Source organism: Microbacterium sp. (assembly GCF_003248605.1).
Lineage (GTDB): Bacteria > Actinomycetota > Actinomycetes > Actinomycetales > Microbacteriaceae > Microbacterium.
The window spans coordinates 1-42657 of record NZ_QFPF01000030.1 but is presented as its reverse complement, the minus strand read 5'-3'; the positions used below and the strand labels follow the sequence as shown (position 1 = coordinate 42657).

Below are 42657 nucleotides of genomic sequence, written 5' to 3'. Positions count from 1 at the left end.
GCGCGCCCAGTACGGCATCCGCGAGAAGCAGCTGCGCATCGCGTTCAACGAGGCCCGCCGCACCGACGGCCTGACCGGTGAGAACCTGGTCGAGCTTCTCGAGATGCGTCTGGATTCCCTCGTGCTGCGCGCGGGCTTCGCCCGCACCACGGCGCAGGCCCGCCAGATGGTCGTGCACCGTCACATCCTCGTCGACGGCCAGCTCGTCGACCGTCCCTCCTTCCGCGTGAAGCCGGGTCAGCTCATCCACGTCAAGGCCAAGAGCGAGGGCACGGAGCCCTTCCAGGTCGCCGCCGCCGGCGGTCACGCCGACGTGCTGCCCCCCGTTCCCGGCTACATCGAGGTCGAGCTCGACAAGCTGCAGGCGCGCCTCGTGCGTCGCCCCAAGCGCGCCGAGGTGCCCGTCACCTGTGACGTGCAGCTCGTCGTCGAGTACTACGCCGCACGCTGACAGACGTCGCGAGACGACAGTCCAAGGGCGCCGGATCCGCAGAGGATCCGGCGCCCTTCGCCGTCCGCGGCTACGATGGTTGCGGGTCGCGCGCGCGGCCGCGTTCTGCGAGGAAGTGGTGACATGAAGAACCTGACGTGGTTCATGCTCGGCGTGATCGGGGGGTTCGTCGCCGCGCACCTCGTCAACAAGAACCCGGCGGGCCACGAGGCCCTCGCCGAGGTCGATGCGCGCATCGGCGAGTTCACCGACCGCATCGCGGACGCGTACCACGCGCAGGAGGCGCAGTTCGCGTCGTTCCTCGACGACGCCAAGAGCGTCGCCGGCCGCGCGGCGGAGGCGGCGACGGATGCCGCCCGCCCCGCCAGCTCCGACTGACCTTTCCCCTCCCGGCGCCCCGCGAAGCGGTGGCTGCTCCCGCATGCAAGGAACGACGCCGCCATGAAGACCGCTGATATCGCGAAGCGCTACCTGAACTACTTCGAGAAGAACGATCACGTCATCGTCCCCTCGGCGTCGCTCGTCACCGACGATCCCTCGCTGCTGTTCACGGTCGCCGGCATGGTGCCCTTCATCCCGTACCTCACCGGAGTCGTGCCCGCTCCGTACAAGCGCGCCGCCGACGTGCAGAAGTGCATTCGAACCAACGACATCGAAGAGGTCGGTCACACGGCTCGGCACGGCACCTTCTTCCAGATGCTCGGCAACTGGTCGTTCGGCGACTACTTCAAAGAAGGCGCGATCGGCTACGCCTGGGAGCTGCTGACCGCCACCGAGGCCGACGGCGGTCTGGGCTTCGCGGAGCGGGATCTGTGGGTCACGGTCTACGAAGACGACGACGAAGCCGCCGCGCTGTGGCAGAAGGTGGCGGGGGTTCCCGCCGAGCGCATCCAGCGGCTGGGCAAGGACGACAACTACTGGTCGACGGGCCAGCCCGGCCCCGCCGGCCCCTGCTCCGAGATCTATTTCGACCGTGGCCCGGCGTACGGGCGTGACGGCGGCCCGGCAGTCGACGACAACCGCTTCACCGAGATCTGGAACCTCGTGTTCATGCAAGATCTCATCACGAACGTGCGCAGCAAGGTCGACTTCGACATCGTCGGCGAGCTGCCGATGAAGAACATCGACACCGGCATGGGACTCGAGCGCGTCGCCTTCATCAAGCAGGGCGTCGAGAACATGTACGAGATCGACCAGGTCCGCCCTGTTCTCGACCGCGCCGTCGAGCTCTCGGGAAAGAAGTACGGGGCCGAGCACGAGGACGACGTGCGCTTCCGCGTCATCGCCGACCACGTCCGGTCCTCTCTGATGCTGCTCTCCGACGGGGTGACGCCCTCGAACGAGGGTCGCGGCTACATCCTGCGGCGCCTTATGCGACGCTCCGTGCGCGCGATGCGTCTGCTCGGCGTCGACGGCCCCACCTTCCCCGAGCTCTTCACCGCCTCCCGCGACGCGATGGGTTCCGCCTATCCCGAGCTCGAGAGCGACTACGCACGGCTCTCGGCGTACGCCTACGCGGAGGAGGAGACGTTCCTGCGCACCCTCGCCGCGGGCTCCACGATCCTCGACCTCGCGGTGACGCAGACGAAGGATGCCGGGGGCACATCGCTCGCGGGCTCCGAGGCGTTCCTGCTGCACGACACGTACGGCTTTCCCATCGACCTCACACTGGAGGTCGCGGAGGAGGCCGGCATCACCGTCGACCGCGCGGCCTTCGACGCGCTCATGCAGGAGCAGCGCACGCGCGCCAAGACCGATGCCAAGAGCCGCAAGCGGGCGCTCGCCGATCACAGCGTGTATCGCGAGTTCCGCGCCCAGGGCGAGACCGTCTTCACCGGCTACACGGATCTCGAGACCTCGTCGCGTGTGCTCGGCGTGCTCGTGGACGGGATCTCCGTCGACCGGGCGAGCGTGGGTCAGGTCGCCGAGGTGATCCTGGGCGAGACCGCTCTGTACGCCGAATCGGGCGGTCAGGTGGCCGACAAGGGCGTCATCGTCGGTCCCGGATTCGAGCTCGACGTCCTCGATGTGCAGAAGCCGGTGCCGGGCCTGGTCAGTCACACGGTTGAGGTGACGGCGGGCGAGGTGTCGGTGGGTGCCGCCGCCACGACCGTCGTCGACGCCGCGAACAGGCGCGCCGCGCGCCAGGCGCACTCGGCCACCCACCTCGTGCACGCGGCGCTGCGCGACACGCTCGGCAAGAGCGCGACACAGGCGGGATCGCTCAACCGGGCAGGCTACCTGCGCTTCGACTTCACGTGGGGTCAGGCCCTGTCGGGCGAGACGAGATCCGAGATCGAAGAGATCGCGAACAACGCGATCCGCGACAACCTGCCCGTCGAGACGCGCGTGCTCTCTCTCGACGAGGCCAAGCAGGCCGGGGCGATGGCACTCTTCGGTGAGAAGTACGGCGACGTCGTCCGCATGGTCGACATCGGCGGACCCTGGTCGCGGGAGCTCTGCGCGGGCACGCACGTGTCCTCCAGCGCAGAGGTCGGACTCATCTCCCTCGTGGGCGAGTCCTCGGTCGGCGCCTCCAACCGGCGTATCGAATCCCTCGTGGGTCTGTCGGCGTTCCGCGAGCTCGCCGCGGAGCGTGCCATCGTCTCCCAGCTGACCACGACGCTGAAGACCCCGCGCGATCAGCTGCCGGAGCGCATCGCGGAGCTGACGGCGAGCCTCAAGGCCGCCGAGAAGAAGCTCGCGGCCCTCGAGGCGCGCGCCCTGCAGGATCGTGTTCCCGCCCTCGCCGCCACGGCCGAGCGCGTCTCCGGCTTCGCCGTGGTGACGGGTGCGGCGGGCGCCGTCGCATCCCAGGACGACCTCCGCCAGCTGGTGCTCGGGGTGCGCGACCGGCTCGGCTCCGAGCCGGCGATCGTCGCTCTCGGCGGCGAGGTGTCGGGGCGCCCGGTGGTCATCGTCGCCACGAACGACGCAGCCCGCACGCGCGGCGCCAAAGCGGGCGCGCTCGCGAAGATCGCGGCCTCCGCCCTCGGCGGAGGCGGTGGCGGCCGTGACGACATCGCTCAGGGCGGGGGTGCGGATGCTGCGGCCCTGCCCGCAGCCCTTGCCGATGTCCGCGCCCACATCGAGGCGACCGCGGCGTGACGGGTTTCCGCGCGGGCGTGCGGCTCGGCGTCGACGTGGGCAAGGCCCGCATCGGCGTGGCACGGTGCGATCGCGACGGTCTGCTCGCCGTTCCCGTCGAGACGGTGCCGCGCGAGGGCCCGGATCCCCTGGCGCGGATCACGGCCATCGCGCGCGAGTACGACGCGGTCGAGATCGTCGTGGGGCTCCCCGTGAGTCTGTCCGGCGGCGAGACGGCGTCGACGGCCGACGCCCGGGGGTTCGCGGAGCGTCTGGCGACGGCATCCACCCTGCCCACGCGGCTCGTCGACGAGCGTCTCAGCACGGTGAGCGCACACGATGCCCTGCGCCGATCGGGCCGCAGCCAGCGTGGGTCACGTAGCATTGTCGACCAGGTCGCCGCGGTCGTGCTGCTCCAGCACGCCCTCGATGTCGAGAAGCGGACGGGACGCCCTGCGGGCGAGCCCGTCCTTGCCCAGGAGTCCACCTGATGCCCGATGACAAGCCCCCTGCCGATGACGACTTCGCCGCGCTCTTCGGCCGGCTGCCCGATCCCCGCGGGCGCACGGTGACCGACGCCGCCGAGGCGGAGGGTTCGGGCGCCTTGGGCTCCGAGGCGCCGCCGCCCGTGCCCGCCGAATCCGCGCGGGATGCGGCGGCCCGGGCGTCGCGCCAGCAGCAGGGCGGCGCGGCCGACAGCGCGCACGGCACCGGCGCCCCCCTGTCGCGGCGGGAGATGCGCGCTCTGGCGTCGGCCCAGGCCGCGCAGGAGCAGCCGGATTCCGCCGCGGAGGGTGGTCGGCAGCAGTCCGCTGCGGAGGCCGCTCCGCGGCAGGGGCCCTCGAGTGAATCACAGACGGCTCCGGTCGCGGCGCCGCGAGCTGCCGACGCGCCACCGGCGGGGGCTGCCACGCCGCCGCTGACCCGTCCGCGTCCGCCCGAGGAGTCGGGGCCCCCTCGTTCCGGACAGGCACCGGCTGCCGCGTCGATGACCCTCGATGACCTCTTCGCCGAGGAGAAGGCGATTGTCCACGCCAAGGCGGAGCGCCGCCGCAATCGCCGCATCGGCGGATGGATCGCGCTCGGAGTCGTCGTGCTGATCATCGGAGGCATCGCCGGCGCCGGCGCATGGGCCTGGAACACGTATGAGGACCAGATCCGCGCCGTGCTCGGCTGGCAGGAGCCGATCGACTACGAGCCGGGCATGGCCACCGGCGAGGTGCTCGTCACCGTCGTCGACGGCGACACCGGATCGACGATCTCCGACACGCTGTACGCTGCGGGAGTCACGATGACGCCCGAGGCGTTCTACGCCCACATCCTGACCCTCGACGCGGTTCCGACGTTCTACCCCGGCGTCTTCCGGCTGCAGGAGCAGATGACCTCCGCCGCCGCTCTCGAGGCGCTGCAGAACCCGGACAACCGCATGGAGAACTCCGCGCAGCTGCGCGAGGGCTTGACCGTCGACCAGTCGCTGCCGCTGCTGGCGGATGGCATCGGCCTGCCGCTCGAGGATCTCCAGGCCGCCGTCGCCGATCCGGCTGCATACGGTGTTCCGGCCGACAGCATGGAGGGGTGGCTCTTTCCCGCGACCTACACCTTCAATCCCGGAGTCAGCGCGAGCGAGGTCATCCAGACGCTGGTCGATCGAACGATCCAGTCCCTCGACTCGGCAGGGGTTCCCGTCGAGGAGCGCCAGCGCATCCTCACCATCGGGTCGATCATCGAGAGGGAGGCGCGATTCGAGCAGGACTTCTATCGCGTGTCCCGAGTCATCTACAACCGCCTCTCACCGGACAACGACGAGACCAACGGCCTGCTGCAGATGGACTCGACCGCGCAGTACGGCTACGGCGAGATGCACGATGGCACCGTCTCCTCCAGCGCCGAGGCGCTCGAGGACGACAACCCGTGGAACACGTACGTCAACACAGGCCTTCCGATCGGTCCCATCGCCAACCCCGGCGACACCGCCATCGACGCTGCGATGAACCCCGAGGACGGTCCCTGGCTCTACTTCGTGACGGTCAATCTCGACACCGGAGAGACGATCTTCACAGAGACGAACGCGCAGCATCAGCAGGCCGTCACCCAGTGGCAGCAGTGGTGCCGTGAGAATCCCGAGTCGGGATGCTGAGGTGACATCGGGTTCTTCCCCCATCCATCTGGCGGTGTGGGGGAGCCCCATCGCGCACAGCCGCTCGCCGCAGCTGCACGCGGCCGCGTACGCGGTGCTGGGCCTGGATTGGGAGTACGACCGGCGTGACGTCGACGCCGGCGCGTTCGACGGGGCGCTGGCGGGACTCGATCGCCGCTGGCGCGGGCTGTCTCTCACGATGCCCCTCAAGGAGAAGGCGTTCCGCGCGGCCGTGCACCGCGATCGGCGCGCCGAGCTCACCGGAGCGGTGAACACGCTTCGACTCGACGCCGATGGCCCCCGAGGCGTCAACACCGACGTCGGAGGTCTCGTGCGCGCGCTGCGCGAGAGCGGTATCGACCACGTCGACACCGGGCGGATCGTCGGTGCCGGCGCGACGGCATCCTCGGCGCTCGTCGCGCTCGGCGAACTGGGTGCGGGTTCCGTGGTCGTGCTCGCGCGACGTCCCGAAGCGGTCGCACCGATACGCGCGCTCGGGGCGCGGATGGGCGTCGACGTCCGGGCGCACGCGCTCGGGTCCGCGAGCCTCGCGCCCGCGGACGTCACGATCGGTACGCTGCCCGGAGGAGTCCGCCTCGACGATGACATCGCCGACGCTGCGCTGGATGAGTCCGGGCCGCTGCTCGACGTCGCCTACAGTCCCTGGCCTTCGCACCTGGCCGAGCGGCAGGGGGCGCGCGGCGGGGCGGCGATGTCGGGCCTGTCGATGCTGCTGCATCAGGCGGTGCTGCAGGTGCGATTCTTCGTCAACGACGACGTCGAGATCCCGCTCGCCGCCGAGGAGGCCGTCATCGCCGCGATGCGCCGCGCGCTCATGGGAGACTAGGGGAATGCTCCGCGTGCTCACGGCCGGTGAATCCCACGGCCCCGAACTCGTCGCCGTCATGGAGGGCCTGCCCGCAGGCGTCCCCGTCTCGCTCGACGCCATCCGCGCCGACCTCGCCCGCCGCAAGCTCGGCTACGGACGCGGCTCGCGCATGAAGTTCGAGGAGGACGAGCTGACCCTCTCGGGCGGCGTGCGTCACGGGCTGTCCCTCGGCAGCCCCATCGCCCTGCGCATCGGCAACACCGAGTGGCCCAAGTGGGTCGAGGTGATGAGCCCCGAACCCGTCGAGCTCACCGAGCGCTCGCGCGGCCGCGGAGCGGCACTGACCCGCCCGCGCCCGGGGCACGCCGACCTCGTCGGCATGCAGAAGTACGGCTTCGACGAGGCGCGGCCCATCCTCGAGCGCGCGAGCGCGCGCGAGACCGCGGCCCGCGTGGCCCTCGGCGCCCTGGCGCGCGGGTTCCTGGCCGAGCTCGGCATCCGCCTGGTCAGCCACACCCTCTCGATCGGACCCGTCCGGGTGCCCGAGGGGGCAGCGCTCCCCACGGCGGACGACGTCGACGTGCTGGACGCCGATCCGCTGCGCTGTTTCGACGCCGACACCTCGGAGCGGATGGTGGCCGAGGTCGACGCCGCGCGCAAGGACGGCGACACGCTCGGCGGGATCGTCGAGGTGCTCGCGTACGGCCTGCCGCCCGGGCTCGGCTCGCACGTGCACTGGGACAGACGACTGGACGGCAAGCTCGCGCAGGCGCTGATGAGCATCCAGGCGATCAAGGGCGTCGAGGTCGGCGACGGCTTCGAGACCTCGCGGCGCCGCGGCTCGGCCGCGCACGACGAGCTCTTCGTCACCGGCGAGGGCGTCACCCGCGCAACCGATCGCGCGGGGGGCACCGAGGGTGGCATGTCGACGGGCACCGTGCTGCGCGTGCGGGCGGGCATGAAGCCCATCGCGACCGTGCCGCACGCGCTGCGCACGGTCGATGTCGCCACCGGCGACACGGCGGCCGCGCATCACCAGCGATCCGACGTGTGCGCCGTCCCGGCGGCCGGCGTGGTCGCCGAGGCCATGGTCGCGATCGTTTTGGCCGGGTCGGTGCTGGAGAAGTTCGGCGGCGACAGCGTGCGCGAGACGCGCCGCAACCTCGAGGCCTACCTCGCCGAGATCCCCGCGGCTCTGCGCACGACTCCCGCCTCGGAGGCGGCGCTCGTCGAGCATGACCTCCTCGGCTGAGCCGCCCGCCGTCGTCTTCGTGGGGCCGATGGGCGCCGGCAAGACGAGCATCGGGCGACGCGTCGCGCGGGGTCTGGGTGTGGGCTTCACCGACACCGATCGGGTCGTCGTGCAAGAGCACGGCCCGATTCCCGACATCTTCGCCGCGCACGGCGAGGCGCGGTTCCGCGAGTGGGAGCGGGAGGCCGTGACGCAGTCGCTGCAGCGCGGCGGAGTGATCTCGCTGGGCGGGGGAGCGGTGCTGGACGCGGGCACGCGGGCGGCACTGGCAGGCCACCGCGTCGTCTTCCTCACCGTGACGCCACGGGCGGTGTCCGCGCGCATCCGCGACGGAAACCGGCCCCTCGTCGAGGGTGACGATCCCCTCGCGCGATGGCAGCAGATCTTCGACGAACGGCGACCCCTGTACGAGGAGGTCGCCGACCGGACGTTCGACACGTCGTCCGGACCGATCACGGGGGTCGCGGACGCGATCCTCGACTGGCTGAGGGGCGAGAAGTGAGCGAGACGACGACGATCGCGGTGCAGGGCGACTCCGGATACGAGATCAGTGTGGGGCGCGGCATTCTCACCCGCGTCGCCGACGCCCTGGAACCGAGCGTCCGCAAGGTGCTCGTGGTGCATCCGCCCACCCTCGGAAAGCGGGCCGCCGCGCTGCGGGAGCAGCTCATGGACGACGGGTCGCGCGAGGTGCTGCTCGCCGAGATCCCGGATGCCGAGGCGGGCAAGCGCATCGAGGTCGCGGCGTTCTGCTGGCAGGTCATGGGGCAGGCGGACTTCACCCGCACCGATGCCGTCGTCGGCTTCGGCGGGGGAGCGGTCACCGATGTCGCGGGGTTCGTCGCGGCGACGTGGCTGCGCGGCGTGCAGGTCGTGCAGGTGCCCACCACGGTGCTCGGCATGGTCGATGCGGCGGTGGGCGGCAAGACCGGCGTGAACACCGCCGAGGGCAAGAACCTCGTCGGCGCATTTTGGCCGCCCCGCGCGGTCGTCTGCGACCTCGACACGCTCGACACCCTGCCGCAGAACGAGGCCGTGGCGGGCTTCGCCGAGGTGGTCAAGGCCGGGTTCATCTGGTATCCCGAGATCCTCGACCTGATCGAGGCGGATCCGGCCGCGGCGACCGACCCGTCCAGCCCGGCGTTCCGACGCTGCATCGAGCTGGCGATCGAGATGAAGGCCCGAGTGGTCGGCGAGGATTTCCGCGAGGCGGGCCTGCGCGAGGTGCTCAACTACGGACACACCCTGGGTCACGCGATCGAGCACGCCGAGCGCTACCGCTGGCGACACGGCGCGGCGATATCGGTGGGCATGGTGTTCGCCGCCGAGCTCTCCCGGCTGGCCGGCCGTCTTCCCGACGCCGCCGCCGCCCGGCACCGCAGCATCCTCGAGACGCTCGGGCTGCCCGTGACCTACCGCGCGGGGGCATGGCCCCAGCTGCTGGCGACGATGCAGCGCGACAAGAAGAGCAGAGGCGGGATGCTGCGCTTCATCGTTCTCGACGATCTCGCACGACCGACCGTGCTGCAGGCCCCCGACGAATCGCTGCTCTTCGCGGCCTACCAGGAGGTGGGGGCATGAGTGCCGAACGCCGTCTCCTGCTCGTCAACGGCCCGAACCTCAACCTCCTCGGCACGAGGGAGCCCGGCATCTACGGCTCGTCCACCCTCGCCGACGTCGAGGAGATCGCCACGCGCGCGGCCGCGGATCTCGGTTTCTCCGTGCGCGCCGTGCAGAGCAATCACGAGGGCGTGCTGATCGATGCGATCCACGCCGCGCGCGAGGACTGCGCCGGCATCGTCATCAATCCGGGCGGTCTCACGCACACCTCGGTCGTGCTCCGCGACGCGCTCTCGGGCGTGGCGCTGCCCGTCGCCGAGGTGCACATCTCGGACGTCCGCGCGCGCGAGTCGTTCCGCCACTTCTCGTACGTCTCCGACGTGGCCGCCGTCCACGTCATCGGCGAGGGCGCCCAGGGATACGCGCGGGCGGTGGAGCGGCTCGTCGCGATCATCACGGGCACCGCCGAGGGCTGACCCGCAGCGCCCGGCGAGGCATCCCGTAGAATCGAACGTCGGGCCCGGTCGGGCCGCATCCTCCCGGGTCTTGCACCCGTCATCCCGAAGGACCTCTCACCCTCATGGCATCCACCGCAGACATCAAGAACGGCGTCGTCCTCAACATCGACGGGCAGCTCTGGGGCGTCGTGGAGTTCCAGCACGTCAAGCCCGGCAAGGGCGGTGCGTTCGTGCGCACCAAGCTGAAGAACATCATGTCCGGCAAGGTCGTCGACAAGACGTTCAACGCGGGCTCGAAGGTCGACATCGAGAACGTCGACCGCCGCGACTTCACGTACCTCTACAACGACGGCGACAGCTTCGTGTTCATGGACATGGCCGACTACGACCAGATCAACGTGTCCGCGACGATCGTCGGGGACGCCGCCAACTTCCTGCTCGAGAACCAGCAGGTCACGATCGCCACCAACAACGGCAATCCGCTGTACGTCGACCTCCCCGCATCCGTCGTGCTCGAGATCACCTACACCGAGCCCGGTCTGCAGGGCGATCGGTCGTCGGCCGGCACGAAGTCCGCGACGGTCGAGACCGGCTACGAGATCCAGGTGCCGCTCTTCCTCGAGACCGGCACGAAGGTCAAGGTCGACACGCGCACCGGGGACTACCTCGGCCGCGTCAGCTGAGCTCGGCGGTCCTGCCCGATGAGTGCCCGCACGAAGGCGCGCAAACGCGCGCTCGACATCCTGTTCCAGGCGGACGTCCGCGGCGACGAGACCGCGGTGATCCTCGCAGCGGAGGCCAAGCGCGCCGTGGGCGAGCCCGCCCGCGAGGCGTCATGGCTCTATGCCCGCGAGATCGTCGACGGGGTGATCGATCATCGCGATGAGATCGACGAGATCATCACGACGCACGCGCGGGACTGGAAGCTCGATCGCATGCCCGCCGTCGACCGCGCGCTGCTGCGGATGGGTGTGTGGGAGGTGCTCTTCAACGACGGCGTGCCGACCGCCGTCGCGATCGACGAGGCCGTCGAACTCGCGAAGGAGTTCTCCACGGACGACTCCGGCGCGTTCGTGCACGGCGTGCTCGCGCGCGTCGCCCGCGCCGGCTGACGCGCGCACCGGCTCGCGGCGAGGCCGGGTCGGCGCCGTGTCGGAGCGCCCTGCGAGGATGGAGCACATGCCTGCGCCCTTCGTCGCCCCCGACGCGATCCGACGCCGCGCGATGGGGGCGGGCTACGAGCGCGGCGTGCGGTACTTCCGCAGCGGCGCCGTGCGCGACATCGCATGGGATGATGCGACCCGCGTCTTGACGGCGCAGGTTCGCGGCAGCGGAGCGCACCCCTACTCGTGCACGATCCGCCTCGATCCGGGGCGCCCCGCCGCCCCGATCCTCCTGGCGGTCTGCAGCTGTCCGATGGAGGCCGACTGCAAGCACACCGTCGCCGCCCTGCTGGCGAGCAATGCAGCCCTCGAGGGTTCGTCCGCAGTATCGGCGCCGGCGGTCGTCTCTGTGGGAGTCGACGTTCCCGTCTCCCGTGCACGCGCCGATTCGGCACCGTCCTGGCGCGACCTCATGCCCGGTGCTCCCCACGATTCCCGGTCCGTTCCCCTCGCCCTCGGCTTCGACCTCACCCAGCGCAGAGCCGCGGATCATTCGGCGTGGATGCCGCGCCGGGCCGAGCCCGTGACGCCACGCTCCGTCAGCCGGAGTGCGAGCGAACTCCTTCTGCGCGCCCGACCCCTGATGCGCAGCCCGAGCACGGGCGCGTGGATCAAGGGCGAGGCCTCCTGGGAGGCGGTGCGTCGCCCCGGAGGTTCGTTCGCGACGGCGCAGGCGCGGTGGTTCGCCGAGCTCTACAGCATCGCCCGCGACGTGTTCGCCATCGGGGCCTTTCCCGACTCGTCCGATGCGGTCACGCTCGACACCGTCGGCTCCGTGCTGCTGTGGCCACAGCTGCGGCGGGCCGAACGGCTCGGGATCGCGCTCGTGGGAATGAACCGGCTGAGCACGGTGACGCTCGCTTCCGAGGCCGAGTCGGCCATCCGGATCGAGCCCGCGGAGACCGGCGGGCTCCGGGTCGAAGCCGAGTTCGTGATCGCCGGGGAGAGCTGCGACGCGGCGTCCGTGCGCGCGATCGGCCGCAGCGGCGTCTACGCGTTCGCGGTCTCGGACGACAGCATCCGCGTCACTCTTGCGGAGGTGCCGCTGAGTGATCCGGTGCACGCACTCGTGTCGGCCGGCGGCCACATCGCGGTCGCCGAGGGGGAGACGGAGGAGTTCCTGCGCGAGGGGTCGCCGAGGCTCGCTCGTCGGGCCGTGGTCCGCGCGAGCGGTGGCGTGTCGATTCCGCCGGCACACGATCCGACGCCGGTGCTGAGCGTCGAGTTCCGTGCCGCGGACACCCTGCACTACGCGTTCGCCTGGGACTATCCCGGCCTTGCGCGAGCGCCCGAATCGGGCGCTCCGGACTCCGGCGATCCCGACCGGGACCGCGGCGCGGAGGAGCGGATCCTCCGCGAGGTCGAGGCCGCGTGGACCGGTGGTCTCGAGCTTCCGTTCCAGCCGGCGGGCACGCTGCAGGAGGTCGCGACGGCCGAGTTCATGACCCGGGTCGTGCCGGCGCTCGAGCGTCAGGGAGTCCGCGTCGAGACCCGCGGCACCCGTCGCGCGTACCGCGAGTTGACGGGGGCGCCGCGGATCACCGTATCGACCGTCGAATCGGCAGATGCCGACTGGTTCGATCTCGGCGTGATCGTCGCGATCGATGGCCGCACGATCCCGTTCGCGCCCCTGTTCACGGCGCTCACCCTCGGCAAGAAGAAGCTGCTGCTCTCGGACGGCCGCTACTTCTCGCTCGCACATCCCGCCCTGCACCGTCTTCGCGATCTCATCGACGAGGCGGCCGACGTCGCGGAGTGGGAGACCGGCCCGCGCATCAGTCGCCACCAGAGCTCGCTGTGGGCGGACTTCGAAGACGTCGCCGATGAGGCCGTGCCCGCGCGAGCGTGGCGCGCGGCGGTCGAGGGACTGCGCCACATCGATCATGTCGAGCCCACACCGGCACCGTCCGGCCTGCGCGCACAGCTGCGGCCCTACCAGAAGAGCGGATTCGACTGGCTCGCCTTCCTCTGGCGGCATCGCCTCGGCGGTGTGCTCGCCGACGACATGGGGCTGGGCAAGACGGTGCAGATGCTGGCGCTCGTCGCGCACGCGAAGGAGAGCGGTGAGCATCGTCCGTTCCTGGTCGTGGCCCCGACATCGGTCACCTCGACGTGGCGGGACGAGGCGCTGCGGTTCACTCCGGGGCTGCGCGTCGCATCGGTCGGCTCGACACGGGGCAGACGCGATGCCTCGGTCGGCGCTCTGGCGGCGCAGGCGGATGTGGTGGTGACCTCCTACGCCCTGCTGCGGCTCTCCGAGGCCGAATTCGGCGACGTCGAATGGGCCGCGGTCATCCTCGACGAGGCGCAGTTCGTCAAGAACCCGCAGACCAAGCTGCACCGCGCCGCGCAGGCGCTGCGCGCCGACGCCACATACGCCATCACGGGAACGCCGCTCGAGAACTCGTTGATCGACCTGTGGTCGATCCTGGCGCTCGCAGCCCCCGGACTCTTCGCGTCGGGGCGGCGATTCCGCCAGGACTACGTCGCGCCGATCGAGCAGGGCAAGGTTCCCGAGAACCAGGAGGGTGGCGCCTATCGCGCGGCGCGGCTCGAGCGCCTTCGCCGGCGCATCCGCCCGCTCGTCCTCCGTCGCACGAAAGAGATCGTGGCGCCCGAGCTGCCGCCCCGGCAGGAGCAGCAGCTGCACATCGAACTCTCACCCGCGCACCGGGGTGTGTACGACACCGTGCTGCAGCGTGAACGGCAGAAGGTGCTCGGCCTGCTCGACGACCTGGATCGCAACCGATTCATCGTGTTCCGATCGCTGACGCTCCTGCGCCTGCTCAGCCTCGCGCCGGAGCTCGTCGACCCCGCACACGCGTCCCTCGGATCGAGCAAGATCGACGCGCTCGTCGACCAGTTGGGCGAGATCGTCGCCGAGGGTCACCGCGTGCTGGTCTTCAGCCAGTTCACGTCGTTCCTCGCGCTCGTCGCGCGGCGTCTCGAACGCGAGCAGATCGGCCACACGCAACTCGACGGATCGACCCGTCATCGGGACGAGGTCATCGCGCGTTTCCGCGCGGGCGAGAGCCCCGTCTTCCTGATCAGCCTCAAAGCGGGCGGGTTCGGGTTGACGCTCACGGAAGCGGACTACGTGTTCCTGCTCGATCCGTGGTGGAATCCCGCGGCCGAGGCGCAGGCCGTCGACCGCACCCATCGCATCGGGCAGGACCGCACGGTCATGGTCTACCGGATGATCGCCTCCGACACGATCGAAGAGAAGGTGATGGCGCTGCAGCAGCGCAAGGCGCGGCTCTTCACGGCCGTCATGGACGACGAGGCGCTGTTCGGGCAGACGCTCTCGGCCGACGACATCCGGACCCTGTTCGAAGGGTGAGGGATGCCGTTTTGCCCGGTCCGTCGACCGGGCCCGGACGAGGGCCGCACGTAGAATCGAGGAGTTCACGAGACGACCCGACGGGAGCAGCATGAAGATCACGGGACTCGGACACGCCGGCATGTTCATCGAGACGGCGGGGGGATCCATCCTCTGCGACCCGGTGATCGGCCCGAGCTTCTTCGGGTCGTGGTTTCCCTTCCCAGACAACCGGGGCCTCGATTGGGAGCGATTCGGCGCCGCCGACTTCCTCTACATCTCGCACCGGCACCGCGATCACTTCGATCCTGCGCTGCTCGAGCGCTACGTGCGCAAGGACATCCGCGTCCTCCTCCCGGAATACCCGACGGACGACCTCGAGAGCGACCTGCGCGCGTGCGGATACGACAACCTCGTCTACACGCGCGGCGGTGAGCCGCTGACCTTCGGCGCGCTGACCCTGATGGTCACGCCCCTGCGCGCACCGAGCGACGGGCCGATCGGGGACTCCTCTCTCAGCGTCGATGACGGCACCGCCAGCATCCTGAACCAGAACGACTCGCACCCGCTCGACCTCGAGAAGCTGCTGTCGTTCTCCAAGCCCGAGGCGTACTTCACGCAGGTGTCGGGGGCGATCTGGTGGCCGATGGTCTACGACCTGCCTCAGGACGCGAAGCAGAACTTCGCAAAGCTCAAGCGCGACGCCCAGAACAAGCGGGCGATGTACTACATCGAGAAGGTCGACGCGCCGCACGTGTTCCCCATGGCGGGTCCGCCGATGTTCCTGCGCGAGGAGCTGTTCCGCTACAACGGCATCGGAGAGCATGACGACTCGATCTTCACCGATCAGCGTCAGTTCCTCGCGCACATGCGCGAGCAGCGCCCCCAGCAGAAGGGGTACGAGTTCGTGCCGGGCACCGTCGTCGAGCTGAATTCCGGCGCCATCTCGGTGACCCAGACGCTCTACACGGACGACGAGATCGACCGCATGTTCGACGACAAGTGGGCATATCTCGCCGAGCAGCGCGACGGGCGAGCGGACGAGATCAGGGCCGAGGAGGCCACGAGGGCCGAGGTCCTGCCCCCCGCCGAGATGCTCGCCGCGATCAAGGAGTGGTGGGAGCCGCTGCTGCGCCGCGCCCGCACGATTCGCAACGGCGTCGGCGGCAACGTGCGCTTCCGCATCGGCGAGCTCGACATGGTCGTGGACTTTCCGAAGGCGAAGGTGCGCGAGTATGCGAGCGAGGAGTGCATCTACTGGTACACGATCCCGGCTGATCTGGTCTCGACGAACATCCGCGACCACGAGATCGACTGGTCCAACTCGATCTTCCTCTCGATGCAGTTCGAGGTCGGGCGCAGCGGCAAGTTCAACGAGTTCCTCACGACGTTCCTGAAGTGCCTCTCGCGCGACCGGATCGAGTACGTCGAGAACTGGTACTCCGAGCAGTCCGATCAGACCGAGGACGCGCAGCTCGGCGACTGGGTCGTGCAGCGGCGCTGTCCGCACCTGCGCGCCGATCTGACCAAGACCGGCAAGATCGAGGACGGCGTGCTCACCTGCAGCCTCCACGACTGGAAGTGGGATCTGGCCACCGGCCGGTGCCTGACCACGCAGGGGCACCCGATCCGGGCGCACGCGGCAGCCGAGGCACCCGCGCCCGCCGCGGTCTGAGCGCCGTCGCGGTCTGGCCCTGCGTCGGGGTCTGACCCTGTGCCGCCGCCCGGCCCTGCGCGCCGCCGCCCGGCCCTGCGCGCCGCCGCCCGGCCCTGCGCGCCGCCGCCACGTGCCGATGCGCCGTCGAGCCAACACTTCTGCGGCGAACCCACATCCGTCGCGTGGTGTTTCGCTGCAAAAGTGTTGGTTCGCGGCGGAGAGCTTGGTTCGCGTTGGAGAGCACGGCCCGCGGCGGGGAGCACGACCGGCGGCGGGGGCGCGGCCCGCGGCACGAATGCCGGGTCGCCGCGTCCGCTACAGTGGACACCGCACCAGAGCAACCTTTAATCCCGTCCCGTGAGGCGGAGAAGGGAGCGGCGAATGGGCACGCGAACCGTGCTGCACGAGGCCGACATCGCCCGAGCCCTGACTCGGATTTCGCACGAGATCCTCGAGTCCAACCGGGGCCCCGACAATCTGGTGCTCCTGGGCATCCCGACCCGCGGCGTGACGCTCGCCCACCGCATCGGCGCCCTCATCACTGAGTTCGGGGGTACGGCGGTCCCCGTCGGCGCCCTCGATGTGACGATGTACCGCGACGACCTCGCCCGCAACCCCACTCGTGCGCCGCGCCCGACCCAGATCCCACCCGGCGGCGTCGACGGCAGGGTGGTCGTGCTCGTGGATGACGTCCTGTTCTCGGGGCGCAGCATCCGTGCGGCCCTCGACGCCCTGCAGGACATCGGCAGGCCCGCGATCGTGCGCCTGGCAACGCTCATCGACCGGGGGCACCGCGAGCTGCCGATCAGGCCCGATTTCGTCGGCAAGAACCTGCCGAGCGCGCGGGACGAGCGCGTGAACGTGCACCTCGCCGAGACGGACGGCGCAGAATCCGTCACGATCGAGGGGCGGTGATCCCGTGAGGAATCTGCTCGACACCCGCTCGCTCGCCCGTGAGGACGCGCTGGCGATCCTCGATGTCGCGGAGGACATGTCCGACACGCAGCGACGCGAGGTCAAGAAGCTCCCCACACTGCGCGGCAAGACCGTCGTGAACCTCTTCTTCGAGGACTCCACGCGCACGCGCATCTCGTTCGAGGCCGCCGCCAAGCGGCTCAGCGCCGACGTCATCAACTTCGCCGCGAAGGGCTCGAGCGTCTCGAAGGGCGAGAGCCTGCAGGACACCGCCCAGACGCTGCAGGCCATGGGGGCGGATGCTGTCGTGATCCGTCATGGCGCCTCGGGAGCGCCGCGAACCCTGGCCTCGAGCGGCTGGATCACGGCCGGCGTCGTCAACGCCGGCGACGGCACGCACGAGCACCCCACGCAGGCGCTGCTGGACGCGTTCACGATGCGCAAACGGCGATTCGGATCCGACAGCCGGGGACGGGACCTGGCGGGGATGCGGGTCACGATCGTCGGCGATGTGCTGCACTCGCGCGTGGCGCGCTCGAACGTCTGGCTGCTCACGACACTGGGCGCCGATGTCACGCTCGTGGCACCGCCGACGCTCGTGCCGCAGGACGTGTCGGCCTGGCCCGTCCGGGTCGTCTACGACCTCGACGAGGCGGTCGCGGCGGCGCCTGACGCGCTCATGATGCTGCGCATCCAGCTCGAGCGCATGGGGGCCGCCTACTTCCCCACCGAACGCGAGTACGCCCGGCGGTGGGGGCTGCACGCCGAGCGGCTCGCGGCCTTGCCCCCGGGTAGCATTGTGATGCACCCCGGACCCATGAACCGGGGACTCGAGATCTCCGCCGAGGCCGCCGATTCTCCGCGCTCGACCGTGCTCGAGCAGGTGGCGAACGGCGTGTCCGTGCGGATGGCGGTGCTCTACCTGCTGTTGGCGGGGGAGCAGGCCGCGAACGATGACACGGCCGCGCCGGCCGAGACGGAGGAGACACGATGAGCGCTCTTCGAGACGCCGCCGCGGGCGCGTCCCCGGCGCCCGGGACGATGCTGATCACGGGCGCACGGATCGAGGGCGGCGCCGCCGCCGACATCCTGATCGAGAACGGCAGGATCGCGGAGGTGGGCACGGGACTCAGCCGTGCCGGGGCGACCCGGATCGACGCCGACGGACTCGTTGCGCTGCGCGGTCTCGTCGACCTGCACACGCACCTGCGCGAGCCCGGATACGAGGCCTCCGAGACGATCCTCACCGGCACACGCGCCGCGGCCGCGGGCGGCTTCACCGCGGTCTTCGCGATGCCCAACACGTCGCCGGTCGCCGACACGGCGGGTGTGGTCGAGCAGGAGCTCGCCCTCGGCGAGGCTGCGGGATACGCGACGGTGCAGCCCATCGGCGCGGTCACCGTGGGTCAGAAGGGCGAGCGTCTCGCCGAACTCGGCGCGATGGCGGACTCGCGCGCACGCGTGCGCGTCTTCAGCGACGACGGCTTCTGCGTCCACGACCCGCTGATCATGCGCCGCGCGCTCGAGTACGTCAAGGCGTTCGGTGGGGTCATCGCCCAGCACGCGCAGGATCCGCGTCTCACCGAGGGCGCGCAGATGAACGAGGGCACGGTGTCGGCCGAGCTCGGGCTCGCCGGCTGGCCGGCCGTCGCCGAAGAGTCGATCATCGCCCGCGACGTGCTGCTCGCCGAACACGTGGGATCCCGTCTGCACGTGTGTCATCTCTCCACCGCCGGATCCGTCGACATCATCCGCTGGGCGAAGAAGCGCGGCATCGACGTGACGGCCGAGGTCACCCCGCACCACCTGCTGCTGACGGACGAGCTCGTGCGCGGATACGACGCCCGCTACAAGGTCAATCCGCCGCTGCGTCGCGAAGAGGACGTGCTCGCCGTGCGCGAGGGGCTGGCTGACGGAACGATCGACATCGTCGCGACCGACCACGCCCCGCACCCCGCCGAGCACAAGACGTGCGAGTGGGCGGCGGCCGCGAACGGCATGGTGGGCCTCGAGAGCGCCCTGCGGGTCGTCCACGAGGCGATGGTCGAGACCGGTCTGCTCGGGTGGGACGATGTGGCGCGCGTCATGTCCGAGTCGCCCGCGCGCATCGGGTCGCTGTCCGGGCACGGCACGCCGATCGCCGCCGGTCAGCCCGCCGAGCTCACGCTCTACGATCCTTCGGCGCGCGCGTCGTTCACCCGGACCGACCTGCGCGGCCGCAGCGTGAACTCGCCCTATCTCGAACGAGACCTGCCCGGTCGTGTCCTCTGGACCATCCACCGGGGCGCGGCGGTGCTCGCCGACGGCGCGCTCGTCGAGGGGGTCTCCCGATGACCCGCGAGGGCGCGATCGCCGTCATGATCGCGCTCGCCGTCGCCCTCCTTGCGCTGATGGCCTGGGGCTGGTGGCGTCGCACCCGCCGTGACAGCTCGCTCGCCGCGCCGACGGATGTTCCCGCGGATGCTGTCGTGACAGCATCCTTCTCGGGACTCTACGTCGCCACCACGCACCACGACGCGCCGCTGGAGCGTCTCGCGGTGCGCCATCTCGCGTACCGCGGCCGCTGCCTCATCGACGTCACGACGCGGGGTGTGCTGCTGCGCATCACGGGCGAGCCCGATGTGTTCGTCGATCGCGCGTCCATCGTCGGCGTCGGGCGTGCGACGTGGACGATCGACCGTGTCGTCGAGCGCGACGGTCTTGTGGTCCTCTCGTGGCGCCTCGACACCGCCACCGTCGCCGACTCCTACCTCCGGCTGCAGGGCGGCGACCCCGACGCCCTCGTGCACGCCATCGACCCGCTGCGGCCCTCGGCCGCGACTCCCGCCACACCGACAGGAAACGACGCATGACCGCGCTCATCTCCACCGACCCCGCCGTGCTCGTCCTCGAGGACGGCACCCGTCACACCGGACGCGCCTACGGCGCGCGAGGCACCACGCTCGGCGAGGTCGTCTTCGCCACCGGCATGACCGGCTACCAGGAGACACTCACCGATCCCTCGTACGCGGGACAGATCGTGCTGCAGACGGCCCCCCACATCGGCAACACCGGCATGAACGACGAGGACACCGAGTCGCGCCGGGTGTGGGTCGCCGGATACATCGTCCGGGACCCCTCGCGCATCGTGTCCAACTGGCGCTCGCAAGAGTCCCTCGATGACACGCTCGAGCGCGACGGCATCGTCGGGATCTCAGGGATCGACACGCGCGCGGTCACCCGCCGCATCCGCTCGTCGGGCAGCATGCGCGGGGCGATCTTCTCCGGCGACGCCGCGGGCATCGACCCGGAGGAGCAGCTGCGCCTCGTGCGCGAGGCGCCGGCGATGACCGGCCGCAACCTGTCGGCCGACGTCTCGGTCACGGTCGCCGAGGTCACGCCCGCCCGGGGCGAACGTCTGGGCAACCTCGCCGTGCTCGACCTCGGGGTCAAGCAGGCCACGATCGACAATCTCGCGGCGCGCGGCTTCGAGGTGCACGTGCTGCCGCAGGACGTCACGATCGAGCAGCTGCGCGCGATCGAGCCTGTCGCGGTGTTCTACTCCAACGGCCCGGGCGACCCGGCCGCCTCCGAGCACCACGTCGAGCTCCTGCGCGCCGTGCTCGATGAGCGCCTGCCGTTCTTCGGCATCTGCTTCGGCAATCAGCTCGGCACCTACAAACTGCCCTTCGGTCACCGGGGCATCAACCAGCCCGTGCTCGACAAGCAGACCGGCCGGGTCGAGATCACGGCGCACAACCACGGCTTCGCGGTCGAGGCGCCGCTCGAGGGCGCGTTCGCCAGTCCGCACGGATACGGCCAGGTCGAGGTCAGCCACATCGGTTTGAACGACCGCGTCGTCGAGGGTCTGCGCGCGCTCGACATCCCGGCCTTCAGCGTGCAGTACCACCCCGAGGCGGCGGCCGGCCCGCACGACGCCAACTATCTCTTCGACCGGTTCCGCGACATGGTCATCGCGGCCCTTCGACAAGCTCAGGGACCGACAGTGAAGGACAACAACTGATGCCCAAGCGCGACGACATCCAGAGCGTCCTCGTCATCGGATCCGGCCCGATCGTCATCGGCCAGGCCTGCGAGTTCGACTATTCGGGCACGCAGGCGTGCCGCGTGCTGCGCGAAGAGGGGGTGCGTGTCATCCTCGTCAACTCGAACCCGGCGACCATCATGACCGACCCCGATTTCGCGGACGCCACCTACATCGAGCCGATCACGTGGCAGGTCATCGAGACCATCATCGCCAAGGAGAAGCCGGATGCCATCCTGCAGACCCTCGGCGGTCAGACGGCGCTGAACGCCGCGATCCAGCTGCACAACCACGGGATCCTCGAGAAGTACGACGTCGAACTGATCGGCGCGAACTTCGAAGCCATCAACAAGGGCGAGGACCGTCAGATCTTCAAGGAGCTGGTGCTGGAGGCGGGGGCGGATGTCGCGGCCAGCCGCATCTGCACGTCCATGGACGAAGTTCTCGCCGGCGCGGAAGAGCTCGGCTACCCCCTGGTCGTGCGGCCCTCGTTCACGATGGGCGGACTCGGGTCGGGGTTCGCGTACGACGAGCGGGATCTCCGCCGGATCGCCGGCGCGGGGCTGCGCGACTCACCCACCCACGAGGTGCTGCTCGAGGAGTCGATCCTCGGCTGGAAGGAGTACGAGCTCGAGCTCATGCGCGACACCGCCGACAACACGGTCGTCGTCTGCTCGATCGAGAACGTCGACCCGGTCGGTGTGCACACCGGTGACTCGATCACGGTCGCGCCGGCCCTCACACTGACCGATCGCGAGTACCAGAAGCTGCGGGACATCGGCATCGACATCATCCGCGCCGTGGGAGTGGACACGGGTGGGTGCAACATCCAGTTCGCCGTCGACCCCGCGACCGGCCGCATCATCGTCATCGAGATGAACCCGCGTGTCTCGCGCTCGTCGGCTCTCGCGTCGAAGGCCACGGGCTTTCCGATCGCCAAGATCGCCGCCAAGCTCGCGATCGGGTACCGGCTCGATGAGATCCCGAACGACATCACGAAGGTGACGCCCGCGAGCTTCGAGCCGACCCTCGACTACGTCGTGGTCAAGGTGCCGCGGTTCGCGTTCGAGAAGTTCCCCGCCGCCGACACCACGCTGACGACCACGATGAAGAGCGTCGGCGAGGCGATGGCGATCGGCCGCAACTACGCCACCGCGCTGCAGAAGGCGCTCCGCTCGCTCGAGAAGCGGGGGTCGAGCTTCCACTGGGGAGACGAGCCGCGCTCGGTCGACGAGCTGCTCGAGGTCTCGAAGACCCCGACCGATGGTCGCATCGTCGTGCTGCAGCAGGCGATGCGCAAGGGCGCGAGCATCGAGCAGGCCTTCGAGGCTACGGCGATCGACCCGTGGTTCCTCGACCAGATCGCGCTCATCAACGAGGTCGCCGAGTTCGTGCGCGGCGCCGCAGAACTCGACGCCGCCACCCTCCGCGTCGCGAAGGAGCACGGCTTCTCGGACGCCCAGATCGCCCAGCTGCGGGGTCTGGACGAGGCCGAGGTGCGCGGCATCCGCCACGGGCTGGGTCTGCGACCGGTCTTCAAGACGGTCGACACCTGTGCGGGGGAGTTCCCGGCGCTCACGCCCTACCACTACTCCAGCTACGACCTCGAGACCGAGGTGACGGCGTCCGAACGCACCAAGGTCGTCATCATCGGCTCCGGGCCCAACCGCATCGGCCAGGGTGTCGAGTTCGACTACTCGTGTGTCCACGCGTCGTTCGCGCTCTCCGACGCCGGGTACGAGACCATCATGGTCAACTGCAACCCCGAGACCGTGTCGACCGACTACGACACCTCCGACCGCCTGTACTTCGAGCCGCTGACCCTCGAGGACGTGCTCGAGGTGCTGCACGCCGAGGCGGCCTCGGGCGAGATCCTCGGCGTCGTGTGCCAGCTCGGCGGACAGACGCCGCTCGGGCTCGCCAAGGGCATCGAGGATGCCGGCTACCGCATCCTCGGCACGAGCCCCGCGGCGATCGATCTGGCCGAGGAGCGCGGGCTGTTCAGCGGGATCCTCGACGGGGCGGGCCTCATCGCGCCGCGCCACGACACCGCCACCGACGTGGAGGGCGCGGTCGCGGTCGCCGAGGACATCGGATACCCCGTGCTCGTGCGCCCGAGCTTCGTGCTCGGCGGCCGTGGCATGGAGATCGTGTACGACACGCCGAGCCTGCGCGACTACTTCGTGCGCACCGCGGGGGAGGTGATCGTCGGCCCCGGCATGCCGCTGCTGGTCGACCGCTTCCTCGACGACGCGATCGAGATCGACGTCGATGCGCTGTTCGACGGCTCCGAGCTCTACATCGGCGGCGTGATGGAGCACATAGAGGAGGCCGGCATCCACTCGGGCGACTCCGCCTGCACACTGCCGCCGATCTCGCTCGGGCGCTCGGAGATCGACCGCGTGCGCGAGGCCACGCTCGCCATCGCCCGCGGCGTCGGCGTTCGCGGCCTGCTGAACGTGCAGTTCGCCATCAGCGCCGGCGTGCTCTACGTCATCGAGGCCAACCCCCGTGCGAGCCGCACCGTGCCGTTCGTCTCCAAGGCGCTCGGCATCCCGCTCGCGAAGGCCGCGGCTCGGGTCATGGTCGGCGCCTCGATCGCCGAGCTGAAGGACGAGGGTCTTCTGCCCGCTGCCGACGGGTCGCGCGTGCCGCTGGACTCGCCGGTATCGGTGAAGGAGGCGGTGCTGCCGTTCAAGCGCTTCCGCACCAAGGAAGGTCACATCGTGGACTCGGTGCTCGGCCCCGAGATGCGCTCGACGGGCGAGGTGATGGGCATCGATCGCGACTTCCCGCGCGCGTTCGCCAAGAGCCAGGAGGCCGCCTACGGGGGGATGCCGCTCTCGGGCACCGTGTTCATCTCGGTCGCCGACAGCGACAAGCGCGCCGTGATCCTGCCGGCGCACCGGCTGCAGCAGCTCGGGTTCGACATCGCTGCCACCGAGGGCACCGCCGAGATCCTCGCCCGCAACGGGATCGCGGTGCGCGTGGTCGAGAAGTACAGCGCGACCCAGGAGTCGGGCGCCGAGAACATCGTCGACCTCATCAATGCGGGCAGCATCGACATCATCGTGAACACGCCCAGTGGGCGCTCGGCGCGCGCCGACGGCTACGAGATCCGAGCCGCCGCGGTGGCCGCCGACAAGGCGCTGTTCACGACGATCGCGGTACTCGGCGCAGCCGTGAGCGCGATGGACGCGGTCCGCGACGGGTTCGACGTCAAGAGCCTGCAGGAGTACGCCGCCGACCGCGCGGTGCGCGCGTGAGCGACACCGCCTCGGGGTTCGGGCAGCGGCTGCGCGAGAGCGTGGCCGTGACCGGGCGCCTCTGCGTCGGCATCGATCCGCACGAGGGCCTGCTGGACGCCTGGGGGCTGCCCGTCACGGCGGAGGGCGTGCGCGCGTTCGGCCTGCGCGTCGTCGAGGCTTGCGCCGGGCGGGCGGGCATCGTCAAGCCGCAGGTGTCCTTCTTCGAGCGCTTCGGGTCGGCGGGCTACGCGGCCCTCGAAGAGGTGATCGCCGCGGCCCGCGCCGCCGGACTCATCGTGATCGCCGACGCCAAGCGCGGTGACATCGGTACGACGATGGACGCGTACGCCCGCGCATGGCTGAGCCCGGGATCCGCCCTCGAAGTCGACGCGGTCACCCTCAGCCCGTACCTCGGCGTCGGTTCGCTGCAGGACACGCTGGTGTTCGCGCTCGCCCACGGCAAGGGCGCTTTCATCCTGGCCGCGACGAGCAACCCCGAGGCCGCCGTACTCCAGAGTGCCCGCACGACGGATGCTGCCACATCGCGCTCGGTGGCCGCGTCGGTCGTCGCCGAGGTCTCGGCGTTCAACGCCCGGACCGGCGCTCCGGGGGAGTGGGCCAGCGCCGGCTTCGTCATCGGCGCGACGGTGGACCGCGCCGCGGTCGGACTTGACGCTACGATCGAGCCCATCGCCCCGATCCTCGCTCCGGGCTTCGGTCACCAGGGCGCCCGCCCCGAGGACCTCCTCGCGATCTTCGGGGCGCTTGCGCCCGCGGTGATCGTCAGCGAGAGCCGGAGCATCCTCTCCGCCGGTCCCGACGGCATGGAGCAGGCGATCGACGACAGGCGGGGCGTGAAAGGAATGATCGGTGGCTGAGGGCGAGCTCCAGGGCAACGACAGGGTGGCCGGTCGTCCCCCCGAGGTCGATCGTGCGGCCGCGTCGCGTCGCGCCGTCGCCGCGCGACGCGCCCGCGCCGCGCTCAAGCGGGACGTCACGACCCGCGTCATCACGCCTCAGGAGCTCCTGCGACGCGCGTGGGCCGACACCGACTCGCCGGCGGCCGCGATGCGGGTGCCCGATTTCCTCACCAGCATCCCGGCCATCGGCGCGGGCAAGCGCGACCGCATCCTCGAATCCCTCCGGATCTCGCCCGTCAAGCGGCTGGGCGGCCTCGGCTCGCGACAGCGCGTGGATCTTGCGGCCTTCCTCGACGAGCGCCTTCCCGAGCCCGAGCCCCGTCCCGGGCGCAGCAGTCTCGTCGTGCTCGCAGGCCCCACGGCCGTCGGCAAGGGCACCGTCGCGGCGCACATCAAGGAGCACCACCCCGAGATGCTCCTCTCGGTCTCGGCCACCACCCGGCCGCCGCGCCCCGGCGAGGTCGAGGGCGTGCACTACTTCTTCGTCGACGACGCCGAGTTCGATCGCTTGGTGCGCGAGGACGAGCTGCTGGAGCACGCGACGGTGCACAACCGGCACCGCTACGGCACGCCGCGCGCTCCGATCGAGGCCGCCGTCGGCGAGGGCCGCAGCGTGCTGCTCGAGATCGACATCCAGGGCGCCCGCCAGGTGCGCACCCGCGAGCCGGATGCCACGCTCGTCTTCCTCCTCCCGCCCAGCTGGGACGAACTGGTGCAGCGACTCATCGGCCGCGGCACCGAGGACGCCGAGGAACGCTCTCGCCGCCTGCGCACCGCGAAGCGCGAACTCGCGGCCCAGAGCGAGTTCGATTTCCGTGTCGTGAACGACGACGTCGCCCGCGCGGCACGCGAGGTCGTAGAATTGGTCGAGGCGCCCGCGCGCTCCTAGCCGCGCGACCCGCACGATCCCGCCGCAGCCCGCACCCGCGGGCGGTCGCGCCACCGACGATCATCCGTCGCCAACGAGAGGATTCCGCCATGGCCGGAACGAACCAGGGCATCATCGAGCCCCCCATCGACTCCCTGCTGCAGAAGAAGGATGCCGAGGGCGGTGCGCTCTCGAAGTACCAGCTCGTGATCTTCGCGTCCAAGCGCGCGCGCCAGATCAACGACTACTACTCCGACCTGCACGAAGGAAACCTCTTCGACAACGTCGGCCCGCTCGTCGACTCGTCCGTCGAGGACAAGCCGCTGACGATCGCGCTGCACGAGATCAACGAAGACAAGCTCCGCCTGCGCGCCGGCGACTGAGGCCGCATCCACGCTCTCCCGCGCCGTGTCGGCGGCGGGGGGCATACTGATGCGCGTTCACCCCCGACTGGAGCACCGATGAGCGATCTGCGCCTGTTCACGTCCGAGTCCGTCACCGAGGGCCACCCCGACAAGATCTGCGACCAGATCTCCGACAGCATCCTCGATGGCATCCTCTCGGAGGATCCGCGGGGTCGTGTGGCCGTCGAGACCCTCGTCACGACGGGACTCGTCCACGTCGCGGGCGAGGTGTCGACCTCGGCGTACGTCGAGATCCCGGCGATCGTGCGCGACGTGGTCAACCGCATCGGATACACCTCGAGCGAGACGGGCTTCGACGGTGACTCGTGCGGCGTCAGCGTGTCGATCGGCGCGCAGTCCTCCGACATCGCCGCGGGTGTCAACCGCGCGTTCGAGCAGCGCGAGCAGCGCTCGCTGGATCCCCACGACGAACAGGGTGCGGGCGATCAGGGCATCATGTTCGGCTACGCCACCACCGAGACGCCGCAGCTGATGCCGATGGCCAGCCACACGGCGCACCGCATGGCCGAACGCCTCGCCGCCGCCCGCCGCGACGGTACGCTCCCGTTCCTGCGTCCCGACGGCAAGACCCAGGTGACGCTCGGTTTCGATGGCAGCGTGCCCAAGACGGTGGACTCGGTTGTGCTCTCGACGCAGCACCACCCGGACATCTCGCAGGATGAGCTGCGCGCTCTGGTCCGGAGCGAGGTCATCGACCCGGTCCTCGAGAGCACCGGCCTGGACCTTCCCGAGGTGAAGTACTACATCAACCCGGCCGGGCCGTTCCTCGTCGGCGGTCCCAAGGGCGACGCGGGCCTCACCGGCCGCAAGATCATCATCGACACCTACGGTGGGGCCGCACGACACGGAGGCGGCGCCTTCAGCGGAAAAGACCCCTCCAAGGTCGACCGCTCCGCCGCCTACGCCATGCGTTGGGTGGCCAAGAACGCCGTCGCCGCGGGGCTCGCGGAGCGCATCGAGGTGCAAGTCGCCTATGCGATCGGCAAGGCCCGCCCCGTGGGCGTGTACGTCGAGACCTTCGGCACCGGCGCGGTGTCCGACGACACGATCACCCGCGCGATCGCGCAGGTGTTCGACCTGCGGCCCGCGGCGATCATCGAGCGACTCGACCTGCTCCGGCCGATCTACGCGCAGACCGCGGCCTACGGGCACTTCGGCCGCGAGCTGCCCGACTTCACGTGGGAGCGCGTCGACCGCGTCGAAGAGCTGCGCGCCGCCGCCGGGATCTGAGCATGCGCACCGCGCCCGTGGCGCGCGTGCTGCTGGATGCCCCGCTTCCACAGCTGGACAGGCTGCTCGACTACGCCATCCCCGCCGCGCTGGAGGGCGACGTCGTCCCGGGCGTGCGGGTGCGGGTTCCGCTGCGCACCGCCGGTCGCGTCGTCGACGCCTATGTCGTCGAACTCGGCGAGGCGGTCGATCCCGACCGCCCGCTGTCCGAGATCGACGAGGTCGTCTCCGCCGTCCGCGTCCTGCCGCGCCCGCTCTACGACCTCGCGCGTCGGGTGTCGGACCGGGCCGCGGGCTCGGCGTCCGACATCCTGCGCCTCGCGATCCCCAAGCGCCAGGTGCGCGTCGAGAAGACCTGGCTCGCGCGCGCGGATGCCGTCGAACCCGCGGCACCGACGGCGGAGCAGATCGCCGGGGCCGAGCAGATGCTCGATGTCTATCCCGGCCTCGGCGACGCACTCCAGGGCGGCGAGCGCATCGCCCTCGATGCACCGCCGCGGCCCGGCACCACCGCCACGGGCGAGCAGGCGGCCGCGTGGGCTCTGCTGCTCGCCGCTGCGGCCGCGCGCGTGCTCGCGGGCGGCCGCAGCGCCGTGCTGGTGGCCCCCGATCACCGAGATCTCGATCAGCTCGACCGAGCTCTCGCACCGCTGATCCCCGCGGACGCGCTGGTGCGAGTGGATGCCGCACGCACCGGCGCCGAACGTTATCGGGGCTTTCTGCGTACGCTCGAGCCCGCGCCGAGCGTCGTCTTCGGCAACCGCTCGGCGGTCTACGCCCCCGTGAGCCGGCTCGGGATGCTGGCGGTCTGGGACGACGGCGATCCGCTGCTCGACGAACCGCTGGCGCCCTACGTCCACGCGAGGGACGCCGCCCTCGTCCGTCAGGAGCTCGAGGGTGGCGCCCTCGTCTTCGCCGGCCACACCCGCACCACCGACGTCGAGAGGCTCGTCGCGGTGGGTTGGGTGCGCGATGTCGGCCCGCGCAGGCGCGAGAGTCCGCGCGTCGTGCTGAGCGCGGCCAGGGAGGGGGAGCGACCCGGTGTGCGCGTTCCGTCCGCCGCCTTCGCGGCCGCGCGCGAGGCGCTCGCCCACGGACCCGTGCTCATCCAGGTGGCGCGACCCGGCTACTCGCCCGTCCTCGTCTGCGGGGACTGCCGTCAGGCTGCGCGCTGTCTGCACTGCGCGGGTCCCCTCCACACCGCGGCCCGGGGTCGCGCTCCCGAGTGCCGCTGGTGCGGACGCGCCGCGGTCGCGTGGCGATGCGGGCATTGCCAGGGCGAGAAGCTCCGGCTGGCATCCGCGGGCTCCACGCGCACCGCCGACGAGTTCGGTCGCGCCTTTCCCGGCGTGCGGGTGATCGTCGCGGACGGCGATCACCCCGTCTTGCACGTCGATGCCCGCCCGGCCCTGATCATCGCCACGAGAGGCGCCGAGCCCGTGGCCGACGGCGGTTACCGCGCCGTGGTGCTCCTCGACGGAGACCGGATGCTCATGGCCGATGCGCTCCGCATCGGCGAGTCGTGCCTGCGCTGGTGGTCCAACGCGGCCGCCCTGGCGGCGCCGGGGGCGCCCGTGCACCTCGTGGGAGTCGCCGGCCAGGTCGCGCGTGCGCTCGCGACGTGGAACCAGGCGGCCTACGCGCGCGCCGAGTTGGCCTCGCGTGCGCCTCTGCGCATGCCGCCGACTGCGCGCGTGGCGGCGGTCGAGGGCGATGTGGACGCCGTCGAACGCGCTCTCGAGCAGCTGCGCACCGAGGTCGAGCTGCCCGAGGGCACCGTGGTCGGCCCGGTCGCCGTCGAACCGCCCGACCGACCCCGTGGTCGCGCCGCGACACGCCCGGGACCCGCAGCCCGGGCGCTCGTCCTCTTCGATTACGCACACGGCGCGGACGTCACCGCGAGCCTGCGCGCCTCGGTGGTGCAGGCGGCTCTGCGCACCCGACGGCCCGCGAGGGGCGGGGCGCCGCGCAATACACTCAGAGTGCGGGTCGATGTGCCCGACCCCGAGCTCTAGAAGGAGACGCCATGCGGCTCGTCTTCGCCGGCACCCCCGATGCGGCGGTTCCCGCACTGAAGGTGCTGACAGCATCCGGCCACGACATCGCGCTGGTGGTCTCGCGTCCCGACGCGCCGAAGGGCCGCAGACGGACGCTGACGCCCTCGCCGGTATCCCGCGCCGCGGACGAGCTCGGCATCCCCGTGCTCAAGACCGCACGGCTGGATGAGGCGGCCACCGAGGCGATCGCCGCGGTCGGTGCCGACCTGGGGGTGATCGTCGCCTACGGCGGCCTCGTCCGCGAGCCGCTGCTGAGTGCACCGGCGCGGGGCTGGATCAACCTGCACTTCTCCCTGCTGCCGCGCTGGCGGGGCGCTGCGCCGGTGCAGCACGCACTCATCAACGGCGACGACGTCACCGGTGCCGCCGTCTTCCAACTGGTGCCCGAGCTCGACGCCGGCGACGTCTTCGAGGCCCGGGAGTACGTCGTGCCTCCCGAGGCGAGCGCCGGTGACGTGCTGACCGACCTGGCGGGCCTGGGGGCCGAGCTGCTGCGCGATGTCGTGGTCGGCATCGAGGACGGCAGCGCGCGGGCCACACCACAGACCGGCGAAGCGTCGCTCGCACCCAAACTCGACCTCGACGACGCACGGATCCGCTGGGCGGATCCCGCGCCGGCGGTGCTCGACCGGGTGCGCGGCACGACGCCCGAGCCCGGAGCCTTCACCACCGTGAACGGCACGCGACTGAAGGTCCTCGCGGCGCGCGCGCACGGCGCCGAGGTCATCCTGCGGCCCGGGGAGTTCGCAGCGGCCGGGCGCAGCGTGCTCGTCGGCACCGGCACGACCGCGATCAGCCTCGATCGGGTGCAGCCGGCGGGCCGCTCCGAGATGTCGGGCGGCGACTGGTGGCGCGGTCTGCGGGTACCCGAGCTGTTGGCCGAGGGATGAGCGTCCAGCCCGCGCGACGCGTCGCCTACGAGACCCTGCGCGCCGTCACCGATTCCGACGCCTACGCGAATCTGCTGCTGCCGAGCGCGATCGTCCGCGCGGGGCTGAAGACCGCCGATGCCGCGTTGGCGACCGAGCTCACCTACGGCACCCTGCGCCGGCGGGGGTACTACGACGCCGTCATCGCACTGGCGGCGAGGCGCCCCGTGACGGCGATCGACCCGCCGGTGCTCGAGGCACTGAGATTGACCGTCCACCAGCTGCTGTCGACACGGATCGCGTCGCACGCCGCGGTGCACGAGGGCGTGGAGCTCGTGCGTGCGCACGCCGGCCGAGGCGCCACCGGATTCGCCAACGGCGTGCTGCGGAGCATCGCCCGGGAGGATCCCGGCACCTGGCGCACCCGCGTGCTCGCGACCGCGAAGAACGACATCGACAGGCTCGCGCTCGCTCACGCCCACCCGCCCTGGATCGTGCGCGCGTTCCGCCGCGCGCTGATCGCGGAAGGACGCGGCGACGAACTGGAAGCGCTGCTGGCGGCCGACAACGTCTCGCCCGCCGTGACGATGGCGGCCCTGCCGGGGCTCGCGGAGCCGCCCGCCGGCTCCGTCCACACACCGTACTCGCCGATCGGATTCCGCAGTGCCGGCGGCGATCCGGAGCCGATCGTGACGGCATCCGGCGGGATCCTGCGCGTGCAGGACGAGGGGTCGCAGCTCGCGGCGCTCGCGCTGTCCCGCGTCGAGGCCGCGCACAGCGGCGAGAGATGGCTCGATCTGTGCGCCGGGCCGGGCGGCAAGACGGCCGTGCTCGCCGCCGAGGCGCTGGCCGTCGGCGCCACGCTCGATGCGAACGAGATCTCGCCCGCTCGCGCGGGCCTCGTGCGCCGGGCGGTCGCGGGGGTGCCCCTCGACGTCGAGGTCAGCGAAGCGGACGGCCGGGAGCGGGGCGCGGCCGCCGCCGGCACCTACGACCGCGTGCTCGTCGACGCTCCCTGCACGGGTCTGGGCGCGCTGCGGCGGCGTCCCGAAGCTCGGTGGCGCAAGCAGCCGGCGGACGTCGTGCCGCTGACCGATCTGCAGACCGAGCTGTTCGACGCGGGCGTGGCCGCGCTGCGGCCGGGCGGCGTGATGGCATACGTGACCTGTTCGCCGCACCTCGCCGAGACCGCCGCGATCGTCTCCGAGGGCCTGCGCCGCGCGGGCGGCAGCGTCGAGGCGATCGACACGCGGGCGGTCCTGGCACAGGTCGTGCGCGAACCGCTCGATCTCGGCGACCCGCGCGACTCATCCCTGCATGCCCAGCTCTGGCCGCACCGGCACGGCACCGATGCGATGTTCATCCAGCTTGTTCGCAGGGTCGCGGACTGAGCGGGCCCGGCCGGCGTCGGCTCACTGCGTGAAGTGCAGTCGCCCGCCCTCCGTCTCCAGCTGGGCGCGCAGCACCGAAAGCGCCGCAGGGTGCGCGCGAGCCAGCGCGCTCGCATCGACGAGGACATCGGACTCCGAGTCCGCGCCGGTGAGATCGCGCAGCACGCCCACCACCCGTGCGGCACCGCTGAAGGCCAGCTCGCCGCCGAGGTGGACGATCACTGCGCCGTCGGTGCGCTCGATGCGGATGCCGGGTTCGGCGATGCTCTCGTGGGGCTCGAACACGTGCATGCCGAACTCCTCCGACAGCCGCTCCAGCACGCGGATGCCGCGCACGCTGTTGCCGTGACGGTCCAGGCGCGGGCTGAAGGTCGCGACGCCGAACTGAGAGGGGGCGATGGCCATCAGGTCGCCGCTCACACCGCTCTTGGCCGGCATGCCGACGCGCAGCATCCACTCGCCCGAGTAGTCGTACATACCGCAGCTGGCCATCACCGAGACGACGTCGCGTGCGACCGCCTCGCGCACCACGCGCTCCCCGGTCACGGGGTTCACGCCGCCGAACGCGAGGGTCGCCGCCATGACCGACAGGTCGCGCACCGTGACGAGGATCGAGCACTGCCGGAAGTAGGTCTCGACGACCGTGGTGACGTCGCCGTCGATGATGCCGTGCGAGCGCAGCAGGTGCGCGAGGGCACGGTTGCGATGACCCGTCTCGGACTCGCCGAGGTACACCTCCTCGTCGATGCTCAGCGACCGACCCGCGAAGCGCGAGAGGGTGTCCCGCAGGGTCGATGAGCGCTCCGCCGCGGACCCCTCTGCCGCGAGGCCCGACGTCGCGATGGCGCCGGCGTTGACCATGGGATTGGCGGGGCGCCCGGTGCCGGCCTCGAGACTGATCGCGTTGAAGGGCTCCCCGCTGGGTTCGACGCCCACGCGCGCGAACACGGCGTCGCGCCCGAGCCGTTCGAGGGCGAGAGCGAGGACGAACGGCTTCGACACCGACTGGATCGTGAAGGCCACCTCGTCGTCGCCGACGGAGAAGACGTGGCCGCGCGGACCGACGACCGCGAACGCGAGTCGATCGGGCGGCGCCGCGGCGAGCTGGGGGATGTAGTCGGCGACGGCGCCGGAGGTGTCCTCGCGGACCTCCTGCAGCACGGCCTCGAGCATGGGGGCGATCGGGTCCACGCCCCGACCCTAGCGATAATGGGGGAGTGCCGACGCCCCGCATCAACCCCAGCATCCTCGCCGCCGATTTCGTGAACATCCAGGCGGAGCTCGCCCGCATCGCGGCCGCGGACTTCGTGCACGTCGACGTGATGGACAACCACTTCGTGCCCAATCTCACCTTCGGACCGCAGATGGTCGAGCGTATCCAGGCGACGACCCCCGTGCCCCTGGATGTGCACCTCATGATCGACGACCCCGAACGGTGGGCGCCCGGCTATGCCGAGATCGGCGCGGCGTCCGTGACCTTTCACCTCGAGGCCGCCGCATCGCCGGTGGCACTCGCCCGGCGTCTGCGCGAGATCGGCGCGCGCGCGGGCGTGGCCGTCAAGCCCGGCACGCCCGTGGAAGGGCTGCTCGAGGTGCTCGACGAATTCGACCAGATCCTCGTGATGACCGTCGAGCCGGGGTTCGGCGGGCAGTCCTTCATGCCCGAGACGATGCCCAAGCTGCGCGCGCTGGCCGACGAGGCCCGGCGCCGGGGCTCCGCGGTCTGGCTGCAGGTCGACGGCGGCATCGGAGAGTCGACGATCGCGCAGGCGGCCGAGGCCGGTGCCGACACCTTCGTCGCGGGCTCCGCGGTGTTCGGCGCGTCGGATCCTGCGGCCGCCATCGCGGCGTTGCGCGCGGGTGCCGCAAGGCACGCCCACTGAGTCGGTAGGGTCGTGCGCATGAGCGCGCCGTCCCCCGACCCGCAGCCCGCACGCGTCGTCTCCTCCCGCGCGGCGAGGCTCACGCGACCCGCGCGGGTCGTGCTCGATGCCTACAGCGGCGAACACGGCATCTACGGGGTCGTGCTGGTCACCGCCCTCATCGCCGTGGCGGCCGAGGAGGACACCGACCTCGACGTCCTCCTCTTCGTCGTCGGCACGGTGTTCGTCTTCTGGCTCTGCCACGTCTACGCCGCCGTCGTCGCGAGTCGATCCCCGACGCACGGGCGGGGAGAGAGCGTGGGAACCGCGATCCGCTCGGGCGCACGCCACGCGTCGGGGATGCTGCTCGCGATGCTCGTGCCCGCCGTCCTCCTCGGTTTCGGCGTCGCCGGCCTCGTCGACGAGTGGACCGCATACCTCCTCGCGCTCGGCAGCGGCGTCGTCCTGCTCGCGCTCATCGGTTACGCCAACGCCGCCCGCAACCGCAGCCCGTGGTACTGGCGGATCCTCGGTGTGCTCGCCACCACGGGTCTCGGGCTGATCGTCATCCTCCTCAGCATCCTCACCCACTGACCGCGCAGGCCCGAGCGACGCACGCGCCCGGATCGAGCCGGTAACCTGGCAGGGTGAAGACTTTCGACGAGCTGTTCGCGGAGCTCGCGGCCAAGGCCGCGGAGCGCCCCGAGGGATCGGGAACCGTCGCCCAGCTCGATCGAGGGGTGCACGCGATCGGCAAGAAGATCGTCGAAGAGGCGGCCGAGGTCTGGATGGCGGCCGAGTACGAGTCGCAGGAGGCGACGGCCGAAGAGGTCTCGCAGTTGCTGTACCACCTGCAGGTGCTCATGCTCGCGAAGGGCCTCTCGCCCGCCGACGTCTACCGACATCTCTGACGCGCCCCGTCCCCCCGACATCCGAACCGAAAGCACCGCCGACATGCTGCGCATCGCCGTGCCCAACAAGGGCTCGCTCGCCGAAACCGCCGCCGAGATGCTCGCCGAGGCCGGGTACACCGGCCGCCGCGACTCCAAGGATCTGCACGTCATCGACCCGCAGAACGACGTCGAGTTCTTCTACCTCCGCCCCCGGGACATCGCCACCTACGTCGGCTCCGGCGCGCTCGATGTCGGCATCACCGGCCGCGATCTGCTGCTGGATGTGCGCGGACGCGCACGCGAGATCGAGGCGCTCGGCTTCGGCGACTCGACCTTCCGCTTCGCCGGCCCTCCCGGCCGTTTCACCGACCTCTCCGACCTCGAGGGGCTGCGCGTCGCCTCGGCCTACCCCGGCCTCGTCGACGGATTCCTCGACGAGCACGGCGTCGCGGTCGACCTGGTGCCGCTCGACGGCGCGGTCGAATCCGCCGTCCGTCTGGGCGTTGCGGATGCCGTCGCCGACGTCGTGTCGACCGGCACGACGCTTCGTCAGGCAGGGCTCGAGATCTTCGGCCCTGTCATCCTGCAGTCCGAGGCGGTGCTGATCGGCGGCCCCAACCAGGACGCGGACGGCGCCCAGACGCTCCTGCGCCGGCTGCGCGGCGTCATGGTCGCGCGCCGATACGTGCTGGTCGACTACGACCTGCCCGCCGCGCTCATCGACGACGCCGTCGCGCTCGCCCCCGGCATCGAGTCGCCGACGATCTCTCCGCTGCGCGACCCCGAATGGGTCGCCGTGCGCGTGATGGTCGCCCGGAAGGGTGTGAACCGCGTGATGGACTCCCTCTACGCGATCGGCGCCCGCGCGATCCTCGTCACCGCCATCCACGCCGCGAGGCTGTGATCATGAGCCTCGTGTGTCGCGTCATCCCGTGTCTGGACGTTGCCGCCGGGCGCGTGGTGAAGGGCGTGAACTTCGAGAACCTGCGCGACATGGGCGATCCCGTCGAACTCGCGAAGCTGTACTTCGATCAGGGCGCCGACGAGATCACGTTCCTCGATGTCACCGCCACTGTCGATGAGCGGGCGACGACGTACGACGTCGTGCGGCGCACGGCCGAGCAGGTCTTCATCCCCCTGACCGTGGGAGGGGGAGTGCGCACCGCCGACGACGTGGCACGTCTGCTGTCGGTGGGCGCCGACAAGATCGGGGTCAATTCCGCCGCGATCGCCCGCCCCGCGCTGCTGGACGAGATCGCCGACCGCTTCGGTGCCCAGGTCCTCGTGCTCTCGCTCGATGTCAAGCGCTCGCCCGACACCGAGTCCGGATTCGTCGTCACCACCCACGGCGGACGCACGGCGACCACTCTGGACGCCCTCGCCTGGGCCCGCGAGGCCATCGAGCGCGGCGCCGGCGAACTGCTGGTGAACTCCATCGACGCCGACGGGACGAAGGCGGGCTTCGATCTCGAGCTCGTCGCGCTGATGCGCGAGGTCTCCAGCGTCCCTGTCATCGCCTCCGGGGGTGCCGGTGCGGTCGGCGATTTCGCCCCGGCCATCCGCGCGGGTGCGGACGCCGTGCTCGCGGCCAGCGTGTTCCACTCGGGGCAGCTGACCGTCGGCGACGTCAAGGCGGCGCTGAGCGCCGACGGGATCGAGGTGCGCGCATGACCGATTCGACAGCATCCGACGGCGACGACGTCGAGGCGCGCATCGCCCGGGTCGTCTTCGGGGAGGGGGGGCTTGCTCCCGCCATCGTGCAGCAGCACGACACGGGCGAAGTCCTCATGCTCGCGTGGATGGATGCCGAGGCCCTGCGCCGAACACTCACCAGCGGCCGCGTCACGTACTGGTCGCGGTCGCGCGGCGAGTACTGGCGCAAGGGCGACACTTCGGGCCACGTGCAGCTCGTGCGCGGAGCCCGGCTCGACTGCGACGGCGACGCCCTCCTGATCAGCGTCGAGCAGGTCGGTGCCGCCTGTCACACCGGCGACCGCACCTGTTTCGACGCGGACGACCTGCACCCGGTGACCCGCATGCCGGCGGCGAACGCGTGAAGGGTGCGCGTCGGGGTCGCACCACCGCGATCCTCGCGATTCTGGCCACCGGCGCGATGCTGCTCATCGCATCGACGCAGACCTGGGTGAGCGTCTCGCTGCGCGAGAGCCCGGATGCCGCGCTCGAGGTCGCGGGTGCCGCCGCGGTGCCGGTTCTCGCGCCGCTCGCGCTGGCGGCCCTCGCCGTCGGAGGTGCACTTTCGATCGCCGGCCGGGTGCTCGGCACGATCTTCGGCGCGCTGGCGCTCGCGCTCGGCATCCTGCTCGTGATCCTGATCGCCCCCGTCGCCGTCGATCCTCCGATCGGCACCGTGGCGGCGACGGTGACGGAGGCCACCGGAATCGCCGGGGAGCCCGCGATCGCCCAGCTCGTCGCGTCGATCAGCGCGGGTGTGTGGCCCGCGATCGCGCTCGTCTGCGCCGTGGTACTGGCCGGCGCCGGCGGCGTCGTGCTCGCCACGGCGCACCGCTGGCGTGCCTCCGGACGCCGGTACCGCACGGACTCACCGCGCTCTGCGCCCGCCCCCGGCGCGGAGGACGCCGGGACGCTCGACGCCATCGACTCGTGGGACGACCTGAGCCACGGCACCGATCCCACCCGCTGATCGGATCGTGCATCGGCGAGGTGCGGCAGGCGCGCGGCAGCGCGGCATCGCCCGATAGACTGAAGCGGTTGTCGATCGAAGGAGTCCCATGAGCAACGACATCGCCGACCCCGGTCACGGACACTCGCCCGCCGCCTGGACCGCCGTCGTCATCATGCTCGTCGCCGTCACCATCGGCACGGTGGCCTATTTCTTCGATCTTCCCTGGCTGGTCTGGGCCTCGGCCGGGCTGCTGGTCGTCGGAGCTCTCGTGGGCTGGATCATGGCGCGCGCGGGCTACGGCGTGGGCGGCTCCAAGTACACGCCGAAAGAGCACTGAGCATGCTCGCCGACCTCATGGCCGGCGCCGTCGAGGATTCCCGCACCCGCGAGGCGAGTCGTTCGCTCGCACACGTCGAGCGCGCCGCCCTCGCACAGCCGCCCGCCCGTGACGCCCTCGAAGCCCTCGCCCCCGCCGACATCGTGCGCATCATCGCCGAGGTCAAGCGCGCGAGCCCCTCGCGCGGCGATCTCGCCGACATCCCCGACCCCGCGCATCAGGCGGGACTCTACGAGCGGGGCGGGGCGAGCGCCATCAGCGTGCTGACCGAGCAGCGCCGGTTCAAAGGCAGCCTCGCCGACCTCGAGGCGGTGCGGTCCGCAGTATCGCTGCCCGTGCTTCGGAAAGACTTCATCGCGACGCCGTATCAGGTGGTCGAAGCGCGCGCGGCCGGCGCGGACCTCGTCCTTCTGATCGTCGCCGCGCTCGATCAGCCCACGCTCGAGCGGCTGCACGCTCTGATCCTCGATCTCGGAATGACTCCTCTGGTGGAGGCGCACTCCGCCGACGAGGTCGACCGGGCCGCGCAGCTGGGCGCTCGCGTGATCGGTGTCAACGCCCGCGATCTCTCGACGTTCCAGCTCGATCGCGACCTGTTCGGACGCCTCGCGGAGCGCATTCCCGCGGGCGCGATCAAGGTCGCCGAGTCCGCCGTGCTGCGCCCGGAGGACGTGGCGCACTACCGACGAGCCGGCGCCGACGTGGTGCTGGTGGGGGAGGCCCTCGTGACCAACGACCCGATCGCCACGCTCCGGGATTTCCTGGCGGCGACAGAGCGCGATGCGCTCCGCGACCAGGGAGCGACCGCGTGAGCCTGCGCGAGGCCAGCGGTCCCTTCTTCGGCGAGTTCGGCGGGCGGTTCATGCCCGAGTCGCTCATCGCCGCGATCGACGAGCTGACCGCCGTGTACGAGGCGGCCATGGCCGACCCGGCCTTCGGCGCCGAGTTCGCGCGCCTCCTGCACTCATACGCAGGCCGCCCCTCGGCTCTCACCGAGGTACCGCGGTTCGCCGCGCACGCGGGCGGCGCCCGCATCTTCCTCAAGCGCGAGGATCTCAACCACACCGGGTCCCACAAGATCAACAACGTGCTCGGCCAGGCCCTGCTCACGCAGCGGCTGGGCAAGACCCGCGTCATCGCCGAGACCGGCGCAGGTCAGCACGGCGTCGCCACGGCCACGGCCGCGGCGCTCTTCGGTTTCGAGTGCACGATCTACATGGGCGAGGTCGACACGCAGCGCCAGGCACTGAACGTCGCGCGGATGCGTTTGCTGGGCGCAGAGGTCGTGCCGGTGACCACCGGCTCGCGCACCCTCAAGGACGCGATCAACGAGGCCTACCGAGACTGGGTGGCCAGCGTCGAGACGACCAACTACATCTTCGGCACCGCGGCGGGTCCGCACCCGTTCCCCGCGATGGTCCGTGATTTCCAGAAGGTCATCGGGGACGAAGCCCGAGCGCAGCTGCTCGACGAGGTGGGCAGACTGCCCGACGCGGTCGTCGCCTGCGTGGGCGGCGGATCCAACGCGATCGGCATGTTCGATGCCTTCCTCGACGACGCGCAGGTGCGCCTGTACGGCGTCGAGGCGGCCGGCGACGGCGTGGACACGCCGCGCCATGCCGCGTCCATCGGGCGCGGACGGCCGGGTGTGCTGCACGGTGCGAAGACCTTCGTGCTGCAGGACGAGGACGGGCAGACGATCGAATCCCACTCGATCTCGGCAGGACTGGACTACCCCGGTGTGGGCCCCGAACACGCGTGGCTTGCTTCGATCGGTCGCGCCGACTACATCCCCGCGACCGATGACGAGGCGATGCAGGCGCTGCGCCTGCTGTCCGAGACCGAGGGCATCATCCCCGCGATCGAGTCCGCCCACGCGCTCGCCGGCGCCCTGCGGATCGGGCGCGAGCTGGGTCCCGACGCGCTCATCGCGGTGAACCTCTCCGGCCGGGGCGACAAGGACATGGACACCGCCGCGAGGTATTTCGGACTGTACGACGACGGGGATGCCGATCCCGGCCCCGCGGACGCCGCCAGGGGCGAAGGACAGAAGCTGTGACGTCGCCCGTCGAGGCGGCGATCGCCAAGGCCGAAGCCGAAGGGCGGGGGGCCTTCATCGGCTACCTCCCGATCGGGTATCCCGACCTGCAGACGAGCATCGACGCCGCCGTCGCCCTCGCGGAGGCAGGCGCCGACATCCTCGAACTGGGCCCTCCGTACAGCGACCCCGTCATGGACGGTCCGGTCATCCAGGAGGCCACCGTCGCGGCCCTCGCGAACGGCTTCCGACTGCGCGACCTCTTTCCCGCGATCCGTGAGATCACGAGTCGGGTGGACGTGCCCGTGCTCGTGATGACCTATTGGAACCCGGTGTGGCAGTACGGCGTCGATCGGTACGCCGATGACCTGGCCGCCGCCGGCGGGGCCGGTCTGATCACGCCCGACATCACGCCCGAGGCGGCCGGAGAGTGGATCGCCGCGAGCACCCGCACGGGACTGGACCGTGTGTTCCTTGCCGCACCGACGTCGAGCGATGACCGCCTCGACCTCGTCGTGAAGAACTCGACGGGCTTCGTCTACACCGTCTCGACGATGGGCATCACCGGCGAGCGCGCGGAACTCGACGCCGCCGCGCGCACGCTCGTCGGCCGTCTCCGAGATCGCGGCGCGACACGCGCGTGCGTCGGCATCGGCATCTCGACCCCGGATCAGGTGGCGGGCGTGCTCGACTACGCCGACGGGGCGATCGTGGGAACGGCTCTCGTGCGTGCGCTGCGCGATGGCGGAGTGCCGCGCCTGGCCCGGGTGGCCCGCGACCTCGCCGCGGGCACGCGCCGAGGAACAGCCGTCGCGGCTGACTAGACTCGCAGGCATGCCCTTCGCGTTTCCGCACGACCTGACGAGCGCCACCACCCAGGTCTTGGCCAGCATCCCGAGCCCCTCGGTCAGCTACATCGACATCGGGCCGCTGCGCATCCACTTCTACGCCCTGTGCATCATCGCGGGCATCATCGCGGCGACCCTGATCACGAATCACCGGCTCACCAAGCGCGGAGCCGAGCCCTGGGTCGTGCTCGATGTCGCCCTGCCCGCCGTCGTGCTCGCGATCATCGGCGCGCGCATCTACCACGTGCTCACCCACCCGGGGTTCTACTTCGGCGAGGGCACCAACATCTGGGCGGTCTTCTTCATCTGGGAGGGCGGAATAGCCATCTACGGCGCCCTCATGGGCGGCGCTGTGGGAGCGTGGCTCGGATGCCGCTGGACGGGCATCCGGTTCTGGTCGTTCGCCGACGCCCTGGCGCCCGGTCTGCTGCTCGCACAGGCCATGGGACGCTTCGGCAACTGGTTCAACCAGGAGCTCTTCGGGCTGCCCACCGATCTGCCGTGGGGCCTCGAGATCGACGCCGACAACACCGCCTTCCCCCCGGGGCTCGCACCCGACACCCTCTTCCACCCCACCTTCCTGTACGAGGTGATCTGGAACGTGGCGGGCGTGATCGTGCTGTTCTGGGCCGGGCGCGGGCTGCGTATGCAGTGGGGGCGCCTGTTCGGCCTGTACCTCGTGTGGTACGGCGCGGGGCGCATCGTGTGGGAGTCGATCCGCATCGATCCCAGCGAGATCTTCCTCGGCATCCGCACCAACGTCTGGGCTGCCATCGCCGGCGTCGTGTTCGGCCTCATCATCATCTTCGTGCAGAAGCGCCGCCACCCGGGGCGCGAGCCCGGCCCCTACAGCGACGGCCGAGAGTGGTCGCCGACGGGGGAGGGGGTACAATCGCAGGACACCACGGAGTTCGTGGACGTGAGCGAACCGCCCGCGAACGAACCGAAGAGCGGGGCAACGGCCACAAGCACAGTCGCCGCGAAGTAACGCAGCCGGGCCGACGTCGTCCCATGTAGAAACACCCAGTGAGGACGGTTGAAATGGCCGCGAGCCCTCTTATCGGCGACCGCAGCTCCCTCCCCGCGAAGCAGGGCATGTACAACCCCGCGTTCGAGAAGGACGCGTGTGGTCTGGCCATGGTCGCGACGCTGCGCGGAACGCCCGGTCACGACATCGTCGACCTGGCGCTGACGGCGCTGCGCAATCTCGAGCACCGCGGGGCCATCGGCTCCGACGCGGGAACCGGAGATGGCGCGGGAATCCTGACGCAGATTCCGGATGCCTTCCTCCGGGCCGTCGTCGAGTTCGATCTTCCGCCCGTCGGCGAGTACGCCGTCGGCATGGCGTTCCTGCCCCTCGACGATGACGAGCGCATCGCTCTGAAGAACGGTGTCGAGAAGATCGCGGCGAGCGAGAACCTCGTCGTGCTCGGGTGGCGCGAGGTGCCCACCGACGAGAGCAACCTCGGCAAGCTGGCGCATGCCGCCCGCCCCGCATTCGAGCAGCTCTTCGTCTCGCGTCCCGCCTCCGGATCGGCGCCGGCGCTCTCGGGCATCGAGCTCGACCGCCGTGTGTACCGTCTGCGCAAGCGCGCGCGCCGCGAACTCGACGCCTACTTCGTCTCGCTCTCGTGCCGCACCCTCGGCTACAAGGGCATGGTCACGACGCTGCAGCTGGAGCCCTTCTACCCGGACCTGCAGGACGAGCGGTTCGCATCCGAGCTCGCGGTCGTGCACTCGCGCTACTCGACCAAAACGTTCCCGTCGTGGCCGCTCGCGCAGCCCTTGCGCATGCTCGCACACAATGGCGAGATCAACACGGTCAACGGCAACCGCAACTGGATGCGTGCCCGCCAGTCGCAGCTCGAGTCCCAGCTGCTCGGCGACGTCAAGCCTCTGCTGCCGATCTGCACGCCCGGCTCGAGCGACTCCGCATCGTTCGACGAGGTGCTCGAGCTGCTGACGCTGACGGGGCGCAGCCTGCCGCACGCCATCATGATGATGGTGCCCGAGGCGTACGAGAAGCAGCCCGACATCGACCCCAAGCTGCGCGCATTCTACGAGTACCACTCCATGCAGATGGAGCCCTGGGACGGCCCCGCCGCGCTGATCTTCACGGACGGCACGCTCGTGGGCGCGACGCTCGACCGCAACGGGCTGCGCCCCGGGCGCTGG

At 70.8% G+C, this 42657-nt stretch carries 40 protein-coding genes and 1 pseudogene; 40 read left to right on the top strand and 1 reads right to left on the bottom strand.

Annotated features, from left to right (window positions below):
* The 27 genes from rpsD to DI573_RS06155 all read left to right on the top strand — a co-directional run.
* Positions 1-451 (top strand): 30S ribosomal protein S4 (gene rpsD / locus DI573_RS06285; protein WP_292811838.1); only part of this gene is annotated, 451 nt, incomplete at its 5' end.
* A gap of 123 nt (positions 452-574) precedes the next feature.
* Positions 575-829, top strand: a complete 255-nt coding sequence (locus DI573_RS06280) for an ATPase (RefSeq protein ID WP_292811836.1) — start codon at positions 575-577, stop codon at positions 827-829.
* 63 nt (positions 830-892) lie between these two features.
* Positions 893-3559 (top strand): alanine--tRNA ligase, encoded by a 2667-nt coding sequence (alaS, locus tag DI573_RS06275; protein ID WP_292811833.1) that lies wholly within the window; start codon positions 893-895, stop codon positions 3557-3559.
* Positions 3556-4029, top strand: coding sequence for a Holliday junction resolvase RuvX (ruvX, locus tag DI573_RS06270; RefSeq protein ID WP_292811830.1), 474 nt, complete (start codon positions 3556-3558; stop codon positions 4027-4029). Before alaS ends, ruvX begins: the two co-directional genes overlap by 4 nt.
* Positions 4029-5675, top strand: coding sequence for an endolytic transglycosylase MltG (mltG, locus tag DI573_RS06265; RefSeq protein WP_292811828.1), 1647 nt, complete (start codon positions 4029-4031; stop codon positions 5673-5675). Before ruvX ends, mltG begins: the two co-directional genes overlap by 1 nt.
* A gap of 1 nt (position 5676) precedes the next feature.
* Entirely contained in the window at positions 5677-6522 is an 846-nt protein-coding gene (locus DI573_RS06260) for a shikimate dehydrogenase (protein ID WP_292811826.1), read from the top strand.
* Between the two features lie 4 nt (positions 6523-6526).
* Positions 6527-7756 carry a chorismate synthase gene (gene aroC, locus DI573_RS06255; RefSeq protein WP_292811823.1) on the top strand — a complete coding sequence of 410 codons (1230 nt, stop codon included), beginning with the start codon at positions 6527-6529 and terminating at the stop codon, positions 7754-7756.
* The gene (locus DI573_RS06250; RefSeq protein ID WP_292811821.1) at positions 7740-8258 is read left to right on the top strand and encodes a shikimate kinase; all 519 of its coding nucleotides are present in this window, start codon (positions 7740-7742) and stop codon (positions 8256-8258) included. The genes aroC and DI573_RS06250 overlap by 17 nt, the downstream gene beginning before the upstream one ends.
* Complete coding sequence (gene aroB, locus DI573_RS06245; RefSeq protein ID WP_292811818.1) at positions 8255-9337, top strand: 3-dehydroquinate synthase; 1083 nt, start codon at positions 8255-8257, stop codon at positions 9335-9337. Before DI573_RS06250 ends, aroB begins: the two co-directional genes overlap by 4 nt.
* Entirely contained in the window at positions 9334-9792 is a 459-nt protein-coding gene (gene aroQ, locus DI573_RS06240; RefSeq protein ID WP_292811816.1) for a type II 3-dehydroquinate dehydratase, read from the top strand. The genes aroB and aroQ overlap by 4 nt, the downstream gene beginning before the upstream one ends.
* 104 nt (positions 9793-9896) lie before the next feature.
* Positions 9897-10457, top strand: a complete 561-nt coding sequence (gene efp / locus DI573_RS06235; RefSeq protein ID WP_292811814.1) for an elongation factor P — start codon at positions 9897-9899, stop codon at positions 10455-10457.
* Between the two features lie 18 nt (positions 10458-10475).
* Positions 10476-10886, top strand: a complete 411-nt coding sequence (nusB, locus tag DI573_RS06230) for a transcription antitermination factor NusB (RefSeq protein ID WP_292811812.1) — start codon at positions 10476-10478, stop codon at positions 10884-10886.
* Positions 10887-10953: 67 nt separating this feature from the next.
* Positions 10954-14277: a DEAD/DEAH box helicase gene (locus tag DI573_RS06225; protein ID WP_292811809.1), complete on the top strand. Its 3324-nt coding sequence runs from the start codon at positions 10954-10956 to the stop codon at positions 14275-14277.
* A gap of 91 nt (positions 14278-14368) precedes the next feature.
* On the top strand, positions 14369-15931 hold the full coding sequence (locus DI573_RS06220; RefSeq protein WP_292811807.1) for a Rieske 2Fe-2S domain-containing protein: 1563 nt from the start codon (positions 14369-14371) through the stop codon (positions 15929-15931).
* Between the two features lie 363 nt (positions 15932-16294).
* Complete coding sequence (gene pyrR, locus DI573_RS06215) at positions 16295-16828, top strand: bifunctional pyr operon transcriptional regulator/uracil phosphoribosyltransferase PyrR (RefSeq protein WP_292811804.1); 534 nt, start codon at positions 16295-16297, stop codon at positions 16826-16828.
* Between the two features lie 4 nt (positions 16829-16832).
* Positions 16833-17822 (top strand): aspartate carbamoyltransferase catalytic subunit, encoded by a 990-nt coding sequence (locus DI573_RS06210; protein WP_292811802.1) that lies wholly within the window; start codon positions 16833-16835, stop codon positions 17820-17822.
* A gap of 47 nt (positions 17823-17869) precedes the next feature.
* Positions 17870-19162 (top strand): dihydroorotase, encoded by a 1293-nt coding sequence (locus tag DI573_RS06205; RefSeq protein WP_292811842.1) that lies wholly within the window; start codon positions 17870-17872, stop codon positions 19160-19162.
* Positions 19159-19680 (top strand): hypothetical protein, encoded by a 522-nt coding sequence (locus DI573_RS06200; protein ID WP_292811800.1) that lies wholly within the window; start codon positions 19159-19161, stop codon positions 19678-19680. The genes DI573_RS06205 and DI573_RS06200 overlap by 4 nt, the downstream gene beginning before the upstream one ends.
* Positions 19677-20831, top strand: a complete 1155-nt coding sequence (gene carA, locus DI573_RS06195) for a glutamine-hydrolyzing carbamoyl-phosphate synthase small subunit (protein ID WP_292811797.1) — start codon at positions 19677-19679, stop codon at positions 20829-20831. The genes DI573_RS06200 and carA overlap by 4 nt, the downstream gene beginning before the upstream one ends.
* Complete coding sequence (gene carB / locus DI573_RS06190) at positions 20831-24118, top strand: carbamoyl-phosphate synthase large subunit (protein ID WP_292811795.1); 3288 nt, start codon at positions 20831-20833, stop codon at positions 24116-24118. The genes carA and carB overlap by 1 nt, the downstream gene beginning before the upstream one ends.
* Positions 24115-24978, top strand: coding sequence for an orotidine-5'-phosphate decarboxylase (pyrF, locus tag DI573_RS06185; RefSeq protein ID WP_292811792.1), 864 nt, complete (start codon positions 24115-24117; stop codon positions 24976-24978). Before carB ends, pyrF begins: the two co-directional genes overlap by 4 nt.
* A 25-nt stretch (positions 24979-25003) precedes the next feature.
* Positions 25004-25909, top strand: a complete 906-nt coding sequence (gmk, locus tag DI573_RS06180) for a guanylate kinase (protein ID WP_292811840.1) — start codon at positions 25004-25006, stop codon at positions 25907-25909.
* Between the two features lie 89 nt (positions 25910-25998).
* Positions 25999-26271, top strand: a complete 273-nt coding sequence (gene rpoZ / locus DI573_RS06175) for a DNA-directed RNA polymerase subunit omega (protein WP_292811789.1) — start codon at positions 25999-26001, stop codon at positions 26269-26271.
* Positions 26272-26349: 78 nt separating this feature from the next.
* Positions 26350-27543 carry a methionine adenosyltransferase gene (metK, locus tag DI573_RS06170; RefSeq protein ID WP_292811787.1) on the top strand — a complete coding sequence of 398 codons (1194 nt, stop codon included), beginning with the start codon at positions 26350-26352 and terminating at the stop codon, positions 27541-27543.
* A gap of 2 nt (positions 27544-27545) precedes the next feature.
* Positions 27546-29558 carry a primosomal protein N' gene (locus tag DI573_RS06165; RefSeq protein ID WP_292811785.1) on the top strand — a complete coding sequence of 671 codons (2013 nt, stop codon included), beginning with the start codon at positions 27546-27548 and terminating at the stop codon, positions 29556-29558.
* A gap of 11 nt (positions 29559-29569) precedes the next feature.
* Positions 29570-30490: a methionyl-tRNA formyltransferase gene (fmt, locus tag DI573_RS06160; RefSeq protein ID WP_292811782.1), complete on the top strand. Its 921-nt coding sequence runs from the start codon at positions 29570-29572 to the stop codon at positions 30488-30490.
* Positions 30487-31860, top strand: a complete 1374-nt coding sequence (locus DI573_RS06155; RefSeq protein ID WP_292811780.1) for a transcription antitermination factor NusB — start codon at positions 30487-30489, stop codon at positions 31858-31860. Before fmt ends, DI573_RS06155 begins: the two co-directional genes overlap by 4 nt.
* Positions 31861-31881: 21 nt before the next feature.
* On the opposite strand, the gene glsA is transcribed toward DI573_RS06155, so the two are convergent.
* Complete coding sequence (gene glsA, locus DI573_RS06150; protein ID WP_292811778.1) at positions 31882-33051, bottom strand: glutaminase A; 1170 nt, start codon at positions 33049-33051, stop codon at positions 31882-31884.
* A 26-nt stretch (positions 33052-33077) separates the two neighbouring features.
* Here glsA and rpe point away from each other — a divergent pair, with 26 nt between their 5' ends.
* From rpe to DI573_RS06085, 13 genes and pseudogenes are all read left to right on the top strand, one after another.
* Positions 33078-33743, top strand: coding sequence for a ribulose-phosphate 3-epimerase (gene rpe, locus DI573_RS06145; protein WP_292811776.1), 666 nt, complete (start codon positions 33078-33080; stop codon positions 33741-33743).
* An 18-nt stretch (positions 33744-33761) separates the two neighbouring features.
* Positions 33762-34316 (top strand): hypothetical protein, encoded by a 555-nt coding sequence (locus tag DI573_RS06140; protein ID WP_292811773.1) that lies wholly within the window; start codon positions 33762-33764, stop codon positions 34314-34316.
* Between the two features lie 53 nt (positions 34317-34369).
* Positions 34370-34633 carry a phosphoribosyl-ATP diphosphatase gene (locus DI573_RS06135; RefSeq protein WP_292811771.1) on the top strand — a complete coding sequence of 88 codons (264 nt, stop codon included), beginning with the start codon at positions 34370-34372 and terminating at the stop codon, positions 34631-34633.
* 43 nt (positions 34634-34676) lie between these two features.
* Entirely contained in the window at positions 34677-35519 is an 843-nt protein-coding gene (hisG, locus tag DI573_RS06130) for an ATP phosphoribosyltransferase (RefSeq protein WP_292811769.1), read from the top strand.
* A 2-nt stretch (positions 35520-35521) separates the two neighbouring features.
* Entirely contained in the window at positions 35522-36286 is a 765-nt protein-coding gene (gene hisF / locus DI573_RS06125) for an imidazole glycerol phosphate synthase subunit HisF (RefSeq protein WP_292811767.1), read from the top strand.
* Positions 36283-36672: a phosphoribosyl-AMP cyclohydrolase gene (gene hisI, locus DI573_RS06120; RefSeq protein WP_292811765.1), complete on the top strand. Its 390-nt coding sequence runs from the start codon at positions 36283-36285 to the stop codon at positions 36670-36672. The genes hisF and hisI overlap by 4 nt, the downstream gene beginning before the upstream one ends.
* On the top strand, positions 36669-37277 hold the full coding sequence (locus DI573_RS06115; RefSeq protein WP_292811763.1) for a Trp biosynthesis-associated membrane protein: 609 nt from the start codon (positions 36669-36671) through the stop codon (positions 37275-37277). The genes hisI and DI573_RS06115 overlap by 4 nt, the downstream gene beginning before the upstream one ends.
* Positions 37278-37365: 88 nt before the next feature.
* Positions 37366-37596 (top strand): DUF6704 family protein, encoded by a 231-nt coding sequence (locus DI573_RS06110; RefSeq protein WP_292811760.1) that lies wholly within the window; start codon positions 37366-37368, stop codon positions 37594-37596.
* Positions 37597-37598: 2 nt separating this feature from the next.
* On the top strand, positions 37599-38408 hold the full coding sequence (trpC, locus tag DI573_RS06105) for an indole-3-glycerol phosphate synthase TrpC (RefSeq protein ID WP_292811758.1): 810 nt from the start codon (positions 37599-37601) through the stop codon (positions 38406-38408).
* Entirely contained in the window at positions 38405-39655 is a 1251-nt protein-coding gene (gene trpB / locus DI573_RS06100) for a tryptophan synthase subunit beta (RefSeq protein WP_292811756.1), read from the top strand. Before trpC ends, trpB begins: the two co-directional genes overlap by 4 nt.
* Positions 39652-40458 carry a tryptophan synthase subunit alpha gene (trpA, locus tag DI573_RS06095; RefSeq protein WP_292811754.1) on the top strand — a complete coding sequence of 269 codons (807 nt, stop codon included), beginning with the start codon at positions 39652-39654 and terminating at the stop codon, positions 40456-40458. The genes trpB and trpA overlap by 4 nt, the downstream gene beginning before the upstream one ends.
* Before the next feature lie 10 nt (positions 40459-40468).
* The gene (gene lgt, locus DI573_RS06090) at positions 40469-41470 is read left to right on the top strand and encodes a prolipoprotein diacylglyceryl transferase (RefSeq protein ID WP_292811751.1); all 1002 of its coding nucleotides are present in this window, start codon (positions 40469-40471) and stop codon (positions 41468-41470) included.
* 53 nt (positions 41471-41523) lie between these two features.
* Positions 41524-42657 (top strand): annotated as a pseudogene (locus tag DI573_RS06085) (glutamate synthase subunit alpha); the annotation flags it as partial.

Coding starts and splice junctions, on each gene's coding strand:
- DI573_RS06280 (WP_292811836.1), top strand. CDS start 575: ATGAAGAACCTGACGTGGTTCATGCTCGGCGTGATCGGGGGGTTCGTC.
- alaS (WP_292811833.1), top strand. CDS start 893: ATGAAGACCGCTGATATCGCGAAGCGCTACCTGAACTACTTCGAGAAG.
- mltG (WP_292811828.1), top strand. CDS start 4,029: ATGCCCGATGACAAGCCCCCTGCCGATGACGACTTCGCCGCGCTCTTC.
- aroC (WP_292811823.1), top strand. CDS start 6,527: ATGCTCCGCGTGCTCACGGCCGGTGAATCCCACGGCCCCGAACTCGTC.
- DI573_RS06250 (WP_292811821.1), top strand. CDS start 7,740: ATGACCTCCTCGGCTGAGCCGCCCGCCGTCGTCTTCGTGGGGCCGATG.
- aroQ (WP_292811816.1), top strand. CDS start 9,334: ATGAGTGCCGAACGCCGTCTCCTGCTCGTCAACGGCCCGAACCTCAAC.
- efp (WP_292811814.1), top strand. CDS start 9,897: ATGGCATCCACCGCAGACATCAAGAACGGCGTCGTCCTCAACATCGAC.
- nusB (WP_292811812.1), top strand. CDS start 10,476: ATGAGTGCCCGCACGAAGGCGCGCAAACGCGCGCTCGACATCCTGTTC.
- DI573_RS06225 (WP_292811809.1), top strand. CDS start 10,954: ATGCCTGCGCCCTTCGTCGCCCCCGACGCGATCCGACGCCGCGCGATG.
- DI573_RS06220 (WP_292811807.1), top strand. CDS start 14,369: ATGAAGATCACGGGACTCGGACACGCCGGCATGTTCATCGAGACGGCG.
- pyrR (WP_292811804.1), top strand. CDS start 16,295: ATGGGCACGCGAACCGTGCTGCACGAGGCCGACATCGCCCGAGCCCTG.
- DI573_RS06205 (WP_292811842.1), top strand. CDS start 17,870: ATGCTGATCACGGGCGCACGGATCGAGGGCGGCGCCGCCGCCGACATC.
- DI573_RS06200 (WP_292811800.1), top strand. CDS start 19,159: ATGACCCGCGAGGGCGCGATCGCCGTCATGATCGCGCTCGCCGTCGCC.
- carA (WP_292811797.1), top strand. CDS start 19,677: ATGACCGCGCTCATCTCCACCGACCCCGCCGTGCTCGTCCTCGAGGAC.
- carB (WP_292811795.1), top strand. CDS start 20,831: ATGCCCAAGCGCGACGACATCCAGAGCGTCCTCGTCATCGGATCCGGC.
- rpoZ (WP_292811789.1), top strand. CDS start 25,999: ATGGCCGGAACGAACCAGGGCATCATCGAGCCCCCCATCGACTCCCTG.
- metK (WP_292811787.1), top strand. CDS start 26,350: ATGAGCGATCTGCGCCTGTTCACGTCCGAGTCCGTCACCGAGGGCCAC.
- DI573_RS06165 (WP_292811785.1), top strand. CDS start 27,546: ATGCGCACCGCGCCCGTGGCGCGCGTGCTGCTGGATGCCCCGCTTCCA.
- fmt (WP_292811782.1), top strand. CDS start 29,570: ATGCGGCTCGTCTTCGCCGGCACCCCCGATGCGGCGGTTCCCGCACTG.
- DI573_RS06155 (WP_292811780.1), top strand. CDS start 30,487: ATGAGCGTCCAGCCCGCGCGACGCGTCGCCTACGAGACCCTGCGCGCC.
- DI573_RS06140 (WP_292811773.1), top strand. CDS start 33,762: ATGAGCGCGCCGTCCCCCGACCCGCAGCCCGCACGCGTCGTCTCCTCC.
- hisG (WP_292811769.1), top strand. CDS start 34,677: ATGCTGCGCATCGCCGTGCCCAACAAGGGCTCGCTCGCCGAAACCGCC.
- hisF (WP_292811767.1), top strand. CDS start 35,522: ATGAGCCTCGTGTGTCGCGTCATCCCGTGTCTGGACGTTGCCGCCGGG.
- hisI (WP_292811765.1), top strand. CDS start 36,283: ATGACCGATTCGACAGCATCCGACGGCGACGACGTCGAGGCGCGCATC.
- DI573_RS06110 (WP_292811760.1), top strand. CDS start 37,366: ATGAGCAACGACATCGCCGACCCCGGTCACGGACACTCGCCCGCCGCC.
- trpC (WP_292811758.1), top strand. CDS start 37,599: ATGCTCGCCGACCTCATGGCCGGCGCCGTCGAGGATTCCCGCACCCGC.
- lgt (WP_292811751.1), top strand. CDS start 40,469: ATGCCCTTCGCGTTTCCGCACGACCTGACGAGCGCCACCACCCAGGTC.